This is a genomic window from Bacteroidota bacterium (assembly GCA_016718825.1).
Taxonomy (GTDB): Bacteria; Bacteroidota; Bacteroidia; order J057; family JADKCL01; genus JADKCL01.
In genome coordinates, this window is sequence record JADKCL010000007.1 from 115,344 (window position 1) to 171,746 (window position 56,403).

At 50.4% G+C, this 56,403-nt stretch carries 50 protein-coding genes, 17 tRNA genes and 1 pseudogene (1 of these 68 cut by a window edge); 40 read left to right on the forward strand and 28 right to left on the reverse strand.

The genetic code is table 11. The annotated features are described in order from the left end of the window. The first annotated feature begins 176 nt into the window (after positions 1 to 176). From IPN95_10095 to IPN95_10165, 15 genes are all read left to right on the forward strand, one after another. Positions 177 to 253, forward strand: a tRNA-Pro gene (locus IPN95_10095). Between the two features lie 54 nt (positions 254 to 307). Beyond that, a tRNA-Phe gene (locus tag IPN95_10100) sits at positions 308 to 381 on the forward strand. Between the two features lie 197 nt (positions 382 to 578). Beyond that, a tRNA-Leu gene (locus tag IPN95_10105) sits at positions 579 to 652 on the forward strand. 86 nt (positions 653 to 738) lie between these two features. Further along, positions 739 to 813 (forward strand) — tRNA-Pro (locus tag IPN95_10110). 210 nt (positions 814 to 1,023) lie between these two features. Continuing rightward, positions 1,024 to 1,097, forward strand: a tRNA-Leu gene (locus tag IPN95_10115). Between the two features lie 107 nt (positions 1,098 to 1,204). Continuing rightward, positions 1,205 to 1,277: transfer RNA gene (locus IPN95_10120), tRNA-Glu, on the forward strand. A gap of 74 nt (positions 1,278 to 1,351) precedes the next feature. Continuing rightward, positions 1,352 to 1,425, forward strand: a tRNA-Gly gene (locus IPN95_10125). A 238-nt stretch (positions 1,426 to 1,663) separates the two neighbouring features. Next, positions 1,664 to 1,734: transfer RNA gene (locus IPN95_10130), tRNA-Gly, on the forward strand. A gap of 78 nt (positions 1,735 to 1,812) precedes the next feature. Next, positions 1,813 to 1,884: transfer RNA gene (locus IPN95_10135), tRNA-Lys, on the forward strand. Positions 1,885 to 1,962: 78 nt separating this feature from the next. Then, positions 1,963 to 2,038: transfer RNA gene (locus tag IPN95_10140), tRNA-Trp, on the forward strand. A gap of 134 nt (positions 2,039 to 2,172) precedes the next feature. Then, positions 2,173 to 2,997, forward strand: coding sequence for a hypothetical protein (locus tag IPN95_10145; GenBank protein ID MBK9449748.1), 825 nt, complete (start codon positions 2,173 to 2,175; stop codon positions 2,995 to 2,997). Between the two features lie 39 nt (positions 2,998 to 3,036). Further along, positions 3,037 to 3,108, forward strand: a tRNA-Arg gene (locus tag IPN95_10150). 85 nt (positions 3,109 to 3,193) lie between these two features. Then, positions 3,194 to 3,265: transfer RNA gene (locus IPN95_10155), tRNA-Lys, on the forward strand. Between the two features lie 84 nt (positions 3,266 to 3,349). Continuing rightward, positions 3,350 to 3,421, forward strand: a tRNA-Asn gene (locus tag IPN95_10160). 81 nt (positions 3,422 to 3,502) lie between these two features. After that, positions 3,503 to 3,576: transfer RNA gene (locus IPN95_10165), tRNA-Thr, on the forward strand. Between the two features lie 295 nt (positions 3,577 to 3,871). Here the strand turns inward: IPN95_10165 and IPN95_10170 are convergent. Then, a complete protein-coding gene (locus IPN95_10170) occupies positions 3,872 to 4,318 on the reverse strand; it encodes an RNA-binding protein (protein ID MBK9449749.1) in 447 nt (148 codons plus the stop codon). A gap of 386 nt (positions 4,319 to 4,704) precedes the next feature. After that, positions 4,705 to 5,178, reverse strand: coding sequence for an RNA-binding protein (locus IPN95_10175; protein MBK9449750.1), 474 nt, complete (start codon positions 5,176 to 5,178; stop codon positions 4,705 to 4,707). 258 nt (positions 5,179 to 5,436) lie between these two features. Between IPN95_10175 and IPN95_10180 the strand changes: the two genes are divergently transcribed. The 4 genes from IPN95_10180 to IPN95_10195 all read left to right on the forward strand — a co-directional run bounded on the left by IPN95_10180 (position 5,437) and on the right by IPN95_10195 (position 5,973). Beyond that, positions 5,437 to 5,512: transfer RNA gene (locus IPN95_10180), tRNA-Arg, on the forward strand. Positions 5,513 to 5,569: 57 nt separating this feature from the next. Next, positions 5,570 to 5,642 (forward strand) — tRNA-Arg (locus IPN95_10185). A 69-nt stretch (positions 5,643 to 5,711) separates the two neighbouring features. After that, positions 5,712 to 5,784: transfer RNA gene (locus IPN95_10190), tRNA-Ile, on the forward strand. 15 nt (positions 5,785 to 5,799) lie between these two features. Further along, positions 5,800 to 5,973 carry a hypothetical protein gene (locus IPN95_10195; GenBank protein MBK9449751.1) on the forward strand — a complete coding sequence of 58 codons (174 nt, stop codon included), beginning with the start codon at positions 5,800 to 5,802 and terminating at the stop codon, positions 5,971 to 5,973. A gap of 138 nt (positions 5,974 to 6,111) precedes the next feature. Here IPN95_10195 and IPN95_10200 read toward each other — a convergent pair whose 3' ends face one another. The 9 genes from IPN95_10200 to IPN95_10240 all read right to left on the reverse strand — a co-directional run bounded on the left by IPN95_10200 (position 6,112) and on the right by IPN95_10240 (position 15,830). Further along, a complete protein-coding gene (locus tag IPN95_10200) occupies positions 6,112 to 6,564 on the reverse strand; it encodes a hypothetical protein (GenBank protein MBK9449752.1) in 453 nt (150 codons plus the stop codon). A gap of 66 nt (positions 6,565 to 6,630) precedes the next feature. Then, on the reverse strand, positions 6,631 to 7,311 hold the full coding sequence (locus IPN95_10205) for a hypothetical protein (GenBank protein MBK9449753.1): 681 nt from the start codon (positions 7,309 to 7,311) through the stop codon (positions 6,631 to 6,633). Between the two features lie 213 nt (positions 7,312 to 7,524). After that, the gene (locus IPN95_10210) at positions 7,525 to 8,451 is read right to left on the reverse strand and encodes a pyridoxal-phosphate dependent enzyme (GenBank protein ID MBK9449754.1); all 927 of its coding nucleotides are present in this window, start codon (positions 8,449 to 8,451) and stop codon (positions 7,525 to 7,527) included. Between the two features lie 17 nt (positions 8,452 to 8,468). Beyond that, positions 8,469 to 9,761 (reverse strand): hypothetical protein, encoded by a 1,293-nt coding sequence (locus tag IPN95_10215; protein MBK9449755.1) that lies wholly within the window; start codon positions 9,759 to 9,761, stop codon positions 8,469 to 8,471. A gap of 74 nt (positions 9,762 to 9,835) precedes the next feature. Beyond that, positions 9,836 to 12,565, reverse strand: coding sequence for a carboxypeptidase-like regulatory domain-containing protein (locus IPN95_10220; GenBank protein MBK9449756.1), 2,730 nt, complete (start codon positions 12,563 to 12,565; stop codon positions 9,836 to 9,838). Positions 12,566 to 12,721: 156 nt separating this feature from the next. After that, positions 12,722 to 13,408: an acireductone synthase gene (gene mtnC / locus IPN95_10225; GenBank protein ID MBK9449757.1), complete on the reverse strand. Its 687-nt coding sequence runs from the start codon at positions 13,406 to 13,408 to the stop codon at positions 12,722 to 12,724. Between the two features lie 7 nt (positions 13,409 to 13,415). Continuing rightward, positions 13,416 to 13,958 (reverse strand): cupin, encoded by a 543-nt coding sequence (locus IPN95_10230; protein ID MBK9449758.1) that lies wholly within the window; start codon positions 13,956 to 13,958, stop codon positions 13,416 to 13,418. Between the two features lie 15 nt (positions 13,959 to 13,973). Further along, positions 13,974 to 14,609: a methylthioribulose 1-phosphate dehydratase gene (locus IPN95_10235; protein ID MBK9449759.1), complete on the reverse strand. Its 636-nt coding sequence runs from the start codon at positions 14,607 to 14,609 to the stop codon at positions 13,974 to 13,976. Between the two features lie 174 nt (positions 14,610 to 14,783). Next, positions 14,784 to 15,830: a bifunctional methionine sulfoxide reductase B/A protein gene (locus IPN95_10240; GenBank protein MBK9449760.1), complete on the reverse strand. Its 1,047-nt coding sequence runs from the start codon at positions 15,828 to 15,830 to the stop codon at positions 14,784 to 14,786. A gap of 197 nt (positions 15,831 to 16,027) precedes the next feature. Here IPN95_10240 and IPN95_10245 point away from each other — a divergent pair, with 197 nt between their 5' ends. The 6 genes from IPN95_10245 to IPN95_10270 all read left to right on the forward strand — a co-directional run bounded on the left by IPN95_10245 (position 16,028) and on the right by IPN95_10270 (position 21,087). Further along, positions 16,028 to 16,534 (forward strand): hypothetical protein, encoded by a 507-nt coding sequence (locus IPN95_10245; protein MBK9449761.1) that lies wholly within the window; start codon positions 16,028 to 16,030, stop codon positions 16,532 to 16,534. Further along, positions 16,531 to 16,758: a hypothetical protein gene (locus IPN95_10250; GenBank protein MBK9449762.1), complete on the forward strand. Its 228-nt coding sequence runs from the start codon at positions 16,531 to 16,533 to the stop codon at positions 16,756 to 16,758. Before IPN95_10245 ends, IPN95_10250 begins: the two co-directional genes overlap by 4 nt. A 107-nt stretch (positions 16,759 to 16,865) precedes the next feature. After that, positions 16,866 to 17,948: an aromatic ring-hydroxylating dioxygenase subunit alpha gene (locus IPN95_10255; GenBank protein ID MBK9449763.1), complete on the forward strand. Its 1,083-nt coding sequence runs from the start codon at positions 16,866 to 16,868 to the stop codon at positions 17,946 to 17,948. Beyond that, the gene (locus IPN95_10260) at positions 17,948 to 19,891 is read left to right on the forward strand and encodes an AAA family ATPase (protein ID MBK9449764.1); all 1,944 of its coding nucleotides are present in this window, start codon (positions 17,948 to 17,950) and stop codon (positions 19,889 to 19,891) included. The genes IPN95_10255 and IPN95_10260 overlap by 1 nt, the downstream gene beginning before the upstream one ends. Before the next feature lie 169 nt (positions 19,892 to 20,060). Further along, positions 20,061 to 20,858, forward strand: a complete 798-nt coding sequence (locus IPN95_10265) for a VWA domain-containing protein (protein ID MBK9449765.1) — start codon at positions 20,061 to 20,063, stop codon at positions 20,856 to 20,858. A 52-nt stretch (positions 20,859 to 20,910) separates the two neighbouring features. Beyond that, the gene (locus IPN95_10270) at positions 20,911 to 21,087 is read left to right on the forward strand and encodes a hypothetical protein (GenBank protein MBK9449766.1); all 177 of its coding nucleotides are present in this window, start codon (positions 20,911 to 20,913) and stop codon (positions 21,085 to 21,087) included. Positions 21,088 to 21,089: 2 nt separating this feature from the next. Here the strand turns inward: IPN95_10270 and IPN95_10275 are convergent, their stop codons facing one another. Continuing rightward, positions 21,090 to 22,100 carry a glycosyltransferase family 9 protein gene (locus IPN95_10275; protein ID MBK9449767.1) on the reverse strand — a complete coding sequence of 337 codons (1,011 nt, stop codon included), beginning with the start codon at positions 22,098 to 22,100 and terminating at the stop codon, positions 21,090 to 21,092. Between the two features lie 74 nt (positions 22,101 to 22,174). Between IPN95_10275 and IPN95_10280 the strand changes: the two genes are divergently transcribed. After that, entirely contained in the window at positions 22,175 to 24,010 is a 1,836-nt protein-coding gene (locus IPN95_10280) for a beta-lactamase family protein (GenBank protein MBK9449768.1), read from the forward strand. A 7-nt stretch (positions 24,011 to 24,017) separates the two neighbouring features. Here IPN95_10280 and IPN95_10285 read toward each other — a convergent pair whose 3' ends face one another. Beyond that, on the reverse strand, positions 24,018 to 27,446 hold the full coding sequence (locus IPN95_10285) for a CHAT domain-containing protein (protein MBK9449769.1): 3,429 nt from the start codon (positions 27,444 to 27,446) through the stop codon (positions 24,018 to 24,020). Positions 27,447 to 27,669: 223 nt separating this feature from the next. Here IPN95_10285 and IPN95_10290 point away from each other — a divergent pair, with 223 nt between their 5' ends. After that, positions 27,670 to 28,230 (forward strand): hypothetical protein, encoded by a 561-nt coding sequence (locus IPN95_10290; protein ID MBK9449770.1) that lies wholly within the window; start codon positions 27,670 to 27,672, stop codon positions 28,228 to 28,230. Between the two features lie 125 nt (positions 28,231 to 28,355). On the opposite strand, the gene IPN95_10295 is transcribed toward IPN95_10290, so the two are convergent. From IPN95_10295 to IPN95_10325, 7 genes are all read right to left on the reverse strand, one after another. Beyond that, entirely contained in the window at positions 28,356 to 28,748 is a 393-nt protein-coding gene (locus IPN95_10295) for a hypothetical protein (GenBank protein ID MBK9449771.1), read from the reverse strand. A gap of 189 nt (positions 28,749 to 28,937) precedes the next feature. Further along, a complete protein-coding gene (locus tag IPN95_10300; protein ID MBK9449772.1) occupies positions 28,938 to 29,501 on the reverse strand; it encodes an NUDIX hydrolase in 564 nt (187 codons plus the stop codon). Between the two features lie 2 nt (positions 29,502 to 29,503). Further along, positions 29,504 to 29,860: a hypothetical protein gene (locus tag IPN95_10305; protein MBK9449773.1), complete on the reverse strand. Its 357-nt coding sequence runs from the start codon at positions 29,858 to 29,860 to the stop codon at positions 29,504 to 29,506. A 42-nt stretch (positions 29,861 to 29,902) separates the two neighbouring features. After that, positions 29,903 to 30,289 (reverse strand): nucleoside triphosphate pyrophosphohydrolase family protein, encoded by a 387-nt coding sequence (locus IPN95_10310; protein ID MBK9449774.1) that lies wholly within the window; start codon positions 30,287 to 30,289, stop codon positions 29,903 to 29,905. A gap of 25 nt (positions 30,290 to 30,314) precedes the next feature. Further along, a complete protein-coding gene (locus IPN95_10315) occupies positions 30,315 to 31,007 on the reverse strand; it encodes a PKD domain-containing protein (GenBank protein ID MBK9449775.1) in 693 nt (230 codons plus the stop codon). Between the two features lie 92 nt (positions 31,008 to 31,099). Further along, complete coding sequence (locus tag IPN95_10320; GenBank protein ID MBK9449776.1) at positions 31,100 to 31,537, reverse strand: carboxypeptidase regulatory-like domain-containing protein; 438 nt, start codon at positions 31,535 to 31,537, stop codon at positions 31,100 to 31,102. Positions 31,538 to 31,678: 141 nt separating this feature from the next. Further along, positions 31,679 to 32,521, reverse strand: coding sequence for a carboxypeptidase regulatory-like domain-containing protein (locus IPN95_10325; GenBank protein ID MBK9449777.1), 843 nt, complete (start codon positions 32,519 to 32,521; stop codon positions 31,679 to 31,681). 351 nt (positions 32,522 to 32,872) lie between these two features. On the opposite strand from IPN95_10325, the gene IPN95_10330 reads away from it, so the two are divergent. Next, positions 32,873 to 35,068 carry a S46 family peptidase gene (locus tag IPN95_10330; protein ID MBK9449778.1) on the forward strand — a complete coding sequence of 732 codons (2,196 nt, stop codon included), beginning with the start codon at positions 32,873 to 32,875 and terminating at the stop codon, positions 35,066 to 35,068. Between the two features lie 52 nt (positions 35,069 to 35,120). On the opposite strand, the gene IPN95_10335 is transcribed toward IPN95_10330, so the two are convergent. Then, positions 35,121 to 35,747: a hypothetical protein gene (locus IPN95_10335; protein MBK9449779.1), complete on the reverse strand. Its 627-nt coding sequence runs from the start codon at positions 35,745 to 35,747 to the stop codon at positions 35,121 to 35,123. A 275-nt stretch (positions 35,748 to 36,022) separates the two neighbouring features. Between IPN95_10335 and IPN95_10340 the strand changes: the two genes are divergently transcribed. Together IPN95_10340 and IPN95_10345 are read left to right on the forward strand one after the other, a co-directional pair. After that, on the forward strand, positions 36,023 to 36,655 hold the full coding sequence (locus IPN95_10340) for a hypothetical protein (protein ID MBK9449780.1): 633 nt from the start codon (positions 36,023 to 36,025) through the stop codon (positions 36,653 to 36,655). Between the two features lie 9 nt (positions 36,656 to 36,664). Beyond that, complete coding sequence (locus IPN95_10345; GenBank protein MBK9449781.1) at positions 36,665 to 37,123, forward strand: hypothetical protein; 459 nt, start codon at positions 36,665 to 36,667, stop codon at positions 37,121 to 37,123. Between the two features lie 19 nt (positions 37,124 to 37,142). Here IPN95_10345 and IPN95_10350 read toward each other — a convergent pair whose 3' ends face one another. From IPN95_10350 to IPN95_10360, 3 genes are all read right to left on the reverse strand, one after another. After that, positions 37,143 to 38,291: an HD domain-containing protein gene (locus IPN95_10350; protein ID MBK9449782.1), complete on the reverse strand. Its 1,149-nt coding sequence runs from the start codon at positions 38,289 to 38,291 to the stop codon at positions 37,143 to 37,145. Between the two features lie 107 nt (positions 38,292 to 38,398). Further along, positions 38,399 to 40,690: a PD40 domain-containing protein gene (locus tag IPN95_10355; protein MBK9449783.1), complete on the reverse strand. Its 2,292-nt coding sequence runs from the start codon at positions 40,688 to 40,690 to the stop codon at positions 38,399 to 38,401. Between the two features lie 7 nt (positions 40,691 to 40,697). Beyond that, positions 40,698 to 43,535 (reverse strand): hypothetical protein, encoded by a 2,838-nt coding sequence (locus IPN95_10360; GenBank protein MBK9449784.1) that lies wholly within the window; start codon positions 43,533 to 43,535, stop codon positions 40,698 to 40,700. Positions 43,536 to 43,813: 278 nt separating this feature from the next. On the opposite strand from IPN95_10360, the gene IPN95_10365 reads away from it, so the two are divergent. Beyond that, positions 43,814 to 44,119, forward strand: a complete 306-nt coding sequence (locus IPN95_10365; protein MBK9449785.1) for a hypothetical protein — start codon at positions 43,814 to 43,816, stop codon at positions 44,117 to 44,119. Positions 44,120 to 44,157: 38 nt separating this feature from the next. Here IPN95_10365 and IPN95_10370 read toward each other — a convergent pair whose 3' ends face one another. Beyond that, positions 44,158 to 44,769, reverse strand: a complete 612-nt coding sequence (locus tag IPN95_10370; GenBank protein MBK9449786.1) for a TetR family transcriptional regulator — start codon at positions 44,767 to 44,769, stop codon at positions 44,158 to 44,160. Between the two features lie 57 nt (positions 44,770 to 44,826). Here IPN95_10370 and IPN95_10375 point away from each other — a divergent pair, with 57 nt between their 5' ends. The 8 genes and pseudogenes from IPN95_10375 to IPN95_10410 all read left to right on the forward strand — a co-directional run bounded on the left by IPN95_10375 (position 44,827) and on the right by IPN95_10410 (position 53,882). After that, on the forward strand, positions 44,827 to 45,378 hold the full coding sequence (locus IPN95_10375; protein MBK9449787.1) for a cupin domain-containing protein: 552 nt from the start codon (positions 44,827 to 44,829) through the stop codon (positions 45,376 to 45,378). A gap of 152 nt (positions 45,379 to 45,530) precedes the next feature. Then, complete coding sequence (locus IPN95_10380; protein ID MBK9449788.1) at positions 45,531 to 46,559, forward strand: quinone-dependent dihydroorotate dehydrogenase; 1,029 nt, start codon at positions 45,531 to 45,533, stop codon at positions 46,557 to 46,559. A 357-nt stretch (positions 46,560 to 46,916) separates the two neighbouring features. Next, complete coding sequence (locus IPN95_10385) at positions 46,917 to 47,783, forward strand: DNA translocase FtsK 4TM domain-containing protein (GenBank protein MBK9449789.1); 867 nt, start codon at positions 46,917 to 46,919, stop codon at positions 47,781 to 47,783. 290 nt (positions 47,784 to 48,073) lie between these two features. Continuing rightward, complete coding sequence (locus IPN95_10390; GenBank protein MBK9449790.1) at positions 48,074 to 49,654, forward strand: DNA translocase FtsK; 1,581 nt, start codon at positions 48,074 to 48,076, stop codon at positions 49,652 to 49,654. 104 nt (positions 49,655 to 49,758) lie between these two features. Further along, a complete protein-coding gene (locus IPN95_10395; protein ID MBK9449791.1) occupies positions 49,759 to 50,406 on the forward strand; it encodes an outer membrane lipoprotein carrier protein LolA in 648 nt (215 codons plus the stop codon). 69 nt (positions 50,407 to 50,475) lie between these two features. After that, positions 50,476 to 51,285 (forward strand): orotidine-5'-phosphate decarboxylase, encoded by an 810-nt coding sequence (gene pyrF, locus IPN95_10400; GenBank protein ID MBK9449792.1) that lies wholly within the window; start codon positions 50,476 to 50,478, stop codon positions 51,283 to 51,285. 56 nt (positions 51,286 to 51,341) lie between these two features. Next, positions 51,342 to 52,871, forward strand: coding sequence for a T9SS type A sorting domain-containing protein (locus IPN95_10405; protein ID MBK9449793.1), 1,530 nt, complete (start codon positions 51,342 to 51,344; stop codon positions 52,869 to 52,871). Positions 52,872 to 52,908: 37 nt separating this feature from the next. Next, a pseudogene (locus tag IPN95_10410) lies at positions 52,909 to 53,882 on the forward strand (cation transporter). On the opposite strand, the gene IPN95_10415 reads toward IPN95_10410, so the two are convergent. The 3 genes from IPN95_10415 to tsaB are packed head-to-tail and all read right to left on the reverse strand — an operon-like array spanning position 53,879 to position 55,441. Then, positions 53,879 to 54,337 (reverse strand): GNAT family N-acetyltransferase, encoded by a 459-nt coding sequence (locus IPN95_10415; GenBank protein ID MBK9449794.1) that lies wholly within the window; start codon positions 54,335 to 54,337, stop codon positions 53,879 to 53,881. The pseudogene IPN95_10410 and the gene IPN95_10415 overlap by 4 nt on opposite strands. Further along, the gene (locus IPN95_10420) at positions 54,315 to 54,704 is read right to left on the reverse strand and encodes a hypothetical protein (GenBank protein MBK9449795.1); all 390 of its coding nucleotides are present in this window, start codon (positions 54,702 to 54,704) and stop codon (positions 54,315 to 54,317) included. Before IPN95_10420 ends, IPN95_10415 begins: the two co-directional genes overlap by 23 nt. Further along, positions 54,701 to 55,441, reverse strand: a complete 741-nt coding sequence (gene tsaB / locus IPN95_10425) for a tRNA (adenosine(37)-N6)-threonylcarbamoyltransferase complex dimerization subunit type 1 TsaB (GenBank protein MBK9449796.1) — start codon at positions 55,439 to 55,441, stop codon at positions 54,701 to 54,703. The genes IPN95_10420 and tsaB overlap by 4 nt, the downstream gene beginning before the upstream one ends. A gap of 57 nt (positions 55,442 to 55,498) precedes the next feature. Between tsaB and IPN95_10430 the strand changes: the two genes are divergently transcribed. Next, a protein-coding gene (locus tag IPN95_10430) for a DUF814 domain-containing protein (protein ID MBK9449797.1) crosses the window boundary here: on the forward strand, positions 55,499 to 56,403 show its 5' portion. Its footprint extends 703 nt past the window's final position; only the first 905 of its 1,608 coding nucleotides appear in the window; its start codon is at positions 55,499 to 55,501; its stop codon lies beyond the right edge, outside the window.

The window sequence follows — 56,403 nt, forward strand, 5'->3', positions numbered from 1 at the left end:
TTCGAACTGTTTCCTCAAACCAAAATGCGGTGTAGGAGGCAACTAGCCGACTCTCATAAGGTCGCGCCGCCAAGTTCGAATCTTGGCACCGCAACTAGAAGTGCAAGTTTGAGTTCAAGATCGAAGTTCAAGCCATTCTCGAACTGTTTCCTCGAACTCCAATTGAAACTGCAAATCCGGGTGAAGCTCAGTCAGGTCGAGCACTGGTTTTGGGAACCAGATGCCGCAGGTTCGAATCCTGCTACCCGGACCAAAGCGCTTGCGATTTCCCTCACACGCACACTGGAATCTCACACTGTTTCCCTCTGGGGGTTTGGCAGAGTTGGTCAATTGCGTCCGCTTGAAGAGCGGAAGATTTGGGTTCGATTCCCAAAGCCCCCACTTTAGCAGTGTGAGTTGGAGAGTGAGTGCGGAGACGAAGATTTCTTGCTGTTAAGCGCAAAAATGAAACATGCAACACAATTGGGCTTAGCCTCCGTGCGATAGGCTTCGGCCGCCCTTTTCGTGAAAATGCATTCGAATGAAAAATCTCAGACTAAAATTTTTCATTCTCCATTCTCCAATCTCAATTAAAAAACGCTTCGCTAGCGCAACTGGCAGATGCATTCCGCTCAAAACGGAAAGGTTCTAGGTTCGAATCCTAGGCGAAGCACCCTTAGAAGTTCAAGTTTGAGTTCGAGATCGGAGTTCGCGGCGCGAGTTTGAAAGCCCCTCGAACTGTTTCCTCAAACGACAAATCCGGAGGTAGCTCAGTCAGGCCAGAGCTCTGGTTTTGGAAACCAGAAGTCGCAGGTTCAAATCCTGCCTTTCGGACAATGATTTCAGATGAAAATGGACATTCGAAACTTCAAAAAACATGCAACACAATTGGGCTTAGCCTCCGTGCGATAGGCTTCGGCCGCCCTTTTCGTGAAAATGCATTCGAATGAAGAATCGGCAAGCAAATTTAGCTGCGCTGAATTTCGTTTCTCAATTAGCTGCGCTGAACTTCGTTTCTCAATTTTCCATTCTCCATTAAATAATGCTTCGCTAGCGCAATTGGCAGATGCACTCCGCTTAGAACGGAGAGGTTCCGGGTTCGAATCCCGGGTGAAGCACCCGTAGAAGTTCAAGTTTGAGTTCAAGATCGGAGTTCAAAATCGGAGTTCAAGCGTTTCTAGTCCATTTCGAACTGTTTCCTCAAACTCGAACTCAAACTGTAAATGGCGCTGTAGGCAAGCGGTCAAGCCCTCTGGCTTTCAACCAGAGTATCGCGGGTTCGAATCCCGTCGGCGCTACTCCCATCTTTTTGAATTGTCCAAGAAGAGTCATTCTCCAGTAATGCCTCGTGCTAACCGTTCAAACTTATTTTCCAAGTGATGTGTTGTGGTGGCACCCCGGCAGGCCATGTCGGAGGCGTGGGTTCGATTCCCACCACTTGGTCCACTGCGCGTAGCGCAGTTCTTCAAATCTCACACTCATTCTCACACTCATTCTCACACTGATTGTGACACGCAATCCAACAATGATTGTGACACGCAATCCAACAATGATTGTGACACGCATTCCAACACTGATTGGGGCACTCATTCTCACACTCCAACGACGCATTCCTCGAACCATTGCGTACAAAACCTTTTCAATCTTTCGTACTGTATCCTCAAACTCCAACGCAAACTTCCACTCGGGTGAGGTGTTTTGGCTGCATTCCGGTCTTCCAAACCGATGGAGCGGGTTCGATTCCCGCCATCCGATCTTAGCAGTGTGCGTGTGAAGTGTGAGTGAGGAGGCAAATTTTTCTCTTCACTCACACTGCAAGCCCACACTGATTCTAGCTTCGTGGCGCAACGGGAGCGCAAGTGACTCTTAATCACTGGGTTGTGGGTTCGATTCCCACCGAGGCTACTTCACAGAGTAAGTGTCGTGTTTGAGCGAAGAGAAAATCGCCCTCTTCACGCACACTTGATTCTCGCACTGTTTTCCACCCTGGTAGTTCAATGGCTTAGAATGCAAGACTCCAAATCTTGAGGTGCGGGTTCGATTCCTGCCCGGGGTGCCACTGCGCGCAAGCGCAGCCCTCTTCACTCACACTCAATCTCACACTGACACGCAATTCAACACTGAGGTCCAGCCGATCTCAATCCAATTCTCCAACTCCTTTTCCATCCGCATCACCTTAATTCCCCAACAATCATGAATCCAGAATCCCTTGTCCGACAGTTTGCTCGAATCGGCGCACGCCTTGAAATTGAAGTCAGCTCCGATGTTCAAGGCCGAAATGCTGCATCCAACTACTCCCTTGACATCAAAGAAGAAGGTCGGAATGAATTTTACTTGCTTGAAGTTGCAAAACCGGCCATCGAAACAATCGAGTTTCAGGTTCTGAATACGCAAAGGGACCTTCGTCACTTGGTTTTGATGGCTAGAAACGAAGCAGCGCCCCTTGCTTCCAACAAGCAAAAATTTCTTTGCGGTCACGATGAGCGTCATTGGTTTGTTGCTGCATTGCCTGTCGCAGCAGCAGTCACGGATGTGAAAACAGCGATGGAAGCCTTGAAGCCAAGAGAGGCAGTTTGGTCCCAACGCCGGAATGCCGTTCCAGCGAAACAGCTGAACCTTCGGCACAATGCAGGTTTCATCCGTCAAGGCGAATGGTTTTTTGTTCCGGAGCCTGGTTTTAGCGTCTGGGCTTTGGATGTGGTTCGTAAGCATGAACCGATTTCTCGTGGGGCAGGTTCCAAGCCGCATATCGTGGCTGAACTTGTGCGCCGCGGTGGTGAATTGGTGTACGTCAACCGGCGAACACGGACTACCTTGACTGCATTGCAGTTTGAAAATCGGGTGCGCTCCGGAAAAATCAAGAATCCCGCAGAATGGGTGGATCAACGCATGACGACAGAGGTGTTCGTTCGCGGCACCGTGCGTCACGCAGATCACAAAACCATCGAACTCAAGGGTTGGCACCGCGTCGCGATGAATGCCGAACCCAATTCCAACAATGTCCGCTTCTTGGACTGAATCAAAATTCCCAAGGTTCCGCAGCTGCGCGGAACATTTACCAGCGTAGCTCAACGGATGAGCGCCTCGCTTCGAACGAGGAGGATGGGGGTTCGAAACCCTCCGCTGGTACAACGGCTTTGCCGTTTCCCTCTTCACTCACACTCGAACTCACACTGAAACTCGCAAACGAAAATCACTTTCAAACATCCCAGATTCCCTGGAAGCCAAATGGTTAGGCATCTGCCTTTTAAGCAGAGACAAGTGGGTTCGATCCCCACCCAGGGAACTACGCAGTGTGAGTGTGGAGTATGAGTGAGGTCGCGCTCTCATTTCCCTGTTCACTCATTCTGAATTCGGACACTTTTTTCAAGGACGAGAAGCTCAAAGGCTGAGCGAGCGGTTGTTAACCGATTGGTTGTGGGTTCGATTCCCACCTTGTCCTCTCCCAAAGACTTTTTATTTTAGAAATAGGGTGCAATCATTTTGTGAAAAATGAAAAAGGCTTACCTTTGCCCTTCATTCTGCCTCAGTAGCTCAGTTGGCCAGAGCACGTGATTTGTAATCTCGGGGTCGTGGGTTCGAATCCCTCCTGGGGCTCAGAAGAAAACGGAAAAAGCACATGATACCCATCATCGTGCTTTTTTCATTTTGGTCCTTTTGGAACTTGGGACATCCGAGCTATTTTCTTCCGTTCGGAAAGGGTTTGTGGTAGCAAACTTTCTTAAGCGTGCATCGTGGTGGTTTTCTGACGAGGTGGTCTGGGGTTGGGCATCAAGCGCTGTACAAACCATAGTAAAAAAAGAAAGCTGGATCCCAAGACCCAGCTTCCCTCAAAAACTTATTCAGTTTAAGTAGATTTCATATTTTGAGTGAGCGGTAAACGCTCACTTTCTCAGTAGCCTCTTCCGTAGCCACCGCCACCGCCGCCACCGCGACGATCACCGTAACCACCGCCGCCGCCACCGCCGCGACGATCGCCGCCGTAGCCACCGCCACCGCCGCGTGAGCCACCGCCACCGCCGTAGCCACCGCCACCGCCACGGCTGAAGCCGCCGCCGCCGCTGCGACCACCGCCGCTACGACCGCCACCGCCGCCTTCGCGTGGTTCAGCTTTCTTCACCACGATGGTACGACCGTCTACAGTCGTGTCGTTCAAGTTGTTGATCGCTTCGTTCGCCTCATCATCATTTGGCATTTCAACAAAGGCAAATCCACGGCTACGGCCGGTTTCTTTGTCAAATACCACTTTGGCTGTGTCGACTGTACCGAATTGCTCGAAAAGCGACTGCAAATCTTCGCTGGTTGTTTGGAAATCCAGCTTTGCCACAAAAATATTCATCTCGAATAAAAAATTAAAAGGTAACAAAAAATAAAAATGCTCTTGAAAGCCGTGCCCATCGTCTAGGTCAAAGGACCATTGGGGTAGATGAGGCACCGGAAAATTATCAAAAGAGGCGAAGAACGATCCCACAGTCAATTTGCTGTGAAGGACATACCAAGATCCAAAATCAAATCACATAAAGAGTCTTCCGAGTTCAAGAGGCATTTAATACTCAAGCTATTCAAAGACGGTTTTTCGTGAGCAATGAAGATTCTCGGTTTTACCGTGCTCAAAGTTGCGTCAAAAAACTCAACTTTTATTAAAATAAATCGGCTTATGCCGATATGTTCAAATTTGAAGGCAAACTCACGACCCATATCGACCGTGAGTTCGCCTGCAAGTTCTTAGTAACGGTCGTAACCACCACCGCCACCGCCGCGACGGTCGCCGTAGTCTCCACCACCGCCGCCACCGCGACGATCACCGCCACCGCCGCCGCCACGGTTGTAGCCGCCGCCACCACCGCCACCGCGGTTGAAGCCACCGCCACCACCGCCACCGCGGTTGAAGCCGCCACCACCGCCACCGCGGTTGAAGCCACCACCACCACCGCCACGACGATCTCCGCCGCCAGCTTCACGTGGTTCTGCTTTTTTTACTGCGATTGTACGGCCATCCAAGTTTGTTCCGTCGAGGGAACTGATGGCCTCCATTGCCTCTTCGTCATTTGGCATCTCAACAAATGCAAATCCGCGGCTGCGCCCGGTTTCTTTGTCGAAAATTACTTTTGCGGAATCAACCTCGCCAAATTGCTCAAAAAGAGACTGCAAATCTTCGCTGGTAGTTTGGAAATCCAGCTTAGCAACAAAAATGTTCATGAAAAATAGAAAATTGAGAACTAATAATAAAACTAACCATTGTGGGAAGATCCAGTAAGCGGCGCCTTAAACGACGACATACAGCTGTTTAAAAAGATATCTTCCCACGAAAAAGAACTATCTGAAAGATACAAGTTTACGGAAAATCTTGTGAGAGTACAAAGTTTTTTTCAGTTGCTTTTGCTTTTCACGTTTCAAGCCGTTCGCGCAATCCATTTACCTTCTTATTCCTTCTCCCGGACTTTCTCCAAAATTCCCATCAGCGTCTTCTAATCTGGATCAAGAACGCGGCTTGCGAAGCCACGGAACGCAGGTTCGAATCCTGCCGCTGATACTCAAAAGCACGCCCTCAAGCGTCGCAAACGCGTGTATTTCCTTGCAGCGCATGCATGGCGGGTTGGCCGAACGGACGAGGCATCCACCTTCTAATTGGATTCATGGGGGTTCGAATCCTCCACCCGCTACTCTTTCCATCCCATGCTGAGGTCGCATGTCAAAGGGATCTTTCCATGGGTTTGCTTTCAATTTTATTTTGCCACGAAGCCGACTGGTTCAGGCAACACGCTGATAACGTGTGGCTAGCAGGTTCGATTCCTGCCGCGGCAACCGATTATTTATCCTTTGGAACCGATTGTATCCGTTAATTGGTTTCAACTGTTCCCATCAAACCGTGCGTACTTCGCGCAGGGCATTTTTCAACCATTTTATTCAAATACCATGATCTATGTGGCTTTTGTCGTGCTTGCGGCAATGGTTTTCGGTAAAATCGAAGGCCGCCGCATGAACCGCGCCTGATATGGAACCGCGGGGCACATGCACTGCATCGTTGGAGGCCAAGGGCTTAAAAGCGATGAAAATTTTTGCAGGACTGCGTAGGGGTAGCCGATAGATCCGTTTCTGTCTGGCTACCCTCGCGCATCTGCATGGGTAACATCAACGCACGTATTCAATCGTGAAGGTGCGCTCTCTCAAGGGTACATTCCAGGATTTTGATTTGCCTGAACGTACTTCCGTAATTCCTTCCAAGCTGAAAGTGAGCGTGGAAGGATTCTGATTCAGTCCATTGGAGACCGGAAAGTTGCTGCCGTCTTTTTCGGGAATGTCATAAACCGCAACGGGTTGACTGCTTCCTACATTCCGCGGGGAAGTAATCGTCAACTTTTTTGCGATGAAGCGCGACGAACTGTTGCCACCTACATTTTGGATGATCACCCTGACTTCCGGGGTACCTAAGGGGAGGACAATTTTAGTTCCCGGCCGGTAAACCGAATCCGCAACATGTATTTCAATGTTGTAGGGCTTGTTGGATGCCTGCCCGTAGGCAGATGAAAGGCCTCCTGCAAGCAGGACCAACAAAAGTAGCGTGATTTCGAATCGTAATTTCATAGCGGATTTTCTACAAAGACAAGGCAACGACGCAAGGGTTGCTCCGTTCAGCCAATAAATTCAGAATCAAACCAATTGTCTTTCCAACAACATTTTTTCCCAGACCCCAAAGTCACGACTGGGAAAAATTTCCTTAAAGTCCTCCAAGGAGGCGCTGAGTTGCGAAAAGTCACTTTTGAGATCTGGATGCGCCGGATCAACATCGGTGAAAAGCAACTGCCAATTGAGAATTCCCATGAATTCTGCGAGTGTTTCGTAGTAATCAAAGAAGCTTAGCTTCATCGGCAGCAGCTTTCCTCTACGGAAGTAAACGAGTTCCGATGGGATTTTCGGTGGCGATTGCCCGTCTACAATCAATCCCGTAAATGTTTGATTGACACTGGGTTGGTCGATGATGCGAACCTTTTTGAGGCGTTCACGATCCATTTCATTGGTCGCCAACTTGGCCACCCAAGGCTCAGGTTCGATCAAAAATTCTTGCGGGTTGTTGAGATTAAACGATCCTTCCCCTTTGTTTTGGCGATTACGAATCACGTGGTAGGTGATGCTATTCCCTTTGGAAAGCGTAATCACGGATCCGAGCCAAGCATCGATGTCGAAGCCTTCGTCCCTCAGCTCAGCAAGGCCGGATTTTTTCCTGCTTTCACTGGGCGGGTCAAATTGACTTTTTTCGTCAATAATCTTGATGTCGGGGCAATTTCCAAGTGCCCGCTTGAAGTTGGTGAACAAAACCGTAACGTTTCTCATTAGTTGGTAATTCGGGCATCAAATTAGGCAAGCCAATTTGGGATTGCAAGCCTTTGACCAATGAAAAGTTCGTTTAATCCACAAAATAACCGATGTAGCGACATTGGTTTGCTCATTTTCTTGCATTTACCAAAACCCGACCACCAAGGTTTTGTCCCCTGAATTCTAAGGTTTTTGTTGATTTCAGGGAATAATGGTCAACCCGCACTTGCCTCATTGAATTCCGAAAGTCTTCAGGTGTTTGATGTATCCTTCAGTATCAAGACCCGCACCACCACAGACAATCACCAAAATGGATTTGGCTTCCTCAATGTCGGTTTTCGGCGAATAGACCGCAGAAAGTGCCGCACCACAAGCCGGTTCCACCAGCACGTTGAATGTGTCGAGCAATGATTTGACTCCTGACATGGCGTGGAAATCGTCGCAAATATGGCGTTTTACGGTCCGTTTTTTGCTCCATTCGAAGGCGGTCGTAGCTACCTGTTTTGCCCCCAAACTCGTTGCGATGGTGTTGATGGCGTCCATGGCGACAACTTTACCTGCTGAAATGGCCATGTCGTAGCTTGCTGCGCCAATTGTCTCTGCTGCCAGAAATTCGGCTTTTTTCCAGCCGTTTCGTTCCATGCCTTCCATGATCCCACAGAGCAAACCGCCTCCGCCGACTGCCGCTACCACCATATCCGGCTCCGGAATCGCTGCTGCACATTCATCGATCATCGTCGAATGTCCTGCCCACAACAGCTGATCGTCAAAGGGGGAAACGTAGTAAGACTGCCGTTCCTCGGCCAATTTCAAGGCGTGTTGATGCGCCTCCTGCCAGCTTTGGCCAAAAATTTCAACCGTAGCGCCTTCGCCCTCAATCAGGTTGCGCATGTGCGCCGCGGAGGTCTCAGGTACGACCACATGTACCAATGCATCCAGCCGGGCACAGGCGTACGCGAGGGAATATCCAGCGTTGCCGCCGGAGGAAGCCACAAATTGATTTCGTCCGGATTTTGCCAACTCCTGAACCAAATGGGCCATTCCCCGGATTTTGAAACTTCGGGTAGGTTGGTGGCAATCCATCTTGAAATAGACGGTTTTACCCAGTGCCTTGTTCAATGCAGGAGATTGGAAAATGGGGGTGTTCAGGTAAATCATTGGATGAAATTTTGAAATCAGTCGCTGAACCAGTGGATGCCGCTGATGCTGCAATGGTCGCACCAATAAAAGTATGCCATGCCTTCCATGCCCCATTCCAACTTCTTGCCGTCGGCCATCGGCGCCGAACTGTCCAATTCAAGGAGAAAGCGCATGGTACGCTTGCATTTTTTGCATTCAGGGTAAAATGTGCCTGAAATGAACACAGGCGGACCGCCCAGTCGGTAATGGTTGTGGCCATAAATGTACCGCTGAAAGTACCAAGCAGGCCCTTGGTGCGAGAATTTGACCTTGGTCGATCGAATGTAAGGTGTGGCAGGTTCACCCCGGCTGCCGCTGTCAAGGACGGTGATGCCGCCATTCGGATGATGTTGCTGATAGGTGACCCCGGGCGTGAGCAAAACCAAATCCAAGTCGGCAGCAAAGATCAGTCGGTGCAGGCCCTTGATTTTCAGGTGTTGCGGAATCGGATCCAACGAAAGCAGGTGGTGAATGCTGATGCTCCTTCCACTGCTGTCTTGAGCCTTCATTTTCCCTCCGAAGACAAACTCCCCTTTGATTGGCGTATGTACCTCAAATGTCTCATGGTCTGTGGGTTCCATGATGTAATCCTTCGGAAATAACATGTGCCAAACCTCCTCAGGATAAAGCCGGTACAGGTCGTTTCCATACCAAATCATGCCCTGCTCGATGAGGTGGGCATTGAGCATTTCACTTGTGAGGTTGAGGCCTTCGACAAGTTTTCTGGGCAACAGCAATTTGTTCCTGACCGTATCTTTTGCCCATTTGGTGAGCGCGGGCTTGTCAATGAGGAAGGCAGCGCTCAGGGCGCGGCATTGCTCTTCAAAGTCATTTTCATCCACCTGCACCTGAAACCGCAGAAATTCTTCATACGCCCCGCCAAATTGCTTCCACATCATCGAGGCCACATGGCCGGGAAACTGAATGCGGGCCAGATAGAGCAAATCGAGGTTGTCGGCAAAGTACTCGGGAAATGCCCGCAAGGCCGCTTCGACAAAAGAAACGCCATTTTCCACGCCGGTGAGCGAGGGGTGTTGCGGACGTTTTTTGGCAAATCCGCGCAACAAGTCCATGACGGTATCGCCCCAAAACGAAACCGGAAAGGTTTCCATCATGGCGGCAAACGGCGCTTTGCGGCGGTATTTTACCTTGAGCTCCAGCAAGATCAGCATGTAGTAATGGAATTCCTTGGGTCTGAAATAGACCAGAAATTCGATCCTCGGCTTGCCTTTGTGCTCGGCAAACTTGCGTTCAAAATCTTCGACAAAAATCTTGGGGTCGTCAGCCATACGTGCATTCGAAGGTATCGAATTTTTGAATGCAATTGCGACCGGCCGCAGGATTCACCTTTGGAGGCACCGGGTTAGTAGGTCCATTTCCCCTTGAACGAGTCGTAGAAGGTAATGCCGACCTTGAATTGATTGCCGATCGAACCCTCATAATTGCTGTACGAAACCGCATAGTAGCCGCCGAGCTTGAAGCGTTGGGTGTTGATCTTGAAAGGCAATTGGATACCGCCATATACTTCCGCATGCAAGAAATTGATGTCGGGGATGGCCAGGAATCCGGCACCTGCCGAAAATTGGATCGGGGTATGCTTCAGCACGGGAATTTTGTTGCTGAGGGCGCTTCCAAAATCATGCAGGTAGTTGACCTGTATGAAGGGATTGGTCGTGCTAAGCGTCGTGTCCAGATTTTGGAAAGAGCGCAGCGGATTGGCGAAAAAGATCGGATCGGAACCCCTGAAAAACCGGTAGTCGGTGAAGCGGATGTTGTTTTTCTGCAAATAGGAGCCTGCATAAGCCGCCCAGCGGGAGATGCCCATCGTGCCGATACGCATTTCGTCGGTCACATTGAGTTCCAAGTAGTCATAGTTGATTTGGCTCCCGATAATGCCAGGAATTGCCTTCCGGTATTCCAATTCGAAGGTCGGCCAAATACTTCCGACGATCACTTTGCGGTAAGGTTCGGTGTAGTATTTCTGCCCGGGGATCCATTTGAGTTTGGCGATGATCCGTGCTTGGGTATAAGGATCAAAGACTTGCGGCGAATTGGAGCTCCCGAACAATTGTTGTGACCATTGCTCGAGCTGCAAGTCGGCGATTGTCGCGTAATCGGCATATTCACCGCTCACGTCGAGAAATAGGCCGTTGAGGATTTCCATTTCGTGGCCAAATCCAAAATGGGTCTTGCGCACAAAATTGCTCCGGCTGAAAATGGTGATGATCGTCGAATTGGAATTGACCATTTCGTATTTGTCACCATATCGAATGTAACCGCTCGCAAAATGTTTCGGATTGTAGAGATAGGCCAGCTTTCCTTGCCCTCGAATGTCTTTGTTTTGTACGCCAATGTCAAGATCTCCGCTGAGCGTCAATCGATTGTATTTTGTCCACTTCTTCGAAATCGAGCCTCCGATCACGTGGCGGTAACCGCCGACCCCCAAGGGTTTGACCTGCTGAGAAATCGGATCAAAATTGAATGTCATCCCTTGTTTGCGCATCCGGAATCCCATTCCATTGAATAGAATGTCCCAGATGGTCAGGCGATTATAGATCGAATCCACTTCGTGGAGATAGGGTGCACTGTGCTTGTATTTGTATACGCTGTCTTGGTAAGCGATGAAGTCACGTTCTGCTTCCTTCAAGGTCACCGGCCTCATGTCTTCCCAATAGAGGCTGTCACGCTCAAATGCTTGCTGCTCAACGCGGCGAAGCTCGTTTTTGAAGAAGCCTTTGGGGTGCTGCACATCGAGTTGATGGTTGGTATGCAAGGCAATCGTGTTGCCGTAGTACCGAACCTTGCCCTCTTTGACGTTGTAATAATAGTCCTCCCGTGCCTTGACCCAACGACCGTCGCCGGTCCGCTCATAGCTCAGGAGCAACTGAAAATATTTGAAATAGCTGAGGTTCGTGGGCAAAATCTGGAAATTGACGGACTTGATCGCCCATGAGCCGTCCTCGATATAGAGTTCGCCTTGGAAAAATGGCCCCTCCGAGTTGCGTGGGGTGACGATGATCTTGTGGATCACGTAGCCGTCTTCGTAGAAACTCTCCTCCAGATGGTATTTGTAGCTCAAATTCCAGGAAGTGGCGCTCAGCGGCGAAATAAACGGTTGATCCGAGAGCTTGGGGACCGTCACCAGGTTGTGGTAAAAGTTGAAATCCGCATCCGAAACGTCGAGATAAAACAAATAGGGGTTGTTGGTGACGGTTTCGTAGCGGTCTGAATCTGCCCCGCTGACGCTTACACTGACCGTTCGGCTACGTTTTTCGGAAAAGTCCCGGTAGGCGTGCACGACGGATTTGTAGAGGCCGGCGTATTGGAAATAAGTGGTGGATTGGCTTTCAATGAGGTTGAGTTTGGGGCGTTCGTCCTTCTTTTTGGGTGCAGGCCCCCGTTTTTTTCGCGCAACGACGGAATCTTGCGAACCGTCTTTGAGGCTGCTCAAGTGAATCGGCGCATTCAAGCTGTCCTTGATTTCCTTTTTTCGGGCTTTTGCAGCCAATCTTGCCTCTTTTTTGAGTGCCCGTTTCTCAAAAAACTTTGCAAAGAGCTCTACGGAGCCATTGTCTTCCAAAGCAGGTGCCAACGTGGAATCCACCGTTGTGGAGTCCACAAATTCGATCTTCTTCCTTACCAAGGTATCCACTTCGAGGGAAGCCTTGAGGTAGGTTTCGCATTGAAAGCTCTCAAATTGCTGGATATAGGTCTTTTTGTTGGCGATGACCTTTTCCATGATGGCGTAGGCCGGGTCTTTGCGTCCCGCGGTCACAGTGACCGTTTCCAATTCGACGCCTTCCTCCATCAAGGTTACATCCAAGGTAATTGGGCTTGATTTGACCACTACCTCCTTGGTTTCCGTTTTGTAGCCGAGCGAAGAAAAAACCAAACGATGCGTGCCTGCCGGCAATTCCATGTAGTATTCACCTTTGATATTGGTGACCACGCCGGTTGTGGATTTTTCAACATAGACCTTGGCGTAGGGAATAGCCTCACCTTCAACATCCCGCACGACTCCTTTGACTTGAGTGGCCCAAATCTGTGTCGAAAATGCCGAGATGAAAAAAAGCAGAAGGAAAAACTGTTTCATGAAAAATTCGCCGAGGGTGAACGCATTACGTCTGGATGGAGAAACCCAAACTGCCCCTTAGATGTTTTAAGTCAGCGCTTGGTTGCCTTGCGGATGGAATTATTTTCTCCTTTTGGGGGATTTTATTCGAAAGCAACTGACAATGAGGATATAAATTTATCCGGGCAGGATTTCAGCGAACGTGCTGACACCCTGATGGCGCTCGCTCGGCACAATTCCCGGGCGCAACAATTGCAGTCCTTGCATGCCGGCTTCCTTGGCCGCATCGAGTTCCTCTGCCACATCGCTCAGAAACAAAATCGCATTCGCAGGCAAACCGAGGGCCTTTTGAATGTTGCGATAGGAATCAGCACTCCGTTTGTGACCGACTGCCGTATCGAAATAATCAGAAAAATAGGGCTGCAAGTCGCCCAGCTCCGAGTAGCAGAACAGCAACCGCTGCGCCGGCACCGACCCCGAACTGTAAACTCCCATTTTCAGGCCTTGCTGCTTCCAGCGTTCGAGGGCAACGGGCACATCTTCGTAGACGTGGCTGCGGTAGGCACCGGCCTCGTAGCCGTCTTTCCAAAGATATCCTTGGATGGCCTTCAGGGCACTGTGTTTTCGGTCTTCCTTGATCCAGCGCAGCAGCCATTCGATTTGCTCGGCTTCATCGGTGGCAATTCCCTGCTCGGCTAAAACAGTTGCTGCAACTTCTGCCAATGCAGCCTTCACCCGCGCCTCCGACCTGTGCGCACGCACCCAGGAAGGCAAATGCGCGGTCGCGTAGGGGAAAAGCACGTCGTGCACAAAGCTGATCGAGGTCGTGGTGCCTTCGATGTCGGTGAGGATGTATTGTACCATGCTGGGATTAGACGGCAACCGACATGGAATTATAAGGCACGTCGATTTTGGAACCCGTGTATTCGGGCACCCATCCGCTGGGGTCGATGAAGACGCGAATGCACTTCACAAAACGCTTCGGCCCAAAATCAAACCAGTGTTTTGTCCCCGCAGGCACGGAAATAAGGTCGCCTTTCTGGCATTGCAGGCAGAAAATCGGGTCCTTGCCATTCTCCAGGTTAAACCAGAAAAGGCCTTCGCCATCCACAAAAAAACGCACTTCGTCCTCGCTATGGGTATGCTCCGAAAGAAACTTTTTGCCGATTTCCTCGATGTTGGGCAGGGCAGGATGGACGTTGATCACATCGGCAACCTTGTAGCCATTGGCTTGCATGTAGGGTTCGAGTCGCTCACCGTAGGCTTCCAGAATCGTTTGTTGGTCAGCATCATTGGCCAATTCCGCCTTGGCTTCCCATTGCTCAAACAAAATGCCCCGAGCATTGAAGTATTCTTTGATCTGCGCGCTGTCGCTTGTGCTGAAGTTTTGATCGGGGATGTGGAGAATTGCCATCTTGATAAGGTGATTTTAGACGTTTTTCAATTTGTAAAGCACTTCAAAAAGGAACTCAAAGACTTCCATCTGACGTTTGGTGGAGGCGATATCGACGCCCCAGGTATAAAGACCATGGCCTTTGAGCAGGAATCCCTGCGGTTCGCCATGCTTCTCAAACCAGCGTCCGATTTCCTCGGCCAAGGCCGCGATGTCTTGCGAATTCTCAAAAATCGGAATACGTACTTTGACGTCATGGGTTGTGATGCCGCGCAAACCTTTGAGCACTTCGAATCCTTCCAGATCCAAATGTTTCTTTTTGGCTTTTGCCAGCGACCAGACCGTATTGTACACCGAATGCGAATGCAGGACGCATTGCGCCTCAGGGAAACATTCGTACAACATCACATGCAACAAGGTTTCTGCACTCGTCTTGCGGGTATCCGCGATCGGCTTTCCGGTTCCATCCACGTGGATCAGATCAGTGACGGCAAATGCACCTTTGTCAATGCCGCTCGCTGAAACCCAAAAATCCCCGTTTTCGCCTTCGCGAAACGAATAATTCGAACTCGTTGCCGGTGCCCAGCCGTGGGCATGCAAAAAGTGGATCGTTTCCACCAATTCGGCCTTGAGCGCCTCAGTAGCGCCCGTCAGCGTAGCCTGAAATTCCATGCTGCAAAACAACGAAAAAAATGAGATCGATTTGAGTTAGCAGTTAGAAAGTAGCAGTTAGCAGTCTCAATGACGCCAAAGGCGGCACCCAAAACTGCTAACTGCTAACTGCTAACTGCTAACTGCTAACTGCTAACTGCTAACTGCTAACTGCTAACTGCTAACTGCCAACTGCTAATTACTTTTGAGTTTTTCGGCAAACACTTTCCTGAACTTCTCCACCTTGGGTCGGATCACGGCTCGGCAATAGGCCTGCTCGGGATTGGTGCTGAAGTAGTTCTGATGGTAATCCTCTGCCGGATAATAATTGTTGATCGGCGTGATTTCGGTGACGAGGGGTTTGTCCCAGGCACCTGACGCGTCCAATTGTTGCTTGAGAAACGTAGCGCGTTCGCGCTGTGTCTCGTTGTGGTAAAACACGACCGAGCGGTACTGCGTGCCGACGTCAGCGCCTTGGCGATTGAGCGTCGTCGGATCGTGGGTTTTCCAGAAAACCTCCAACAAATCATCGTAAGACACCTTTGCGGGATCGTAAACGATTTGCGTCACCTCGGCATGGCCGGTGGTGCCGTTGCAAACTTCCCGGTACGCCGGATTTTTGACATGGCCGCCGGCGTAGCCGCTCGTCACGGAAATGACGCCTTCCAATTCTTGAAAGACAGCCTCCGTACACCAAAAGCAGCCTCCGCCAAAGGTGGCCGTGTCGGTTGCCACGGTTTTGGGTTCAGGGGTTACTGTGGCAGCATCGCCCACCACGGATTCGCCTTTTGGCACAAAGTTGAGCGATGCCGAATTGATGCAATAACGCATGCCGGTCGGGCGTGGACCGTCATTGAAAATATGTCCCAAGTGGGCATCACATCGCGAACAGGTCGCCTCCACCCGCACCATGCCATGGCTGCGGTCGGTATGTTCGGTGACATTTTTATCTGCAAACGGTGCAAAAAAGCTCGGCCATCCGGTTCCGCTGTTGAATTTGGTGTCTGATTCAAACAAAGGCTGTCCGCAGCAGACACATAGATAGGTCCCCGCCTCGTGGTGGTCCCAATACTTCCCCGTGAAGGCACGTTCGGTGCCTTTTTCGCGCGCCACGTTGTATTCCATCGGGTTGAGCTGCTTGCGCCATTCTTCTTCAGTCTTCATGATTTTTTCTTGTTTCTCGTTGTCGGTGGATGGACTTTTTGCCCCCAAATCTCCCGTGCGGCTACTTTGGGCAATCATCCAGCCCGCAGTAACCATCAAAATCAAGACAATCAAAATGATGAATTTCATCTGCATTTCCTTTTGAACGTCCGGGAAACCTACGCTGCGGGGTTCCTTTTGGATGATCCCTGTAGTGAATTGGATAAACTTGGGATTGGGGTGGAATGTTTTTTGTATAGATAAGGAACGCATCCGTTCGAGTTTCTTATCCAATTGTGCAAAATTACTTTTTCTTTACTTTTGGTTCTAAGAAGCTTGGAAAGTTCATGCGATACGAACCTTTACTGCCAAAAGGAGACCATGTTTTGACCTTGGAAGAGGTATATTCTATTTGTGTAGAGGCCTTTCATCCACAAAATGCTAGAAGGGAAAAGCTCTTTCTACGTTTCACTGAATTCATAATTTACTTTCGAGGTCTCGGATTCAAACCTCAAGAAATTTGGATTGATGGCTCTTTTGTCACGTCCAAACCGGAACCTGGAGACATTGACTTGTTAATAATTCTGCACATGGGTGAAGTTGCAATGCTTCCAAGAGACGTACAAGACAAGATTTTTACGGAGTTTGGTAGTGGTCCAGCAAAAAGGAACTTCGAATGTGATGCTCACATTTCTCCCAGTACCGATAGCGAAAGGATCGACTATTATTTGAGTCTTTTCCGTAACTTTCAAAAAGGTAGTTCGTTCAGGAAGAAAGGGATCATTAAATTGAAAAATCCATGAGAGAGTTAAGGAGACTCGAGAAGTTAATCAAAATGAGCAAAGCCTCATTAAAGAAGTATGAGGACGCATTTGCTGCCGATGAGAATGACTTTGGGTCAAAATTAATGGCAGGCAACATCCGTTGGCACATCAAGGACCTTGAGAATCAGGCATCTGAATTGCGTTCCGCAATTGGACAAAGTTCATTAAGAGGAGATGAGGGAATGGCTGCGAGGGCCTATTGATAAGGCAATCAGGCAAATTTATGCATTGCAAACCAACCGTGACAAAGGGATATCTTACTTGATCCATCCAGCTGCCAAATCCAAACATTTCCCTATTTTGCAGGGATATGCCTCTCATCGACATCGACCCCGACATCTTGCTGGCGCGCACGCCGCCGGGTAGCTTTTATGCAGATGCTGCGGCATACGCGCAGATTCGTGAGCAGATATTTGCCCGCTCATGGCAGTGGATCGGGGTGCACAACGCCGTCCGTGAGCCTGGCAGCGCCTTTCCGTTTGAGCTACTCGAAGGTTTGCTTGACGAACCGCTCCTCCTGACCAAGGCCGAAGACGGCCTCATCCGCCTGATGAGCAATGTCTGTACCCATCGTGGTAACCTTTTGGTTCACAAGCCTGGAGCCTGTAAAGCCATCCGTTGCCGCTACCATGGTCGCCGATTTGACCTCGAAGGAAAACTTCAATCCGCGCCGGGATTTGAGGATTGCCCCGATTTCCCGGGACCACAAGACCATCTGCCCACCGTTCCCATGGCCGAATGGGGCCCTTTTCTCTTCGCCAACCTCCATCCGCAGTTTTCATTTGGCTTGTGGATGTCAGAAATCAAAAACTACCTTCATTGGCTTCCGCTGCAGCAATTCCGGCTCGACAGCACCCGATCCCGCGAATTTACCTTTGACGCCAACTGGGCCCTTTATGTCGAAAATTACCTCGAAGGCTTTCACATTCCGTTCGTTCACAAGGGCTTGAATGCCGTGATTGACATTCAGCAATATGAAACATCCTTGCTGGAATGGGGTGTTTTGCAGAAAGCCATTGCGAAGGACGACCAAATTGCCTTCGAATTGCCGCCGGAATCGCCCGACTTTGGAAAACGCATCGCCGCTTACTATTTCTGGCTTTTCCCGAATACCATGCTCAATTTTTACCCTTGGGGACTTTCGCTGAATGTCGTCAAGCCCTTGGGAATCAACCGCACCAAGGTGAAATTCCTCACTTACGTCCATCAGCCGCAATTGCTCGGTCGGGGCGCAGGAGCTGATTTGGAAATGGTCGAAATGGAAGACGAAGCCGTCGTATTGGCCGTGCAAAAGGGTGTCAAGGCGCGGATGTACCAACGTGGACGTTATTCGCCGAGTCAAGAGCAGGGAGTACATCACTTTCATCGGCTTTTGTTTGATTTGCTAAGCTGATGGAAAAATCAAAAGAAGAACTGCAGCGCCTCCTGCAATTGCTGGACATGGAGCGCAACGAGGAACGCCGGCAATGGCGCGACCGATTCCTCAATACCTCGCTCGAGCAGCGGGTCAAGGAGGGCACAAGTTGGTACCCCGTCGTGGTCGACTCCGAAGAAATCGGCTTGGGTGACCGCATTGTGCTGGAAATCAGCCGAAATGCAGCCGATGAACGCGGCCTTTTCCAAAACGGAAGCATTGCCGCTCTTTGGTGCAATGCCGAGGCCTACCGCAAAGATCCGCCCTCCGTGACCGGCGTTGTGATCAAGGCCATGAAGGACAAGGTGATCCTCGCCCTCGACACCGACGACACCCCCGATTGGATCGACGAAGGCAAACTTGGCCTCGACCTGAGCTACGACGAACGCGGCTACAAAGAAATGGTCAGGGCCATCAACGATGTGATGGGCGCGCAGCGGGATCGCTTGGCTGAGCTGCGTGAGGTTTTGCTCGGTCAAAAAGCCGTTTCCGTGGATTCAAGACTCGGCGGTGCCGAATTCCCGGAATTGAATCCGTCGCAAAATGATGCCGTGCAACTCGTGCGTATGGCCGAGGATTTGGCCATTGTCCATGGGCCTCCCGGGACGGGCAAAACCACGACGCTTGTGCGGGCGATTGCCGACACATTAAAAAAGGAAAAGCAAGTGCTCGTTTGTGCAGCAAGCAATTTGGCAACGGACTTGCTCACCGAAAAATTGGCGAATCAAGGCATTCGGGTATTGCGATTGGGGCATCCTGCGCGGGTCTCGGAGGTGGTTTTGCAGCATAGTTTGGACTTGCAAGTGAGTTTGCATCCGAGCTACAAAGACATGAAGAAGTTCCGGCGCGATGCCGAATCCATTCGCAAGCAAGCCACCAAATTCAAGCGCAATTTTGGCAAGGAGGAGCGGGAGAAGCGCAAGGAATTGTTGCAAGAGGCGAAGGATTGCCAAAAACAGGCCCGAGACTTGGAGGATTTTATTTTGCAAGATTTGCTCGGGAAGGCGCAGGCGGTGACCTGTACGCTCACGGGCGCGGCGACCTCCATGCTCAAAGGCAAGCATTTTTCGACACTTTTCATTGACGAGGCGGCGCAGGCGACGGAGCCGGCCTGTTGGATTCCGATTCGGTTGGCGGATCGGGTCGTGTTTGCGGGTGACCATTGTCAATTGCCGCCGACGGTCAAAAGTCAGGAGGCGGCCCGCGCCGGATTTGCGGTTTCCCTGTTTGAAAAATGTATTTCACGGCATCCGGAGGCAGCTTGCATGTTGCGCACGCAGTACCGCATGCATGCGCAGATCATGGGCTTCAGCAACCATGCCTTTTACAAGGACGGCCTTCGCGCGGATGAATCCGTCGTCGATCACCGACTCAGCGAAGATCCCGAGAAGCCTTTGCTCAACAAGCCGTTGGAATTCATCGATACTGCGGGCTGCGGTTATGAGGAAAAGTTGAATCCCGAGACCAAAAGCCTCAGCAATCCGGGCGAAGCGGACATTCTCTTTGCGCATTTGATGGAACTTTGTGAGGCCTTGCGTTCGCAGAAAGGTTGGCCAAGTTTGGGGATCATTTCGCCGTACAAAGACCAGGTTTTGCTGCTGCGCGAGCGCTTGGAGCAGGTTGCGATCCACAACGGATGGCGCCCCTTCATCACAGTCGACACCGTCGACGGTTTCCAAGGGCAGGAGCGGGACATCATCTACATCAGCATGGTACGCAGCAACAACGAGGGCGGCATCGGCTTCCTTGGAGATACCCGCAGGATGAACGTCGCGATGACCCGTGCCCGCAAAAAGCTCGTTTTGATCGGTGACAGCGGCACCTTGGCCTTGCATCCGTTTTATCGGGATTTTTTGGATTATATTGATTCACAGGGCGCTTATGTAAGTGCCTGGGATTATGTGCATTTGGTCGGGCAGTGAATTTCTGAACCAGTTCATTCGATTCCAATCCGTGAATGTGAGCCGGAACAAGTTGAGGTTTTTGTGACTTGCGACGGTGAAATGCTGGAAAATTCATGGTTGGTTCATCCGAATTCGCCGCAGATTCGCTAACTTCGATGATGTTACAGTCGTGTAGGCAATTCGATTGATGAAAAAATGGTCCTTTTTGGCGGTGTTTGTATGCTTGGGAATCATTGCCCGAGGTGGAAACGTGCCCGAAGTCAAGGACAAGGCCGACAAGAAAAAAGTGGCCCTCAAGTCTGAATTGCAGAAAAACGCATCCCGGAACGAAGTTCCGGCACCCGATCCCAATCCGGAGGACGATCCCAAGGCCGTCGCAGCCGCTTTGCCGACACCTTTACGAGGCGGAAAGATTGCCGAACTCTACCAAGGACTCGCCAATGCCAGCGGAGGCGCCTATTACGATGCCATCACGCGGCCCTTGCTCGACGTCCTCGACGAACTCCTGCAGCAACAATTAGTGAAAGGCGCCGATGTCGCCTTTGTCATTGACCATACAAGCAGCATGGAAGACGACATCGACAACATTCGCCTCGACATCCAAAAGCTGATTTCCAGGTTTGACGCAGCCGGCGACGTGCGCGTCGGGATTGTTTCCTTCTCGGACGTAAAAAGTGGCTTGAAATCCGGTTATGGCTCCACGGGGCTCAATGCGGATTATTCAGGACTGTCTGACTTTTTGGGTAAAATCGAATTGATCGGCAGCATCGAGGACATCTATGGCGCGATCTGGAAAACGGTCGACGAATTCAAATGGCAGTCCAAAACCAAACGACTGATCGTGCTCATCAGCGACGACAAACCAGCCTCCTCCAAAGACAGCAATTATTCCGAAGAGGATGTCATTGCCAAATGCGCCCTCGCGGCTGTCAACACCAATGTTTATCCCGTGCTTGTGGATAAATATTCCCCTGTCCAGCACTAACCTGCGCACCACCTCGGACGTAGAATTCTGCACGGAATTAAATGTTTTGCGTATGAAATCTGGAATCACCTTTGCGGTCTTGCTCGGCCTCGTTGCGTGTATCGCGGGCGCGGTACTCAAAACAATGCATTTTTCATCTGCGAATGGACTTCTGCTCGGAGGCGCATTTCTAGCGGTGCTTGCATCCGTCTTTTGGGTGTTACATCAAACACCCAAACAACCTGAATAGCGCTATTTCGCAGGATTTCCGGCAAGATCCGATCGAATGGCATCCAGCACTTTTGCTGGAACAAGTTCCCTCATGCACTTGAAATGCCCCTTGGGGCATTTTTCATACCCCAGTTTGGAGCATGGCCGGCATTGGAGCGCTTTGTTTTCGATGATCACGGAATGGACTGCCTTGTAAGGTGCAAATCCCAATTCCGGGACTGTATTTCCCCAAATCGAATAAACCGGCAAGCCGAGCGCCGTCGCGATGTGCATCAAGCCCGTGTCATGCGTGATCACGAATTGGCATTTTTCCAGGAGGGCAGCACTTAGAAGCAAGTCGTATTGTGCAACAGCATTGAGGCATTGAACCTTCAGCCTTTCTTCGATCCATTTTGCGTCTTCCGACTCCGGTTTTCCACCCAAAAGCAGCACCGGCAAAGCCAGTCCATTCAGCAATTCCACAAAATATTCCTTGGGCCAGCGTTTGGTGAAGTAGTTGCCTCCGAGGACGACGGCTACGGGTTTCTCCGAAAAATAGCGGCCCACAATGTCTTGCGCGAGGATCCGCGCTTCCTCTGGCAGGTAAAAATCCAATCCCTTGTCGTCCAATTGGCATCCGAGGGGCGTGATCGCCCGCGCATAACGCGCGACCGTGTGCACGTCCGGGAGGGATCCGAGCCCCAATTTTGTGTGCAAAAGCACCGGCCACCGGTCCTTGGAATAGGTCGTGGCCGCCACGCCCAATTGCAGTTTGATGCGCCGGCTCCGAATGTTGCGGTGCAAATCCACCACCTGATCAAATCCTTCTGCCTTCAATTCCCGGATCGTCGCCGACAAGTCGCCTGCATACAGGTGCACCTTGTCGATGTGCGGATGATGTTGCACCAATCCGGCGAATGCTTTTTTGGTCAGAAAATGGATTTGCGCGCCTGGAAAACAAGTGTGAAGTGCACGGATCACCGGGCTCGTCAAGACGATGTCTCCGATCGAACTGAGCCTGATGACCAGGATTTTTTTTGGTTTCCGCGCCATTTCACGGCAAATTAATGATTTTTTGGGGCCTGAAACGCGCTTGAATTTTGTGGCTAAAAGGGTATGTTTGCTTTATGCGCGTTTTTTTGCTGTCAATTGGGTTCTTGTTGGCTTTGCTTTCGACCGGGGCAACTGTATTGGCACAACCGGTAGGCGGACTGAGTTTCCAAACAGGTGAAGTCAAGGGCATCGAAGGACTGTTTTTGCAACATCGAACCTGCGCCTACGACTATGCTTTTTTGAATTTTTCCAAGCAGGAGGGGGCCGTCTTTATGCGATCCGATAATTGGAATGGTCGATACCACGTCGCTTCCTTGGGAAAAACGATTGTCGCCATCGGAATATTGAAACTTGCCGAACAAGGCCGTCTGAAACTCGAGGATCCCGTCTCCATTCATCTTCCCGCGCTGGAAATGCCAAACGAATGGAACGCGACTGATCCTGTGCGGATTGCGCATTTATTGGAGCATTCGGCGGGGTTGGATGACATGCATTTCAATGAGTATTTTCTTTACGGAGATTCCAAAATTCCCTTGGGCACCGCGCTCGCACGCAACCCTGCGAGCAAGCGCATCCGTTGGCGACCTGGGACACGAAGCGCCTACAGCAACTTGGGCTATGCGATTGCTGGCCATGTGATTGAGGCGATTGTGAAGGAAGAGGCCGACGTATGGCTGCAAAAAAACGTGCTTCAGCCGATGGGCATGGAACATTCGTTTTTTGATCGCTGTGAAAAAAACAACGAACCGGTTGTGCTGGGCTGCAAAGGACTGCATACGGTTTCGGAGGAATGTTACGGCTATTATCCAGCCGTGGGCTTTGTTTCTACGGCGCGGGATATGGGCAGGCTGATGGCTTTTCTGGTTGGGAATGGCAGCGTGGGCACGGATACGATTTTGCAGGCCGCATCTGTGGAGCGAATGCTGCGCCCAGAGACCACGCTTGCTGCCAAGCGAGGTTGGTTTGACGGCGACTATGCCCTTGGTGTGCGAATTTGGGGAGATCAAAATTTCAAACGAATTGGTGTCACTGGATTTATTGAGGGCCATGTGGCGCAAATGGAATTTTATCCGGCTACAAAATCAGGCTGGGTACTGATGAGTACCGATGTCATGGATCGCAGCGGATTTTTGAGTGAGATGCGTGCGATTTTCAGGAGCAAGCTCGATCAAGTCGAGTCAGCGATTTCCCTGCCCAAAACTGCCCAATTTCCAGTTGCAGGAAGCTACCGATTCAAAAATTCCCGGAACGGTGTTTTGGACTTTGAAGACAATTTGTACGGGCGCTTGACGGTCGAGGCGCAAGGAAGCGATCCAAATGAACGTTGGGCGCATTCCCCAAAGCAGGAGCCGTTTTTGCTCGTATTTCAAAGGCAACGACCTGTCGCAGATTTGGTTGAAGTCCCACATTTTAATGCATTTGCAGGGAAAACCTCAGAGGGAAAGGATTTTTTGGTGGTGGAGGGGAAATACTTCGAAAGGGAGGACTCGTCCCTTGGTTTTATCCGGATTTCATTCGAAATGTATAAAAATCTGGCAGGACTTTTTGTCTGTTTGCTGCCTGTGATTTGGTATTTCCGGCGGCGCTTGGCGTGGGTCGAGGAAAATTTCAGGCTCTCCTGGATGGCGGTATTGCCCTTTTGCCTTGGATTTTTGGGTTATAAGATGCTGATCTCAGAAAATTTTGCCGCATTGGGGAGCTTCGGAATCTATTCAGCAACCCTTGCGACGTTCAGTGTGCTGATTCCTCTTTTTACGGTGTTTGCGGCCGTGCAACTTGTTCGGAATTGGCCTTTCGGAGTTGGGAAATATTTGCGATTGGCCTTCATTCCGCTGGTGCTCGGAAATTTCGGGTTGACCATTTACCTGGCAATTTTTGGAATGATTCCTTTTGTGAGCTGGAACTATTGAATTGGATTCATTGGCCGGAAATTGACTTTTGCTTTCGTTTTTGGCGCACAATCCAGATCGTGGCAAAGAATAAAAGCACTGATGCCGAACCCATTATCCAAATCAAATTCCAGCCACGCGAGGTCTGTTGGGCAATGGGTAGCGGAGAATTGTCACCAATCATGACCAACTCTGACCAATAAAACGGATGCGTCTGATCAATGTCGTAGCCGCGGTCTTGCCGCAACCGCTGCAAGAAATTCCGTTTTGCTTTGGCGATCGCCTCGTCTCTTGGCAAACTATCGGCCAGGTTGGCAAAAAAGTCACCCATGATGGCCCGCGTGGATTTGGATTCGGCGACCTCCCAAAGGCTCATCAATACGCTTTTACAGCCCGCATACGTAAATCCGCGTGCCAAGCTCATCACGCCTTCGCCTTGTTGGTAGTCACCCAATCCCGTTTCGCAGGCCTCCAGGATGGCCAGTTCGGCGGGAAGGTTCAGCGTGTACAATTCGTTGAGTAGGAGGATGCTGTCTCCCGTGCCGTCTGGGCTGAAGTAAATGCATGAATTGAGGAAATTCTTCTGGTCAAACCTTCCATGCGTAGCCAAATCGAGGATTTGGTGGGAGGGTGCATGATTGAGAAATGCCTTTTTGCTGCCTTCGCTGCCGACAAAAGTTTGGACATCCGTAAATTTTGAAGCCAATTTTTGTACCCCCAACATCGACTCTGGCAACGCCTGCAAGCCCGCCTCCGGACTGAAGCTTGGCGCTATTGCAAGGACTTTGTTTTGGGATGAAGCTGATTTCTCCGGCTTTCTGGAAAGAAAAGTTCCAGAATAGTCGTAGCTGATCGTATAGCGTTCCAACAGGTAGCCAAGGCTATAAAATTGAATTGCTCCATTGGCTGGAATCGAATCCGCCAAGGCTTCAAATGAAATGAAACTCAAAGGTCCATCAGGAACGATGGTGACATTTGGTGTGAGGAAATTCTCGATCGGCCGCCACAAAGCGTCCAAAATTTTGCCGGACTGCGCCGCAAATTCGCCTGCCTTGGCCTTGGAGATTTCCTCGGGTACCTGATGCAAAGCCTGCGTAAACGCGGTGAGTTGCGCTTCAAATACTGAATCCGGCGAAAATTCGTGCAAAACAAAGGTGTCTCCTGTGACGACAAAGGTGTAGATAGCTGAATCTCCATAGAAATATTCGATCAGCGTACGGTTTTCTTGTTGCAAAAGGGGCTGCAGCTCGGCAATTGAAATCACATCAAAGGAATTTACCAAGTCAGAGTACTTGGGATTGGCGTGCTCGATGTCTTGCATGATTTGGTCGAGTTCCTTTTCGGCCTGAAAAAGTTCGGCTTGAAGCAAAGCGACATTTCGATTGGGAATCGTTGCGGAATTGATGGCCTCATGCAGGCGCATAATGCGCGTCTGCACCCGTTGGCGTTGGTCTACCAAGTCCGCACTTTTTCCATTTGTTTCCAGCACGTGGTTATCAATCACGGCCTCCATGAGCAGCATCGCTTTGCTTTGTTCTGCAATTTCAAATGCGGTTGCAAGATGCGCTGGACTGTGTGTGACATCGTGCAATTCAATGGCGGCTTGCATTGCGTTTTCAAAAAGCGTTTGCCAATACCGGTTGATGCGGAGTTTCTCTTGTTCATTGTTGTGTTCCTGTCGTAGGCGACGGAGTTTTCTCAATGCCTTTTGTGAGCATGCGAGGCTGGCATTGAGCAAGTTAAGGTCGTTTGTTTGACGGTACAGGCCCCAAAGGATATTTGCTTTTTGGCTTACAGCCGCCAAGGTATGCCAAGGAGAAACGGAATGGGTAATGTCTGGACAAGTCCAGGGGTTTATGCCGCGTACAGCATCACCGACCATTTCTTGCATGAAGAGGTGGTTGATATTCAGTGCCTCCTGGAAATTTCCGCGATCGATGTGGAAGTCCGTAATCATCTCGAGCACCATCGCCCGCTCCATGCGGTTGACGATTGGAATCTGTCGAAGGTCGACGAGGCTGCGGTTGAGGTTGGCAGTTGCAGCTTCCGCAAATCCGGCTGCGTTTTGTGCAGTTGCAAGGTAGATCAATGCATAACAGTGGGAAGACCAAGGCATCACATTGGCCATTGCGTACCGCTCCAAGGCATTTTCGAAGGCTTCTATCGCTGCATCAAATTTTTTCTCTCCGAGGTATCCAATGCCAAGGTTTGCATAAAATCTACCCAACGTGGCATCATCATCGCTTTGCTTGGCGATCAATCCATCGATGGCTTCAGTCATGTATTTCTCACCGTCCTGATAATGTTGAAGGTTGATGAGTTCCTGGGCATAGTTGGCCAAGCGGGTATGGTAGATGTCTGCGCCGTCGGTGGTATTCAGCAACGATAACCAAGATTGTCGATAGTAATTGAGTGCTTGGTCAAAATTGCCGATGTAGTGGTTGAATTCGCCGAGGTAGCTGTATGCCTGCGAAATCGCACGCGGGGAGATTTTTCTGGCGACCTGCCCCTCCGCTGATTTTTCAGCAAAGGGAATCGCGCCGGCATAATCTCCCAATTCGGCCCGGATTTTTGCAAAACGTCCATAGCAAACATACAGCAAGTTGGAGACCACTTCAGGGTATTGTTGACCAATCTCAATCGCTGCCTTGCATGCTTTTTCTCCGTTTTCCAAGGCCTCCACAGAGGTGATTGTCAACGAACCGATGGCATATTGCAATTCAGTGGCATAGAAATAATAGCAGATCCATTCCTCCTGCAAGAGGTTGGGGCAGGCTTCCATGGCCTTGCGCGCGCTATCCAGGATATCCTTGGCGCGATCTAGGTCATTATCCTTGAAGGCTTGATAGGCAAGGTCGCGTTGTAGCAAAGCCTTTTCCTCGGCAAAGCCTTGATCTTGATCCTGTGCGATTTGCAACCATGTTTTCGCCGAAGGTTGATCCTTGACGAGCCGGCACAAAACGCCGATTTTTCTGGCCAAGGTGGACCTCCTTGGTGCATCGCTTGGCATGGATGCGAAGGCATGCTTGCAGACCGCAATGGCTTTCGTCCGTGTTGAGAGTTGGTTGATTTCGAAGGCGAGGTCGGCATAGCCTTCGAGCAAGGCAGCCTTGGCAACGGGGTTTTGGGAGATCAACTCCTTAAAATGCTGTTGACAAGCGCGATAGCATAAAAAGGATTCGGAAAATCGGGCACGTAACCGCAGTTGATTGCCCAGTCCGAGCACGAAAATCAGCTGATCTGTCGGATGTTCTGAAAATCGCAAAGCCGCGGATTTCCACAAGGCCTCAGCCTTTGCGTATTGTCCGGCTTGCATCAAAGGTTGAATGGCAAGATAGGCCTTTTTGGCATCGGGATCATGAAACTGCCAAGGCAATGGCTCGGCATATACACCATTCCAACAGCAGAAGCCGAGAAACAAAATGCCCGCCAGAATCCTGCGGAGGAAGAAAGCCATTGATGCCGTTTTTGTGGGACCTGCTACCAAACTAATAAAAAATGGCCGGCTTTCGGAAATCAATCTCGATTCATTCGGTTCCCGGCTCGAATTAGGCATTCACCGCTGAATTTTCAACTGATTTTTTGGGTAAGATTCGAGAATGTACCAACTTCATAAAGAATTGGCCCGCGGACTTTCCTAGGGTCTTGAATCTCTAATTACTCAAAATTGACTAAGAACCATGAAGAGTCAAAAGAACTTTTTGCCCCGTTTTCTGGCTGTGTTGCCTACGCTCGATCATTTTGCTCCGGGAGAGGAGCCTGCCGGTGGCGGTCGTGGCGCAACGCCGGATCCCTTTGATCAGGTTGATTTTCAGTTGATCTCCAGTAGCGCAGCTCACCCTGGAGAGATTTTTAACTATACCGAAATGCACCTTGACAGCTCCGGTGGGGGCGGAACGACTCCGATCAAGAATGAGGATGATCCACAACGCGCCATTTTCATTACGGGTTTGCCGCCGGTAGGTGCAAACTGGGACATGAGCGTGACCTTTGCAAAAGGGGCTTTCAATGATACGGTCAAAATGACGCGCATTGCTGGAAACTTTGCAACGTTGCATACCGCTATGCAAGACATGATCATTTTTGAAGAGGCGAATGTCTTTTTCATGGTCCAAACCGGAGTCAACGCGTATGAAACCTATGTGAATATCAATATCGCAGTGGAAGTTGCCAAGTTGGTTCATACCAAGGAGACAACGTTTGACTTGTTCCTCGTTTCCATTTTGGGACGTTCCAACTGAAAGTTTGCTTGAACTTGAAATAGAAGGAGGCGGGGCTGATGTTCCGCCTCTTTTATTAGACACCATTTTTGCACATTAAAAAAGGCGAATTTCCATTCGCCTCTACCGCTAAAATCTACAAATAGCTACATCGACAACGGATAGTTGCGCTTTTGATTTTTGTAGTCAAATTCAAACCGGTAGTTGCCGGGATCCAAGGCACTCGCTTTCAAAACAAGCTGATGCGTACCGATGGTGTCATCGACATATTGGCTTCTCCAAAGAAGTTCATTGTTGCCATTGAACAGCTTGACTTTGGTCATGCCGGGATATTCAATGTCATACTTGATAATAAGCCAGTTTCCTTCAATGCTATGTCCTAGCACCTGAATCATGCTTCCGGGGCCGCTAGGGTCTTCTTCGGCCGCTGCGACGCCGATCCGGCAGGCAAAGCTCAAGTTTGGTGTGGAAAGTAGCAAGAACAAGGCCAGCCCCAGCAGCCTTTGAAGGCTTTTGGAATTCTGAATCCTCAATTTCAATGCAAACAATCCAACCATTTTCTTACATCGGGCTGTGGATAAATCATGCCGATTAAGAATGAAGTTAGAAGTTTTTCCGAGAATTCCAAACCCGAACGCATTTTGACCAAATCCACGCCGATTTTATGGGATGTGGGAAAAGATGGGGATAACCTCCACTTGGTGGCCTTTGCAATTAATTTTTTTTTCTTACATCGCCCATCGGGCGAGAATATCAGGCATTTGGGCCAAAGACTTATCCACCATTCTAAGGAGAGACCGCTCGTTGCTGAGGAATACAACTTCATGGAGCGGAACCCATCGTGCGTCCTTGACTTCATGGTTGAGCGCAAGGATGCTGTTTTTTGCAGGCGTGAGCAGGTAGCGTACATCCAGGTGCAAATGTGCGGGCTCATGCGCGCGGGCAGGGATCTCGTGGATGTCCAAATCGAAGATGTTTTCCTGCAAAGGCTGTGTTTGAAGGCCGGTTTCCTCCCAAACCTCCCGTTGTGCGACTGCCAACAAGTCGGCGTCTCCATCGGCATGGCCGCCAGGCTGCAGCCATTTGTCCAGCTTCCTGTGATGGATCAATAAAACGGACTGCGTATCCAAATCCAGCACCCAAGCTGAGGCCGTGAAGTGTCCCAACAATTGCGTGCGGAAAAGGCTATCCACATGCTTGTCCAAAAAAATGAGCATCTCCCGTTGCATGGCAGCTTCCGCTTCGTCCACAGGAATAGCCGATGCCAATGCGCCTCGCAAAGCTGCGGTCATTTTCATTTGGAAAATGCGGCAACGGCCTCCTCCACAGTTTTTGGCGCATTGCCTACGAATATCCTGTCACCTAACAGCATCACGGGCCTTTTCAAAAAGGTATATTCGGCAAGAATCAGCCTGCGGTAATCGGCTTCCGTAAGTTTTTGGGAGGCCAATCCCATTTCTTTGTACTTCAGCGCTCTGCGGCTGAACAATGCTTCATAACTGCCGGCAAGCCTTTGCATCTCATCGACTTGGGCTTCGGTCATCGGCTGCGTCTTGATGTCCTGCAATTCGACATCAGGACCGGGATTGAGTTTTTTGAGAATTTGGACGCAGGTGCTGCATGTCCCGAGGTGGTAAACTTTTTTCCGCATGGGGGGATCAATTGGGTAGGCAGCAAAACAAACGAAAATTCCTCATTCCGCCGGATGCAAAATCGGGGCAAGGTTCGGCCGGAAGTAGCCTTCGCTTTTGAGGATTTTTCCATCTTCCCGCACGATCGGGTTGCCATCCGCATCAAGTTTGCTCATGTTGGAACGATGGATTTCCTCCAGTACCGCTTGAATTTTGTCCTGAAGACCATGTGCCAAGATCGTACCGCAAAGTACATACAATTGGTCCCCAAGTGCGTCAGCAATCGCAATGAGGTCGTTTTTTTCGCAGGCTTCGCGGTATTCTTCGTTTTCCTCGCGCATGATTTCAAAGCGCATCGCCGCTTCCGGAATGGTAGCGGTCGGCTCCTGCCTTGCCGGAATGCCAAAACTGCGGTGGAATTCCTCCACCAGTTCCAGTGCTGTCTTCATTTCAGTTGTGAATTGTTGTTTGCGATTATTGACGCAAGGTATAGGTGATTTGCATCGCGGCGCCATTTGCTCCAGAGAAATTCATGGAGAGGAGTCCCGAAGGGGCCACAGTTGCCAAATTCGCCTGAAAGCTCGCCATCACTTCTTCTCCCGCTCCATCAATGTCCAAAACGGAAATTGTCCAAGTTTCAGGAGTCAAAACCAGGTCGGATGAAGGCATCTGCACCGCCATCGGAAACGTCCAGGCTGCATCGACGCGTGTAGGTGACTGATAGGCCACCACCGCGCCCTTGGCAAATCTCACTGCAATGTCGGGGTTGTCACCTGCATCCCATGCACTTCCCCCGGGGTTCAATTCCGGGAGGTCGGTGATGCTCGCCAAGGAAAGCAGGCGCTGACCGACGGTGATGAGGGTTTTGAAGACATTGTCGCTGCTACGCGTTTTACCTTTTGCTGTGAGTCCAACTAAATATTGGCCTTCTGCAGCAAAGCGGTGAACAGGATTGACCTCTGTGCTTGTGGCACCGTCGCCAAAATCCCAAGCATAGCTTTCGCCGACCGGTTCAGTACAATTTTCAAAGCTCACATCGACATTGGCATCGACCAGATTGGCACTTGGTGTGTAGCAGGCTTCAGGTGCTTCTTGGCAGCCAACAAGGAGGCTCAGCCCCAAGGTAAGGCAAATGGTCAACGGAAAAGAAAAATGAAATTTTTTCATGAAATCAGTGCTTTCGGGCTTCAATGAATTGATTTGAAGGGCAATACGATAATATTTCGGGGAATGTGGACGTGCTAGTGAAACGAAATGCGCTAGCCAATCAACTGGAAATCAGAATGCTGGATGTGAGGTACGGTTTGGTAGGTGTAAACAGGCAAATTCAGGCGTTGCATATTCCCATCTGGAATCCATTGGAAGAGCGACTTCTTTTTGCAACGTAGGGAAACCGGAACTTCAATTCCAGGATTCACAACGCATTCGACCTCGGCCTCGAAGTCTTTGTATTTGCCCACAACAATATAGGTTCCGGGCGGCACATCGTGAAATTTGAAGTCACCAAATTCGTCGGTCATCGTGCCGTTGAAAATTCTCCCCTCTGCGTTCTTGAGAATGATCGTTTCATCGGAAATGGGGGATTGGTCAAGTAGCAACCGACCTTTGATGCTCCCCATTTGCGCATTTGCGCTCAGGCCGAGCAACAAAAAGGGGAGGAGGAGCAAGTGAAGCAGCCGAGGGTACAAGCTGATCATAACAATGAATCATGAGGGTGTTGGACGGTGAAGCTAGTAATTTTCGTTGACTTGACCAAGGTGAAAGTAAAAATCCGGCAGGGGCATGCCACCCGCCGGATTCTCTGAAATAGGTTGAGAAAATACTTGTAATCAATCGTTTCAGTTGCAAGCCAAGTCAGATTCCGGAGCGAACTGACCTCCGTTGCTACCTTTTTTGCGTTGTTGTTTGAGCATTTGCTTTTCAGCGCGGGTCAAAGGCTTGCCTACATGGCCCATCGACATGCTTGGATTGCGGGTGGTGACCACAATCACAGCGCCAAGGACATCTCCATATTCTGCAGGAACGCCGCCGGTCATCAAAGAAACCTGCTCAATCGCTCCGAGCGGCAATTGGTCACTGCCACGGATTTTCATATTGTCGAAATAGGTCGCATTGGCATTGTCTCGGGAACCTTTGAAATTGAGTGGATCACCGTGATCCTTTTGAAAGACTGGTGCGCCAGAACTTGCCAAGATGGTGTTGATGTCCCTTGGTCCGGCAATTTGGCCGATTTCTTTGCGGTCAATCGTTCTTACATCGCGATCAACATCAAACACAATTGCATCCGTGATGTCGATGGTCGGGATTTCTGTGCCTTTGTCACTTGGGAGATCATTATCAGGATCGCGTGAAGGTGCCACCAAGGCGATATTCATCGGTTGGGTTTCCCCAGGAGACAAACTCACCGATTGGGAAAATTCAGTTCCGCCAACGGTTACAACGATTGTGTAGGTTCCGGGATCAAGCAAGGCAAATTCATAATTGCCAGCAAGGTCCGTGAGAAGTCCTTTGCCTGTGAATTGGCCATTATTGTACAATGAAACTTTGGCACTTGGAATCGAAACCCCACCTTGCTTAATCGTTCCATGGATTTTCCCCAACTGTGCCATCGCGCCCAAGCTGCAAACCATCAAGATGGCGAGCAAGGCTGCGGTTAGACTGAATTTTACTGACGTTTTCATGGTCGTTTTTCTTTTTAAACGTAAAACCTGAACCAAAGGTGCACCGACATTCAGCTTTTCCATAACCGAAAAATGCCCTTCGATTACATGGTTTGTCGGCCATAAATTGAATATCCCAATGGATTGGGGGCCATCTAAATCGTCGACAAGCCCCGAAAACATTGCCAAACCTTGAATTCGATTACATTCAAGGCCAGAAAAGTTGAGGTCAAATGGGTAAATAAGTTGCCTTTTTACTGCCGAATGCCGTTTTGGGGACATTCAAAATGCGTTGCAGGTATAGTTTTCGCGCAATTTTCCTTAATTTTCGCCCTGTTTTCAATGAAATTTTTTGCCAAAACTGATTTCAATATGTTTAAAAAACCTTTTCTGATGTTGGTGGGCTTGCTTTTTGGCTTGCGCCTGATGGCAGGTAATCCAACCTCGATGCCCGTTCCGCCCAATGAAGGCATGTGGCTTCCTCACCTGATCAAGACACTCAATTTCTCCGAGATGCAGCAAATGGGCTTCAAGCTCTCTGCCGAGGATATCTATAGTGTCAACAAATCTTCGCTCAAAGATGCCGTCGTGCAACTGGGTGGATTTTGTACCGCTGAAGTGGTATCGCCTGAAGGCCTGCTCTTCACCAACCACCACTGCGGTTACGATGCGATTGCAACCCACAGTTCGGTCGAGCACGACTACTTGACCGATGGCTTTTGGGCCATGTCAAAATCTGAAGAGCTCCCCAACGAAGGCTTGACCGTTTCCTTTCTGCAGCGCATCGAAGATGTGACCGCACGTCTTGCCACGGTTGCTGCGGGCGCAAGTGCAGAAGAGGCTGAAGTCAAGATAGGAGAAGAAATCGAGAAAATTGAAATGGAAGCTTCCGAGGACGGTAAATACCGCGCCGAGGTCAAGCCGATGTTCAATGGCAACGAGCACCTTCTGTTTGTCTATGAAGTCTTCCGCGACATCCGCCTCGTGGGTGCACCGCCTTCAAGCATCGGCAAATTCGGTGGCGACACCGACAACTGGATGTGGCCTCGCCAAACCGGCGACTTCTCCATCATGCGTGTCTATGCCGACAAAGACAACAATCCTGCCGATTATTCGGCCGACAACGTGCCTTACAAACCCAAGCACTTTTTGCCGGTTTCGATCAAAGGCTTGAAGGAAGGTGAATTTGCAATGACCATGGGCTATCCTGGCAGCACCGACCGCTACCTCAGCTCTTACGCGATTGACTTTCAGTACAAAAACAGCAATCCTTTGATCGTGAAGATCTTGGGCGAGCGTTTGCGCATCATGAAGGCCGATATGGATGCAGATCCCAAAGTACGCATCATGCTGGCGAGCAACTATGCATCCCTTGCTAATACCTATAAGTACTTCCTGGGCCAAAACCGTGGCTTGGATCGCCGTGGTTTGATCGAGGAGCGCCAAGCGATGGAAGCCGAGTTCACCAAATGGGCAAATGCTGATCCTACCCGCAAGGGAAAATATGGAAAAGTGCTCGAAGACTTCAAGAAAAACTACGAGCAAAGTGCTGGGGTATTGAACCTTGCGAGTTACATGAACATGGCAGGTTTTGCGCCTGGCTTGGTTACTTATGGCATTGGATACTGGAGACTTGGCATGGCCATGGCCAAAAGCCCCGATGATGCCTCTGCTTGGGCTGGCCAAATCCAAAGCCTCAAAGACGGACTCGACGCGCACTTCAAGGAATACAATCTCCATACCGATCAAAACATCTTTGCACGCATGAGCGAGCTGATGCATACCGATCTTCCCGAAATGTATCATTTGGATGCCTTCAAGGGCAAGTTGTTCAGCAAGTCAAAGGCAAAAGGCGAAATGAGCCGCTATCAGGCCTATGCAGCCAATGTTTTCAAATCCAGCATGTTGGTGGATGCCGCGCGTGCCAAGGCATTCTTGGATAAGCCCAGCAAGAAGGCACTTGATGCCGATCCGGGGGTTGAATTCGTGACCAGCGTGATCACGCTCTATCGTTCACAACTTGCAGCAGGTCAAGGAATGTTTGAGGCAGTCAACGCGGCTAGCATGAAGACCTACGAGGCCGGCATGCACGAAATGATGCCCAACAAGAAATTCTATCCCGATGCCAACTTCACCATGCGTGTGAGCTACGGCAAGATGATTCCTTATGATCCACGCGACGGTGTGAGCTACAAAGCGCAGACCTTTGCAAAGGGCATTTTGGAGAAGGAAGTCAAAGGCGACGAAGAATTTGACGTTCCAGCCAAACTCCACGATCTTTTTGTGAAGAAAGACTTCGGACGTTATGGCCAAAATGGCGATTTGCCACTGTGCTTCCTTACCGACAACGACATCACAGGCGGTAACTCCGGTTCACCGGTGATCAATGGCAATGGCGAATTGATCGGTATCGCATTTGACGGCAACTGGGAATCGATGACGGGTGACCTCGTTTTCGATCCAGGTGTGCAGCGTACCATCAGCGTGGACATCCGCTACGTGCTTTTCGTGATCGAGAAGTATGCAGGAGCCACCAACCTGATCAAGGAATTGACCATCGTTCAGTAATCCTGTCGAATGGTTTTGAGAAAGCGGCTGGGCTTCGGTTCAGCCGCTTTTTTCATTCCTCCTTTTTGCTGCCTTCCCAGGGATTAGGTGAATTCAGCATTCTGAGCAACCCTCTTTCCTCGAAATATTGACGATAGGCAAGCCGCAATTCCGTCGGCTCCATCCCGATGAACATTTGATCATAGGGGTATTCAGGTTCGAAAGGAGCGGGCAAAAAAAGTGTATCCCCCATATCGAGGGGTATAGCTGCGTAGACTGCCCGATGTCTTTCTACGTACTGCATTCGCTTGATGCCTTCATCGATGGAATTCAAAATACGTTTTCTGCCAATGACATTCATTTCCAAAAGGAGCCCCAGTGAATCAGTATGCAGCTTGTTGGCCTCGTACTGATCGACAATTGCTTCAAGGTTTTCCCGGGCGGCACCGACTTGTCCTTCTCGCATGTTGATTTCGAAATGCAGAAGGCGAATTTGCATGTAAGCGGATTGATGTGCATTTCCGCAAAATCCAAAATCTGCTTTGGATGTCTGCTTCAAACACTTTTTTGCCTTGGCAAAGTCTCCATTATCCACGGCCTCACGCGCTTCCCAAATGAGGCTAAATCCGTCTAGCTTTTGTGCCTTGACGAGCATTCCGATGAGTAAAAAGAGAAGGGTATGAAGAATTCGTTTTTTCATTGGGGTATTGAGTTGAAACAGCGTGGCCGGCTTCCGGGTGAAGATTACACAGAGAATATGCCAGATAAAATTAGATTTTTCTGCGGATTTCGTTGGTGGATTTGCTTGAAAGGGTATCCAATATTGGTTGGAGGGCTAAGGTTAAATCTTTGCGAATTTCAGGTTATCCACATTCCGTCCGTCAGATATCCCCATTTCTGTAAAAATTTGCAATCCGCTTGCATGTTTATCCACAATTCGCTTATTTCACCTTTAGAATCTTGGTTGCAAGAAGAATGAAAAGACTTGGACTTCTGTTTTGGGTGATGTTGCTGGGCATGCAAATGCGTGCTGGCGGTGGCCCTGTGGCAGATGTCAAGGTGATTCATGCCGAAGGCAAGATTTTTTACCACGAGATTTTCATCAGCTGGAGCACCGAGTTTGAACGTAGTGCCTGCGATTTTCTGATTGAAGCGTCCGAAGACGGCAAGGACTGGCGCATTCGGGGAAGGATCAAAAGCAAAGGAAACGCAGAAAGTCACGCCGAATACAACTTTGTGGATGTCCGCGACGATCATTTGCACCATTACCGCATTCGCAAAGCCGACCACGCTGGTAAGATGGAGACGCTCTCAGAGTTTTCGCTCGCAGATTACAGCATCAATGTCACGCTCGACGAGGTCGTGATCGACCATGAAAAGAAGTTGCTCATCGAATACCGTGTCGACCAAGACCAAGAATTGATCGTACGCGTTTATAACAGAATCGGCGAACAAGTAGTTACCAAGGTGATGCCCTTCAACCGGGCTGGCGAGTACATTTATCAACTGGACATCAGCGACCTCAAAAAGGACCGCTATTTGCTCGTGGTAACCCAAGCTTTGCTCGACAAATCGGTTGCCGAAAAGGCATTTCAAGTCGTCAATTAATCCGCTACCATGCGTCACGTCTGGATTTTTCAACTTGCATCCGCCCCAACGGAATCCCAAAAGGCATCGATTTTGCCTCAATTGGAGGCTTTTGTCGCCGTTTGGAAGGCGCACGGCGCGCCTGTGCCTGGTGAAGTCTCCCTCCGCCACGAACGCTTCGTGGTCGTGCAAGCCGAACCCGGCCATGCCTCAGGTTGCTCCATCGACTCCATGAACAAAGGCGTCCATGAGATTCTAACGGCCGCAGGAATCGAAATTCTGGGCCCGGAACGTGTGTTTTTCCGCGAGATAGACGGTAGCATCGCCCATATTGACTTCAAAGAAGCAAAGCCGGCAATTCTTTCAGGAAGACTTGGTGCCCATTCGGTGGTGTTTGATTCAACGTTGGGCAATTCCAATGACCTTGGTCGATGGGAAACTACACTTGACCAAACTTGGTTGGGTCGATTTTTGCCGCAGCAAGCCTGATTCTCACTACTTTTTTGATCTAAAGGGCTTCTCCGTGGATGTAGCGCATGTTGTGCGCCTCCCAGGGATGGATCAAATCCACTTGATGGTATTCGTTTTCCAGGGTTGAAATTGCCATTTCAACGCCGCTGTCTTGGTTTCTGGTTTTCAACACTTCCAAGCCCGTTTCCACGATATCGTAATTGACCTCCACGGGCATGTCGCGCAAAATATCCGTGAGCTGCCTGCGAATGCCTTCTTCAATGGGGCGGGATTCAATGATCAGGTGCTGATGGCGGTTCAAGTAAACGCGAAGCAGGTGCTTGATCTCCACCATTTTACGGCCCTGCAGGTAGGAGTTGTTCACGAGCGAGTTGTCGATCCCGTGTTCTCCAAGGTGAATGGTGAAATTGTCGGGATATTCCTTGGCGATCCAGGTGGATTTGCCCGAAAGGGGAGGGCCGATCACAAGGGTCGCCTTTTGGCCGCGGGTCTGTTGCGTATCGGTTTGGCGGGCCTGTAAAAGTTTTTCCAGCAACCGCACATCCTTCATTTTGATGGCATTCCAGACGGCGTTTTTGTGGCGCAAGTTCCAGGATTCAAAGGATCCGTGAAGGGTTTTGAATTTGCCCAACTCGAATTCGGCTTTTGGAACGGAGTGTTCGTGGAAGTAGTGCATTTTCGCCAAAACTTCTACACTGTCATCACATTGCCGGCCATAAAAGTCAAACAACCCAAAAATTGCCAAAAGTCGGATGTCGGTGCGGGTTCCCAGCAGTTTCAGTTCATCCAAGGACTGTTGCCATTGTGAAAATTTCAGTGGAAAGCCATGCCAACGTACCAAATCGAGGATTCGCCTACGATTGGAGGGCGAAATCTCAGGATGCTGCAACAGTATTTCCAAGGCAAAAGGCACGCCTGCCCGCTCATGCCCGGGCGAGCGCCATCGGTTGTCTTGCCAAACTGTCGCCACTGTCTTGCCGATGTCGTGCAAAACGGCCGCCCAATAAAGGACAAGCCGTTCATCGTCGTCGAGGTCGAATTGATGCTGCATGTCAAGGCATTGTTGCACAACGAATTGTGTATGCGCCAAAACACTGCCTTCGCGGTGATACCGCGGATTTTGCGGCGTTGCATCCATCTGCTCCAAGAGCGACGCAGGCAAAGGAAGTGGTTGATCGTGCTTCATCTTACCTTGCAAAATTACGGAAGTTGAAGGCAATAATGACTTAAGATTTGCTTAACACACGCTGAAAATTCGAATGCTTTCGCGCCAGACCGATACCGTCTCTTTGGTTAGAGGCCGCCGTCTTCAGCGTCCAAGTCCTCTTCTTCTTCCTCAATGTCCTCTTCGTCAATCGGCGGTTTTGCGGCGGGATCCATACCGAAATCGTCAAATTCCTTGAGTAAATCGGCATCTTCCTCAGGGTCAGTTTCCCATTCGTAGTCGTCGAGTGCCTCGTCCTGATTCCAGTCCCAATCGGTTTCCTTCATGAATTCGGGGTCGAAGTCGTCTTCTGTGAGGTCGTCAAAATCAAATTCCTCGCTTGTCGGAAGCACAGACGGACCTTGGTAATTGGGATCGAGCCAAAGTTCAAATTCGACGCGGCGGTTCATGTTCTTATGATCCTCGTTGTCATTGGCCACCAAGGGTCTCGTTTCACCAAATCCTTGCGCCAAGATCATATCCTCGCTGAATCCGCCAGCCCCGACAATGTATTTCCGGATCATGGCCGCCCGTTTGCGCGACAATTCCAAGTTGTATTTGGCTTCGCCGTCACTGTCTGTATGTCCCTTGACCTCCAACCTGAACATCGGATATTTCTTCAAAAAGCCGATCAGGTAGTTCAATTTCGGTTCGATGCGGTCATTCAATTCGTAGCTGTCGTCGTCGAATTCCAGATTTTCAAAGACCATCGGCTTGCCGACATCAAAGCTTTTGGTGATTTCCGTGAACGTCGTATCGCCATTGAGCGTGATGTCCTCCTTGATGGTAAGGAAGTTCTCGCCTTGAATATAGATGTCGTACTTGTGGCTGTTGATCAGGTCAAACTCAAAGTAGCCGAATTTATTGATGTGCTTGGGCGCCACTTCGATGCCTTGATCGCGGTCGATCACGAGGACAATGCCTGTGATCGGATTTCCGGTCACGGAGTCAATGAGGTAACCACGCAAGGTCACAATCGCATCCGGGCGTGCCTCCATGGGCATCGCAAAGGAATACAAATCAAAGTTTTGCTGGTATTCTGCCTTGTTTTGATCCTTTTTGGCACTCGCGTAAAAGAGCCTTGTCCCCTTGCCGTCGATGGAAAAATAGTATTCGTTGGAGGGCGAATTGACGAGCGGACCGACATTTTTAGGGCTTTCCCAATGGTCATCGAGCCAACGCGCTTTGTAAATGTCGTAGCCTCCCAAGTTTTTGAGGTGCCCCGTCGAACTAAAATAGAAGGATTGGTTGACCTGATGGAAAAACGGCGTTACTTCATCTTCAATGGTGTTGATGGTAGGACCGAGATTTTCGGCCTTTGTCCAGGTGCCGTCTTCCAGTCTCCGCGTTACGTACAAATCGCTTTTTCCAAATCCCCCCTTGCGGTTACTCGTGAAATACAGCGCTTTGCCGTCGGGCGTGATGTTGGGGTGGCTGTCCCATTCTGCCGAATTGACATTGGGGCCGATGTTTCGAATGTTGATCCATTCGCCGCCTGAGAAGTCTGCAATGTAGATGTCGCAGGATCCGTAGCCATTGGGTTCGTCACAACGGGTAAAGTACAACGTGCGCCCGTCAGGACTCAAAGTCGCCGACCCTTCGTTGTATTTGCTGTTGATGATCCCCGAAAATCGTTCGGCATAGCTCCAAGTGCCATCGATAAAGCCCTTTTCGACAAAGTAGAGATCCTCGTTTTTGCGTTCGCCGATGTCGTCGATCACAATCTCCTCGTCGCGCCGGCTTGTGAAGATCAAAACCGAGTCGCTCGGGTGCATAAACGGTGCATAATCCGGTCGCTCCGAATTGATTTTCGGGCCCATGTTGAGCATCACGCCTTTGGGCGGAATCAGCGGATCGATTTTGCGCCGAGCCTCCAAAATCTTGTAATAGAATTGAAGATCAACCCATTCGACATTCTTCTGGGCCTTGAGCGAATCAAAGTGAATCTTGACCTGTGGTTTCCAGGGCCGCTGATTTTTCAGACCAACTTCGTAGTAAAGCGCCGAGGCGATCGTGTCGCCCAGCAATTCCTTGACTTGGCCCGCCTTCCAGAGGTAATCGACGTGGGTATTAAAATTTTTGATGCCCCAATGGCCAATGAAATTGCTCAAAAGCGTATCCAACGCAATCAAATCCTGCTCTAATTCAGCCTTTTCTATGCGTTTGATGTATTCCTTGCCGTCGTAAAAGGGATATTCGTTGATGTGCGGGAAGACCAGAAACGGCAACGAACTGCTTTCAAATTCGCTGGTTTTTTCTTGGAGATAGACGGATTTCTCCAGTTTCAGGCTCAATTCCTTCCCGGCTTGCCCGTAAACAGTGGCAAGCAACAGCGGCAAACTGATCAGGATTTGCCGTAGGATGGAGGTGAAGGCCCTCATGCTGTAATTAGATCTTATAACGTAACATTTTGCTAATGAGTTGCTTCGCAGTCGCAGTACGTTCCGGATATTTATCTCCGCCGATATATTCTCCGTCTTCCAATCTAAATGAAATTTGAAGAATGGAACCCGCTCCACGTGCATCAATCCTGATTTTCACTTCAATAGGGCCTGCATCAAGGTCTGCAAGTTTCGCGGCGCGGTATTGCAGGTCTGGAAACCGGTCATCATAAAGTTCGGCACGACTGAGGAAATATCCAACCGCTTGGCGTTCAATCATGTTGGTTGCAAGTGGTGATTCAATGATGAACACCGGAACTTGATTTCCATATTCAAGCACGCGGCCATCTCGAATCAAAATCGGCGTATTGTTGTCGACCAAGGAAACTCCTTCCCTTGAATTGAGTTGCTGCTCAAGCAATTGCACCCGGCGCTCACGCTCCTCGAGATCCTTGAACCGGGATTCTTTGTTGGCGTAGTCGGCCTCTTTGCGTTGCAAGACGGATTCTCGCTGCGAAAGCAACTTTTCCTTGTCGGCCGTGGCGACGTCGCGTGCTGCGAGGTCTTTTTCTTGTTGGTCGAGCTTTGCGCGTTGCTCGCGCAGGAAGCGCACCTGCTCACCCTCGGGTACGCGTACCTTTGCGAGGCTGTCGACTTTGCTTTGCAAGGTTGCAATCCCGCGCCGCAGCTCTGACTCTCGTTGGCCGACGGTGTTGAGCAGTTTTTGAAGGCTGTCGCGTGCACTTGTCTGCGTGCGCAATGCCCGCTCGTTGGTGTTGAGTTCTTTGCGCAGCGCGCTGCGTTGCACACGCATGGCAATAGCGCTGTCGCTCAGCATCTTATTGTCTGCATTGGCCTTGGTCAGAAGCTGTTCCTTGGCTGCAAGGTTGTTTCCCAGATTCTTGTTTTCCTGTTTCAGGCGATCCACCTCTTGCTGCGTCGCAGAGCGTGATGAGCTATTTTCTGCGAGCCGTGCTTCTGCATCACTGAGAGATTTTTGAAGTGCGGATTTGGCCTTGACCGCCTCGGAGAGCTCCAAATTGCGTGATGCAAGATCCGTTTGGGCCTTGCGAAGGTCACGATCCTTGTTTTGCAAGTCTGTTTGAGCCTTGGTGAGGGCCTCCTTGGAGGCAGTTGCTTCTTTTGCAGTCGCTTGGGCGCGTTGAAGTTGTTGCTTCAAAATCAGGATGCTGTCGGCCATGGCTTTGTTGGTCGCGTTCTCGGCCGCAGGTTCCGGATTGGTTTCCGCCACGGCATTTCCACTTTCCAATGCGGCAATTTTGGCAAGAAGCTTTTTTTGTTCGGATTCGGCTGCGACCAAACGCCGTTCCTGTTCGTCTTTTGACTTTTGGAGTGCCGCCATTTCAGTTTGAGTCTGCGTCAGCTCTGATTTTGCTGTTCCAGCTGCCCTTCTTGCAGTCCGAATCTCCCCATTGAGGCTGTCAATGAGGTTTTCATTGGGCAATGTGGCAACGACCGCGGCATTTCCTTCGCGCAGGTTGCGATTTTCGGCTTCCAACGAAGTGATGCGCTCCTCCAGCTGCATTTTTTTGCCGTTGAGGTAATCGTTGTCTTCTTTCAGGCGGCCAAGGTTACGCTCGCGAACCTCCGCTTCCTCACGCAAGGCGATATTTTTGACTTGCGCTTGCGAAAGGAGGTCAAGCAGACTGTCTGCTGCAGCAGTACCCGCCAAGCCTTGCCCTTCGCCCAGTCCCATGGCAAGTTTGGTTTTGTATTCCTGCAATTCGATGCGCAGTCCTTCATTTTCACTGCTCAACTTGGCCATTTGTTCGGCGGTCGATTTCCCTCCTGCAGACAGGCGTGTCAACTGTTCACTGTACCGGATGGCCACGCCCAACAGCGAATCATTTTCCGATTCGAGCTTGGCATTCAATCGATTGAGACGCTTGGCTTCCTTTTCAAGATTGGCCATTTCGCTAGCGGTTTCATTGCTGATGCTCACGTCGTCTGCCACGTAACTTTGACCGATCAGGGCCTCGACACGCTCGTTGAGCATCGTTACCGAATCTTGCAAGCGCTTGGTCTCCTTGACCTTGGAGGCAAGAATGTCATGCTTGCGTTGCAAGGAAGCCTGCTCGATTCTCTGGGTTTCTGCTTCAGCGATCAATTGACTTTCGCGTGCTTCCAAGGCTTGGATGCGTGCGTTGAGACGCTGGAGCGTCGTGTCTTGCACCTGCGTTTTGGCCTCTGAAGTTTTTTTGTCTTCGTTTGGCTGTTTGTTGTCGTTTTTGAAGGGGTCCTTTCTCAGTAAAACGGATTCATTTTCAACTTCTTCTGATTTGAAATGTTCGGCAACCGAGGGTTGAATGCCAGAATCTTTTGCCACCGGTACTTTTTCAGGCTTTTCCAGTTTGGCAATTGTTCCATCATCCATCAGCAAATCACCAAAGCGTGCGACGTCACCGGAAGTCTCCTTGATCAATTTCGCAATGTCAATTTTGAGTTTTGTAGCCAATTCGGGGAATTCGCGCGAGTTGATGGACCTGCGGTAATCGTACATGACGACCACAGTGAGCTCGGTAAATTGCCCTTGAATGCTTTTGAGAAGGAAATAGAGGGATAAATCGCGCTCATCTGCAATCGGTGCATAGCGGATGTTCTCATAAATAATAGAGCGCTCGTATTGAAAGGGCGGCGTAGGTTCGACAGCTGCGACATGCGCAATCACCTGGTTGGCGACAAACCGCTCGCTACGCTCCAAAGTGAACCGAAATCCCGTCACAGGCTTATTGTAGAGGGAAATGCTCAGCTCCTCGACCGCGACTTCCTTCGAAAAACTCGGGACATAGCTCCCCATCAGGCATATCAAGCCAATCACTGCCATTAGGCAACGGTTCCTGCAAATCCTCATTCGCGGCAATTCATTCAAACGTTAAAGGTACGGAGAGAATAAACAATGGGGAATGGGCAATGGACATGCACGCCCAAAAACGTAGGTGAAAGTGGACAGTACCGCAATTTTGTAAATGAAGCCCTTTAAAATGTGGCTCTGGGGTCGCTTTTGTCTCCAAATGGGAGTGACAAGGATCATTCTTTTGACAACCAATCGACAGGAGGAAAATGGAACGCGGAATGGAAATTTGGAATTGAAATTTGAACGATATGGAAAAGCTGCGAATCCTGCTCTTTTTTACAGTCTTGGCGACATTACTTGGATCGACTTCCTGTACCCCGCAGATGGATGAAGGCGGTGGCAAGCCGATGGAGGAAAATTCCGGGAAAGCTGTCAATTCCGACCCGAAGCCCGCTCCAAAGCCAGAAATTCCTGACGAACCCTGCCATTACAACGGACATCAGCTGCACGTGGGTCCCAAGGGTGGTTGCTACTACTTCTACGACGGTCGCAAAAAGGAATATGTCGACCACAGCTTCTGCAAAGACTGCGAAAAGGAGAAAAAGGCGAAGTAGACCCGCCAAAGTCGCCTCATTTCACTGAAAACCAAGAGTCAAAGCGCTAGAAAGGCTTCCAATGAAACCTTACCCTGCTCACTGCAATAGGGGAGAAGTAGCCGGGCGATAATGTGAAGGTAATGCTTGATTTGCTGGTCAAGGCTCAATTGAGAAAGGCTGATCGTCGCTTCCGATATCCAAAAGCGGATAATCAGTGCCAAGGCGGAAACTAGATATGCAATTTCGACTTCGGATTCGATCGACAGGTCTCCATTGTGAATCAGAGATTGCAGATTGCCCGTTAAAGCACTGTTTCGGTTGGTGGATGTCTCCTTGTACCGTTCTGCAATCCTCGGATTTTGAGTCATAAGATGCACGAAGCTGAGGAGGAGGCAACGGTATTGAATTTGATTGCGGAAAACCTGTCCCAGCATTTCAAAGAAGGAAGTGATGTCAAGGTGATCCTTCGGGAATATCGTCTGGGAATTTAGCAATGAGAGATTGCGCGAGAGTCGATCGACCAAATCGTCTTTGGTCGGAAAATAGTAATTGATGTTGCTCACACGCATTTTCAGGTCTGTAGCTAACTCGCGTAAGCCGACATATTCAATCCCCTTTTCGTTGAACATCTCAAGGGCACGTTTCAAAATAATGTCTTCCGTTTTCATATCAAAAATTTGGACAATGTCCAAAAGTGGCTATATTTGTTCAAAAATACATGTTTTATGAATCAAAAACTTCCACACACCATCCAAAATTGCGTCGGCGAAGAGTTGACATTTCAAAGCATTGTTTCAGCGGGAGATGAAAAACGCATATTGGTTCATGCGTCTTGTAAGCCGGGAGCTGGCCCGGCAATGCATGTTCATTTTCGGCAGGATGAAAGCTTGACCGTACGAAAGGGAAAAATGGGTTATCAAATTCTTGGCGAAGCCCCCAAGGTTTGCGAAGTCGGGGAAACGATCCTGTTCCCGCGCGGAACTCCTCATAAATTTTGGGCTGCGGATGGAATTGACCTTGAGATGGAGGGATGGATCCAACCCGTTGACAACATAGTTTTTTATTTATCAGCGATTTATGCGGCACAGAATGCTTCTGGAAAAGCACAGCCCGAGGCCTTTGACGGGGCTTACCTCGCGACGCGCTACAAATCGGAATACGATGTCCCGGAAATTCCTGCGTTTGTGAAAAGGGTTATTTTTCCGATCACAGTCTTCATCGGAAAGCTTCTAGGCAAGTACAAAAAGTTCAAGGATGCACCCGAGCCTTTGGTTTGAGCGCAGCCGATTTTGTCGCGTTCCTCCATTTGGATAAAAGAGGACTGCTTTTTTTTTGTGGGGGGAGCCCGATGAAAATTTTTCCCCAGAACCAACTGAGAAGTCAACATTTGTCAAGAAGGCTGATCCGCACTGCTTAATTTCGCAGCCGTATGTGGAAATTATTCATCCGTTCGCTGCTGTTTAGTCTCGATGCCGAGAAGGCCCACCACCTCACATTCAAATTGTTGCGTGTATGGTTTGCCATTCCCGGTCTGCGTTTTCTCACACACCGCGCCCATCACATCCGAGATGCCCGTCTCGAACGCGAATTGTTTGGTCTTAAATTCCGCAACCCCGTGGGGCTCGCTGCCGGATTTGACAAAAATGGCCTCCTTATCCGCGAATGGGGTGATTTGGGCTTCGGATTTGTCGAGGTCGGGACGGTGACACCCAAGCCGCAAGACGGCAATCCCAAGCCCAGGCTGTTTCGTTTGCCCAAGGATCAGGCGATCATCAACCGGATGGGCTTCAACAACGATGGCTTGGCCGTCTTGACCGAGCGCCTCCGCAATGCGCAACGCGGGCGCTTGATCGTCGCCGGAAACATTGGCAAAAACAAAGACACGCCCAATGCCGACGCTGCGAGTGACTATGAAAAGTGTTTCGAAGCGCTTTACCCCGTGGTAGACTTTTTTGTCGTGAATGTCAGCAGTCCCAACACACCGGGTCTGCGTGAATTGCAGGAAAAGGCACCGTTGACGGCGTTGCTGCAAAGTCTGCAAGCCCTGAACTCCGCAAAGCCGAAACAAAAACCGATTCTTCTGAAAATCGCTCCCGACCTCACCGATACGCAACTCGATGACATTCTGGACATTGTGCAGACGACAAAATTGGCGGGTTTGGTCGCGACCAATACGACGATCAGCCGGGAGGGCTTGCAAACAGGGGGGGCTGAAGTAGAGGCGATTGGCGCCGGCGGCTTGAGCGGCGCGCCCCTGCGGGCGCGCTCCATGGAGGTGCTGCGCTACCTGCGCGCACGTGCTCCGAAGCTGCCGCTGATCTCCGTCGGAGGCATCATGACCGCCCAAGACGCTGCCGAACGCCTCCAAGCAGGCGCAGACCTTGTACAGATCTACACGGGATTTGTCTACGGCGGCGCCTATTTGCCCAAACGGATTTGTAGGGCTGTGCTCAAATAAAGCGAAGAATCTGGAAATCAGGGGATAAAGAGAAGGTTGCTCAAACCCCTCGGCCTTCCTTCCAAAATCTCGTGAAAATCCTCCTCCGAATCGGTTTTGATACCGCATCCCGAAATGTTGCCGGACATTTGGTGGAGGAGGTCAACTGAGAAGGAACACGATGGCTTGAAGACGTTCCCTTGGAATTCAAAACCCCAGATGATCGTCCCTCCCGAACGCATCCTTATATCTTCCGTACAACTTTCTGGTCGTGCCTGAAATGGGTGTGAATTACGCCCCTCGGGAACTCCGTAACTTGCCGCCTTGTATTGAAAATCCAAAAACCGTTCGTACCATTCTGTGTGCGAGCGCCTTCGAATGGCCGGAAAAGAAAATATCGTCAAAGACAGGGCCACAAAGGCCGAGGAACAGGACAAAAGCGTCGAGCAGGGCCTACGCCGTGAAAAACGTAGCAGGCCTGCTGCTGAACCTGCTGTGGCGGCCGCGCCTGTCGCCAAAGGCAATAAAGTGTCGCAGTTTTTCTCGTTCATGCGCTCCGAACGCGGGCGCAAAGTGCTCGGACTTGTGGTCATTCTCACGAGTGCGGTGATGCTCTTTTCCTTCATTTCGCACTTTTTTACAGGTTACAAAGATCAAGCAGGCGAAGGCTTGCCCGCAAATTGGCTGGGTGGTGTCGGTGCTTGGCTCAGCGAATTGTTTGTACGCAAAGGCTTTGGCGCCTTGGCGGTTGTGATTCCGTTGTACACCGGTTTGTGGGGGTTTGCCATTCTGGAGAAAAAATATTCTCCATTTCTGTTCAAAATCCTCAAATACGTCTTCTTTTCCGTCATTTGGGGTTCGATTTTCTTGGCTTTTTGCTCCTATTTGATCTGGAACAAGCCAAGTTTGCTCGGCGGCGGCTTCGGATGGTACATGAATGAGCTGCTGATGTATCCAATTGGCCGAATCGGAACCGGATTGGTCGTTGTCGTTTCCTTTTTGGTGTTTTTGGTCGTCAATTTTAATGTCGACCTGCCTTTTAGTAAGCTTTTGCCGAAGAAACCAGGTGAAGTCGATGCTGAAGTAGGCGCAGAAGGTGAGTCCGAGGAGCCTGAGGATGCGTCGAAGGACAATGTTCAGGCAAAAGATCCGCTTTTGGAGAAGAGGAGGAGGAGGAAGAAGGCGACGAATTCCAAATCTCCGTGCGGCCGGTCGTTGAGAAGAAGCCCGATGAAACTGTGGTGAATGAAAAGCCGGAGGAAACGCCATTTGTGAATGGCACAGATCTTCCATTGGTAATCACAGCCGTGACCGAAACACCCAAAAACAAAGGAAAAGTCGAGCCCGTATTCGAAGTCAGCCTGCCTGCACCCGACGAAATTCCCGAGCTGAATACCTACCGCGACTCCGTGCTGCCCGTCAACAATGGGCTCGATTTTGCGATTGAGGATACCCGTGCACGCGAAGCCGCTGGCATTGACCGCCCGCCGGTCGTGCCGCTCAATGGCGACAATATTCATCAGGTCGAGGAGGACATGTTTGAGAAAATCGTCCCCGACGGTAGTCTCGAAACACTTGATCCCGACGAGGAAGTCGGCGATTGGACGGCCTACGACCCCACGCTCGAATTGAGCACCTACCAATATCCGACGATTGATTTGTTGGAGCAGCGCGACGGCAATCAAAGCCGGGAAGTGAACCGCGGCGAATTGGAGGAGAACAAAAACAAGATCGTCCAGACACTTCAGAACTATAAGATTGACATTACGAGCATCAAGGCGACGATCGGCCCGACGGTCACCTTGTATGAAATCGTGCCTGCGCCGGGCGTGCGGATTTCCAAAATCAAAAATCTGGAGGATGACATCGCCCTGAGCCTCTCGGCCTTGGGCATCCGTATCATCGCGCCGATTCCTGGAAAAGGCACGATCGGTATCGAAATCCCGAATTCGAAGCCGGAAATCGTGTCGATGCGTTCGGTCATGAGCACGGAAAAATTCCGCGATACCAAAGCCGAATTGCCCTTGGTGCTTGGCCGTACGATCAGCAACGAGGTGTACATCGCCGACCTTGCAAAAATGCCGCACTTGCTCATCGCAGGTGCAACGGGGCAAGGTAAGTCCGTGGGTATCAACGGTATCATTTCGTCGATTCTCTACCGGAAGCACCCTTCGCAGGTCAAATTTGTGCTGATCGACCCTAAAAAGGTGGAGTTGAGCCTCTATTCGAATCTGGAAAGCCATTTCTTGGCGGTCTTGGAAGCGAGTGACGAACCGATCATCACGGATACCAAGCAAGTGATCGGTGTGCTGAACAGCCTTTGCGTGGAGATGGATTCGCGGTACGATCTGCTGAAAAAGGCTGGCGTGCGCAACCTCTTGGAATACAACGCCAAATTTACCAGCCGCAAGCTCAATCCGAAAAAGGGACACCGCTTCCTGCCTTATATCGTGCTCATCATCGACGAGTTTGCCGACTTGATGATGACCGCCGGCAAAGAAATCGAAACACCGATTGCGCGTTTGGCGCAGTTGGCCCGTGCGATCGGCATTCACTTGATTTTGGCCACGCAGCGTCCGTCGGTCAACGTCATCACCGGTATCATCAAAGCCAACTTCCCGGCCCGTATTTCCTTCCGCGTGACTTCGAAGGTTGACTCACGCACCATCCTCGATACAGGCGGTGCCGACCAGTTGGTTGGACGTGGTGATCTTCTTTTAAGTACAGGCAGCGAGATTGTGCGAATCCAGAATGCATTCATCGATACGCCCGAAGTAGAAAATTTGGTCAATTTTATCTCCGAGCAAAGAGGCTATCCAACGCCCTATTACCTGCCGGAAGTGCCAATGGAAGGCGGTGATGATGACATCGATGAGGACGATCTGGGCGAAAGGGATGACTTTTTCTCCGATGCAGCAAGGTTGGTGGTGAAGCACCAGCAGGGATCAACATCCTTGATTCAGAGGCGATTAAAGCTCGGATACAACCGCGCAGGCCGTATCATTGACCAATTGGAAAAGGCGGGAATCGTCGGTTCCTTCCAGGGAAGCAAGGCCCGCGAAGTTTTAGTGCAGGACGAATACAGTTTGGAACAGATTTTGAATAACCTGCACTGAAAAGCACTTCTTTCCAGCAGCGTGACACAACTGTTACGCAATGTGGTTTGGGGAATTGGCGCCTTTGTAGGAAATTTGTCCCGTTGTATCAGCTTAAAGCTCAAATGAAAAAATTCAATCTCTTCCTTGGCATTCTGACCTTGTTTGCCCTGAGTTCCTCGACATTCGCGCAGAGCGACCCTAAATCTGACAAGATCATCAAGGCCTCGCAAGACAAGTTCAACAGCCTTGCCGACGTCACTGCCGAATTCACATATACCCTTACAAGCCCCGATCTCAAAAAGCCGGTGGTCAAAAAGGGCAAAGTGACGCTCAAAAAGAGCAAATACATGATCATTTTTCCCGATGAGGAAATGTATTGCAACGGCAAATACACTTGGGTGCTGATGAAATCGGATACCGAAATCTTGAAAAGCGATTTTGATCCAAAAGAAGACTTGAGTCCGGATCGCCTCTACAAAATGTACGAAAAGGATGTAAAAAGCGCATTCAACGGCGAGGAAGCCGGGGCCAACAAGGTTACCCTCTTCGCCAAGAACGACGACGGCGATATCTGGAAGACGCTTTTGTGGATCAATATCGAATCCAAACTCATTCAAAAGGCGATCATGTATGCCCGCAACGGCTCGCAATACACGTATGAGATGACCAACATCCGCGTGAATACTGGCGTTTTGGATGGTGTTTTTACCCTCGATGAGAAAAAATATGTTGACCAGGACTGGATCCTGACCAATCAGAGCGAGAAATAAGCATTCTCATTTTCCACTGAAAACAAAGACTTTGGTGCCCCGCATCGAAGTCTTTGTTTATTTTGCGGCATGACGCCAGCAAAGTTGTTTGAGGCGATCCAGGCAAAGCGGTCCATGCTTTGTGTGGGTCTCGATACCGATCCCCGTAAGCTTCCGCCGCACTTGCAAGGTGCTGCCGACCCCGTTTTCGAATTCAACCGGCAGATCATTGAGGCGACTGCCGAATTTGCTGTGGCCTACAAACCCAACATCGCGTTTTATGAAGCCCAAGGGCCTCGCGGTTGGGAAAGCCTGCGCAAGACGCTGGAGATCATCCCCAAAGATTGCCTCACCATCGCCGACGCCAAACGCGGCGATATCGGCAATACCAGCGAATTGTATGCGCGGGCATTTTTCGAGGAAATGGACTTCGATGCGGTAACCGTGGCGCCCTACATGGGCAGCGACAGCGTCAAACCCTTCCTTCAATTTCCCGGGAAATGGGTGTTTTTGCTGGCATTGACCTCCAACCCCGGCGCGGATGATTTTCAACTGCAAACGGTTGGCGGAGAACCGCTTTACAAACGGGTAGTGAAAACGGCATTGCATTGGGCGGATGGTCTGCCGGGGCATCTCGGCTTCGTCACGGGCGCCACAAGGCCGGAATATCTGGCCGAAATCAGGGCCTTGGCACCTGACAATTTCTTCTTGGTTCCCGGCGTTGGAGCCCAAGGAGGCGATTTGGACGCAGTCTGTCTAAATGGGAAGAATGACCTCGGCGGATTGCTCATCAATGCGAGCCGGAGCATCATTTTTGCCAGCAGTGAACGTGATTTTGCCCAAAAAGCTGCCCAAGAAGCTGCAAAAATGCAGTTGGCGACGGCAGCATTTTTGAGTTGAGCCCCAACGATCGCATCGCATTTCGTTTTGTTGCTTCCTTGAAACTCTGCTGGAAAATGGCTAAGATCCTCCTTGGGAATCGCTATATTCGAGGGATCAAAGCGCAATGTGAGATGCGGAAATTTTTATTGTCGGCAGTTTTCCTGTTTCCCCTTTGGATTTTCGGGCAGTCCAATCTGGGTCTAGTCTGGGCACCGAAGGTGGTCGTCGCCAATGGTGCCACCTACGACAATATCCGCCCCCAAATCGCAGTTGTGGAGGGCGAACTGCCTTTGGTGCTGTGGTGCCGCTCAGTCGGAGGGAGGCATGGCTACGTCGCCCGCTGGAATGGAACGGCATTCGATGCACCCTTCAAGATCAATCCGACGGGTGGAATCAACGCCTACAACGTCGAAGGGCCGAATATCGTCGCCCGCGGTGACACCGCGTATATTGTTTACGTCAGCACTCCGAGTTCAAGCGCTCAAGTGTTGCTGCGCAGCAGCTTCGACGGCGGACGAACATGGAATGCCCCACAATGGGTCGATAGCCTCAGTACCGACATGCCGACATTCGCGAATGTAGAGATTTTGCCCGGCGGTCACCCCATCGTTACCTACATCCGGCAAACGGTCAATTATGCCTCTCCGCGTTGGGTCGTGCGCAAAAGCAACGATGCCGGGCAAACTTGGTTGCCGGAGGTTCCTGTGAGTGGTGCGGCGCCCGGTACCGATGTCTGCGACTGCTGCACCGGCCATACCTATGCGCATGAAGGCAAGGTGATCGAGGTTTTTCGGAACAACGACAACAACCTGCGGGACTTTTGGGCCACCATCTCGACGGATGGTGGCGCGAGTTTTCCCACGGCGATCGACTTGGATACGACAGATTGGACCTTGGCGGCTTGTCCAAGTTCGGGTTCGTCTTCCGTCCTCGTTGGCGACACGATTTACACGGCTTTTATGAGCCAAGGCAGCAACGGGCTTGCCCGTGTTTGGTTGGGCGCAGCACATCTTGGAACGGGCCAAATGGCCTACAACAGAATGCTGAACGGCAATGTGCCGAGCAACACGATTCAGAACTATGTTTCGATGTCTGGCTACGGTGATACAGTTGTGGTCGCTTGGATGGAAAGCAGCGGAGGAAATCCGGAGATCCTGCTGCGGTATTCGTTTACAGGCGTGGCTGATTTGTGGACCCATCCTGTCGTGAATGTGACCGAGTTGGCAACGGGACAACAAAGCTTCCCCGACCTTCTTTGGAAAAATGGCGCCGTGCATCTGGTTTGGCAGGATGAAGCGACGAATCAGGTGGTGTACCGGCGGGCCGAGGTGGGGATTCCGGCAGGACTTGGAAACGCATTCGAAGGAAGCTGGACACTCTACCCAAATCCTGCAAAGGACCGGGTCACGCTCGATGCGCTTCCTTCGGCTGCGTGCACTTTGAGTTTGATGGACATTCGTGGACAGTTGTTGTATCGGATGGAATTGTCACACAAGCATCGGGCAGCGTTGGATTTGGCGGGAGTTGAAGCTGGCGTCTATTTCCTGCAGCTCACTTCGGATGGCGTGCATTTGGGCACCAAAAAGCTGGTGGTGCAGCGCTAATCCGAATGCTATTTCCTGAAAATGTTTAGCTTTGGCCATGGCGCACGGGCACCACGACCACGCAGGGCATGACCATGGGCATGCACACGCGCATCACCACGATGGCACGCACCATCACCATGGCCACCATGGTGCCATCGGCAACCTCAAAGTCGCATTTTGCATGATTTCGGGGATTCGCTCGCCTTGGGCATGGCTTGGTACCTTGAAAAGGTGGCAGCCAAGGAAAGCGACCGATCCTATTCCTATGGTTATGCGCGATTTTCCGTTCTGGGTGCGTTTATCAACTCGGTAGTGCTGATTGTAGGCGCGATTTTTATTCTGCAAAATGCCATTCCGCGTTTGCTGAATCCCCAAGCAAGTGACGCCACGGGCATGATTGTCTTCTCGTTGATCGGCATTGCGGTGAATGGCGCAGCTGTCATTCGCCTGCAAAAAGGATCGACCCTCAACGAACGTGTGGTAGCTTTGCATCTTTTGGAGGATGTGATGGGCTGGGTCGCCATTTTGATCGGCAGCATCGTGATGCGCTTTTGGGATGTGCCCATTTTGGATCCGATTTTGTCGATCGCCATCATGACTTACGTGTTGGTGAATGTATTCCGGAACCTCGGCAAGAGCTTTCGCATTTTTCTGCAAGGCACTCCCCAACAATTGGTTCCCGCCGAAATTGAAAGCAAAGTCCGAGCCGTGGAAGGCGTCGTGGACGTCCATGACCTCCATCTCTGGACGCTAGATGGCCAATACAATGTCGCCACGCTGCATGTTGTTGTTGCCGGTCCGATTGATTTGACGGCAGTCGAAGCCATCAAGGTGCGTGTACGGCATCGCCTCAAGGAGTTGCTGATCGAGCATGCCACCATCGAAATCGAAGACGAATCGGTTGATTGTGAGCTCGGTGACTGCGCCGATCATACGCATTTTGGCAAGCCGGAAGAACCCAAACACCTCGACTTTGAGCTGGAATCACGGTCCAAGCCCATGCCCGAGGAACATTTTCATCCGGATTAAGCCCTCCCCCGAAACCGCATCACGATTTCCTTGTCCACGCCGTCACCGATCGGTTCAAATCCCTGTGATCGGAAAAAATATTCGGCCAAGGCATTCTTCCGAGAAAAGCTCGTGCGGATTTCCTTGCATTTGGGCTGATTGCGCAGCATGTCGAGCAATTGCCGAAGGGCGATTTTGCCAATTCCTTGCTCTTGGTGCGCCTTGTCCACCATGATCCGGCTGATCCAACAAATGGCATCAAACTCGCCGTACATCAGGAAGCCGACCAATTCTTCGCCTTCGAAAATGCCGTAGGGGAATAGGTTCTCAAATTTGCTTTGGGCAATCGAGAATAACACCGAAGGCAGGAAATCTTCCTGATAATCATGGAGTTCGAGCCGAGTGGCCTGCTCCCAGTTGAAGCGGTTCAGGGGTTTGATCTGAACCTTGGCGTCAGTTGAAGATGGCCTTTCCATCGATTTTGAATTTTTTGATTGCTTCTACTTTGTCATCAAACAGATAGGCTTCGACTTCCCAAGACGTGCCGTCATCGAGTTTGAAGCTCAAATTGCAGCTGTTGTTGTTGGGCCAAGTCGCGGTGACCGACTCCTTGGTCAAGGATTGCGCTTGGTGCTCAAAGCTAAACGATTTGTCGCCTGCGGGTACGATGAGCTTGACGGTCACAATGATCGGTCCGGCAGGCGATTCGCGTTTGCCCGATACGTCGATGCTGCGATCACCTTCCGGAGATTTGAAGGTCATCGATTCAATCGGGCCCCCACAACTGCTGAAAAAAAGCGTCAACAGACCGAGGAATAGAATGGATGTGAGTGCGTTTTTCATAGAACCTTCTTTTTCTGCAATGTCGCTACAAATTCCTTCAGGTAAAAGGGCTCAAACGTGACCAAATCTTCATGGTCGCCGGATTCAAATTTGGCTTGAGCACCTTTTCCCATGGATGCTGCAGAGGATACGCGGTCACCCAAGACAATTGCATTCGGATGTTGGCCTAGAATCGGTTCACATTTTGCGGCGCCATCGCCCAAAAATAGAATTTTTCCTTTTGCCAATTCTTCCTGAAATGCATTCTCTTCCACGATCAAGGCTATCGGCTCGTTGCTCGAATGCAGCTGGCTGTCAAATAGTTGGGTAAAAACTTCCATTCGGCGGGCATCGATCATCGGGCAAATCCAAGCGTCCATTTTCGCGGCAAAATCTACAACCGACCAAGCCAAGGCTTCCAGACTGCTGAGGCTCAAAAGCGGAATGTCCAAAGCCATGCAAAGCCCCTTGGCCACGGACACGCCCACGCGCAAGCCCGTGTAGGAGCCGGGGCCGCGCGCGACACAGACGGCGTTGAGATCCGAAGCCTTCAGCTCCATGTCTTGCAAAAGCCGCTCGATCATCACCGTAACAAGCCGTGCATGCGTGCGGTTGGAGTGGTTTTCTTGCAACGAAACCAAGATTCCATCCTCAAACAGCGCGACACTGCTTACGTCTGTTGCAGTCTCAATCGCCAAAATACGCACCTTGGAATCGGTTTGCGGATTGACTTGATCTAGATTTTTCTTTTTCGACACGGCGCAAATTACGTATTTTGCACTGTTTTCAGCAACCTAACAACGGCACAAGGCAAGATGCACATTCACTATTTTTTGCTCCGGAAAATTGCAGCGCAGCTCGATCAAGCGGTCAAGGGCGGCATTTTTGCGGAGGCATTCACGCAGGAGAAGGATCAATTGATGATCGGCCTCGGCACGCCTGACAAGGATGTTTGGCTGCGGGTTTCCTGCGGTGCGCCGTTGCCCTTTATTTGGCCGCTCAATCAATTCAACAAGGCAAAAAAGAATGTTCGTGCGATTTTTCCACAGATTGAGGGCCTGAAAATTCAGCGGGTGCATTGCCTTCCCTACGAACGGGTGATCCTGATCGACTTGGAAAGGTATTATCAGATTGCCCTGAAAATGCATGGGCTCATGAGCAATGTGCTGCTGCTGCATTCGGGGAAGGTCGTGGATCGGTTTCGGCAACATTCAGAGGCGGATCTTGAATTTCTTCCGCAGGCGGGGATTTACAACGAGAATGCCATCAAGGGTGAAGAATTTGCCGAATTGCCTGTTGCGGCGCATTTGAAGGCGATTTCTCCGATTTTTGAGAAGCACTTTGTAAAGTTTGTCGAGCAGAAACTAGGGGAGGGCCTCGACTTCGAATCCGCGTTCAAGGCCTGCTTGGAGGCTGCCAATGACGAGCGTTATTACCTGTTGCGGCGGGCAGACCGCATTCAGCTCCTGTTGTTTGCTTCGGGCCATCCCGAGGAAATAGAGGTAGTCGGCATGTCGGCGGCTTTGAACATGTTTTTCCGCAGTTTCCATCAATACCAAGGTTACGCGCGGATATTCGAAGCCATCAAAAAACCGATGGAGCGCCATGTGAACCGTATTCAGGGACAAATCGATTCGTTTTACCTCTCCATCGACACGATCACCAACGAGCGGCCGCCCGAGGAAATCGGACATATTCTCATGGCCAACCTGCATTTGCT

What these genes read in the sequence shown, in the direction of transcription:
- IPN95_10145 (MBK9449748.1), top strand. Translation starts at nt 2,173, where the DNA reads ATGAATCCAGAATCCCTTGTCCGACAGTTTGCTCGAATCGGCGCACGC.
- IPN95_10170 (MBK9449749.1), bottom strand. Translation starts at nt 4,318, where the DNA reads ATGAATATTTTTGTGGCAAAGCTGGATTTCCAAACAACCAGCGAAGAT.
- IPN95_10175 (MBK9449750.1), bottom strand. Translation starts at nt 5,178, where the DNA reads ATGAACATTTTTGTTGCTAAGCTGGATTTCCAAACTACCAGCGAAGAT.
- IPN95_10200 (MBK9449752.1), bottom strand. Translation starts at nt 6,564, where the DNA reads ATGAAATTACGATTCGAAATCACGCTACTTTTGTTGGTCCTGCTTGCA.
- IPN95_10205 (MBK9449753.1), bottom strand. Translation starts at nt 7,311, where the DNA reads ATGAGAAACGTTACGGTTTTGTTCACCAACTTCAAGCGGGCACTTGGA.
- IPN95_10210 (MBK9449754.1), bottom strand. Translation starts at nt 8,451, where the DNA reads ATGATTTACCTGAACACCCCCATTTTCCAATCTCCTGCATTGAACAAG.
- IPN95_10215 (MBK9449755.1), bottom strand. Translation starts at nt 9,761, where the DNA reads ATGGCTGACGACCCCAAGATTTTTGTCGAAGATTTTGAACGCAAGTTT.
- IPN95_10220 (MBK9449756.1), bottom strand. Translation starts at nt 12,565, where the DNA reads ATGAAACAGTTTTTCCTTCTGCTTTTTTTCATCTCGGCATTTTCGACA.
- mtnC (MBK9449757.1), bottom strand. Translation starts at nt 13,408, where the DNA reads ATGGTACAATACATCCTCACCGACATCGAAGGCACCACGACCTCGATC.
- IPN95_10230 (MBK9449758.1), bottom strand. Translation starts at nt 13,958, where the DNA reads ATGGCAATTCTCCACATCCCCGATCAAAACTTCAGCACAAGCGACAGC.
- IPN95_10235 (MBK9449759.1), bottom strand. Translation starts at nt 14,609, where the DNA reads ATGGAATTTCAGGCTACGCTGACGGGCGCTACTGAGGCGCTCAAGGCC.
- IPN95_10240 (MBK9449760.1), bottom strand. Translation starts at nt 15,830, where the DNA reads ATGATTGCCCAAAGTAGCCGCACGGGAGATTTGGGGGCAAAAAGTCCA.
- IPN95_10250 (MBK9449762.1), top strand. Translation starts at nt 16,531, where the DNA reads ATGAGAGAGTTAAGGAGACTCGAGAAGTTAATCAAAATGAGCAAAGCC.
- IPN95_10255 (MBK9449763.1), top strand. Translation starts at nt 16,866, where the DNA reads ATGCCTCTCATCGACATCGACCCCGACATCTTGCTGGCGCGCACGCCG.
- IPN95_10260 (MBK9449764.1), top strand. Translation starts at nt 17,948, where the DNA reads ATGGAAAAATCAAAAGAAGAACTGCAGCGCCTCCTGCAATTGCTGGAC.
- IPN95_10265 (MBK9449765.1), top strand. Translation starts at nt 20,061, where the DNA reads ATGAAAAAATGGTCCTTTTTGGCGGTGTTTGTATGCTTGGGAATCATT.
- IPN95_10270 (MBK9449766.1), top strand. Translation starts at nt 20,911, where the DNA reads ATGAAATCTGGAATCACCTTTGCGGTCTTGCTCGGCCTCGTTGCGTGT.
- IPN95_10275 (MBK9449767.1), bottom strand. Translation starts at nt 22,100, where the DNA reads ATGGCGCGGAAACCAAAAAAAATCCTGGTCATCAGGCTCAGTTCGATC.
- IPN95_10280 (MBK9449768.1), top strand. Translation starts at nt 22,175, where the DNA reads ATGCGCGTTTTTTTGCTGTCAATTGGGTTCTTGTTGGCTTTGCTTTCG.
- IPN95_10285 (MBK9449769.1), bottom strand. Translation starts at nt 27,446, where the DNA reads ATGGCTTTCTTCCTCCGCAGGATTCTGGCGGGCATTTTGTTTCTCGGC.
- IPN95_10290 (MBK9449770.1), top strand. Translation starts at nt 27,670, where the DNA reads ATGAAGAGTCAAAAGAACTTTTTGCCCCGTTTTCTGGCTGTGTTGCCT.
- IPN95_10300 (MBK9449772.1), bottom strand. Translation starts at nt 29,501, where the DNA reads ATGACCGCAGCTTTGCGAGGCGCATTGGCATCGGCTATTCCTGTGGAC.
- IPN95_10305 (MBK9449773.1), bottom strand. Translation starts at nt 29,860, where the DNA reads ATGCGGAAAAAAGTTTACCACCTCGGGACATGCAGCACCTGCGTCCAA.
- IPN95_10310 (MBK9449774.1), bottom strand. Translation starts at nt 30,289, where the DNA reads ATGAAGACAGCACTGGAACTGGTGGAGGAATTCCACCGCAGTTTTGGC.
- IPN95_10315 (MBK9449775.1), bottom strand. Translation starts at nt 31,007, where the DNA reads ATGAAAAAATTTCATTTTTCTTTTCCGTTGACCATTTGCCTTACCTTG.
- IPN95_10320 (MBK9449776.1), bottom strand. Translation starts at nt 31,537, where the DNA reads ATGATCAGCTTGTACCCTCGGCTGCTTCACTTGCTCCTCCTCCCCTTT.
- IPN95_10325 (MBK9449777.1), bottom strand. Translation starts at nt 32,521, where the DNA reads ATGAAAACGTCAGTAAAATTCAGTCTAACCGCAGCCTTGCTCGCCATC.
- IPN95_10330 (MBK9449778.1), top strand. Translation starts at nt 32,873, where the DNA reads ATGTTTAAAAAACCTTTTCTGATGTTGGTGGGCTTGCTTTTTGGCTTG.
- IPN95_10335 (MBK9449779.1), bottom strand. Translation starts at nt 35,747, where the DNA reads ATGAAAAAACGAATTCTTCATACCCTTCTCTTTTTACTCATCGGAATG.
- IPN95_10340 (MBK9449780.1), top strand. Translation starts at nt 36,023, where the DNA reads ATGAAAAGACTTGGACTTCTGTTTTGGGTGATGTTGCTGGGCATGCAA.
- IPN95_10345 (MBK9449781.1), top strand. Translation starts at nt 36,665, where the DNA reads ATGCGTCACGTCTGGATTTTTCAACTTGCATCCGCCCCAACGGAATCC.
- IPN95_10350 (MBK9449782.1), bottom strand. Translation starts at nt 38,291, where the DNA reads ATGAAGCACGATCAACCACTTCCTTTGCCTGCGTCGCTCTTGGAGCAG.
- IPN95_10355 (MBK9449783.1), bottom strand. Translation starts at nt 40,690, where the DNA reads ATGAGGGCCTTCACCTCCATCCTACGGCAAATCCTGATCAGTTTGCCG.
- IPN95_10360 (MBK9449784.1), bottom strand. Translation starts at nt 43,535, where the DNA reads ATGGCAGTGATTGGCTTGATATGCCTGATGGGGAGCTATGTCCCGAGT.
- IPN95_10365 (MBK9449785.1), top strand. Translation starts at nt 43,814, where the DNA reads ATGGAAAAGCTGCGAATCCTGCTCTTTTTTACAGTCTTGGCGACATTA.
- IPN95_10370 (MBK9449786.1), bottom strand. Translation starts at nt 44,769, where the DNA reads ATGAAAACGGAAGACATTATTTTGAAACGTGCCCTTGAGATGTTCAAC.
- IPN95_10375 (MBK9449787.1), top strand. Translation starts at nt 44,827, where the DNA reads ATGAATCAAAAACTTCCACACACCATCCAAAATTGCGTCGGCGAAGAG.
- IPN95_10380 (MBK9449788.1), top strand. Translation starts at nt 45,531, where the DNA reads ATGTGGAAATTATTCATCCGTTCGCTGCTGTTTAGTCTCGATGCCGAG.
- IPN95_10385 (MBK9449789.1), top strand. Translation starts at nt 46,917, where the DNA reads ATGGCCGGAAAAGAAAATATCGTCAAAGACAGGGCCACAAAGGCCGAG.
- IPN95_10390 (MBK9449790.1), top strand. Translation starts at nt 48,074, where the DNA reads ATGTTTGAGAAAATCGTCCCCGACGGTAGTCTCGAAACACTTGATCCC.
- IPN95_10395 (MBK9449791.1), top strand. Translation starts at nt 49,759, where the DNA reads ATGAAAAAATTCAATCTCTTCCTTGGCATTCTGACCTTGTTTGCCCTG.
- pyrF (MBK9449792.1), top strand. Translation starts at nt 50,476, where the DNA reads ATGACGCCAGCAAAGTTGTTTGAGGCGATCCAGGCAAAGCGGTCCATG.
- IPN95_10405 (MBK9449793.1), top strand. Translation starts at nt 51,342, where the DNA reads ATGGCTAAGATCCTCCTTGGGAATCGCTATATTCGAGGGATCAAAGCG.
- IPN95_10415 (MBK9449794.1), bottom strand. Translation starts at nt 54,337, where the DNA reads ATGGAAAGGCCATCTTCAACTGACGCCAAGGTTCAGATCAAACCCCTG.
- IPN95_10420 (MBK9449795.1), bottom strand. Translation starts at nt 54,704, where the DNA reads ATGAAAAACGCACTCACATCCATTCTATTCCTCGGTCTGTTGACGCTT.